Raw genomic sequence first — 57,671 nt, forward strand, 5'->3', positions numbered from 1 at the left:
CCTCGATTGTGGTAATTTCTTTACCAACAGTCTCAATAGCAAGCATCATGCACGATTTGATTGGTGTGCCGTTGACTAAGACAGTACAGGCACCGCAGTCGCCATTTAAACAGCCGGGTTTGGTCCCGGTCAGTCCGAGCTCGTCCCGCAAGACGAATAGTAGTGTTTCGGCTTGACGGGTGATGACCGTTCGTTGTTCTCCGTTAATGTGCAACACGAGCTCACATTTGGTCGTTTCTTCCATGTCCGTATGTTGACCTCCCGTCTAGATGGTTTCCCCTAACTCGCGAAGTGCGTCTTCAAGTAGCTGAGCGGCAACAAACAGTCGATAGTCTGCTGAGCCTTCAATATCATGCAAAATCGGGCGTGGGAAGGCGTTGACTGCCGCCTGAATCCGTTCTGTCGCGGGGCGTCTTCGGTCATTTAGATGAGCCTCAACTTTAGCCGAACGGAACGGGAACGGACAGACGCCGCTAAAGGCAGCGTGAATGGTTTCGTCTTTTTTTAGCGCCGCAATGGTGACAAGCGGATAGCCGATTTCACCTTGCTTGCGGCGCTTGTGGTGAAAGTGAGGAAGTTCCACAGCGAAGCGGCGCACTTTTATTTGAACGACAAATTCGCCGCGACTTAGCTGCAGATGTTGATGAAACAAGTCATTGATACGGGACTGACGGACGCCGTTTGGGCCAGCGATGACGATGTCTGCCTCAGCGACGAGCAGCGCGAGCGCTGTTTCGCGGTAAAAAATTTGCCCGCATAGGTTGCCGCCGAGCGTAATTTGGTTGCGCGCCGTCCGGTCAGCGACTTCTTTCGCTGCTTTGGTCAACAAAGGAAACGGGTTCGCTTCCACGAGTTCGGTGAGCGACAGCGCCGCCCCGAGCACGAGAGGATCGCTGTCGGCGTCAAGCACACGGCATTCAGGAATGGCTTTCATGTCAATGACGGCGGCGGTAGAAACGAGACCGAGGCGGGATAGGGTGATGATTTCCGTGCCCCCGCCATAATATAGTGGTCGTTTCCCTTTTTGTTCCAGTTCTATAAACATCGCCACCGCTTCAGCGATCGACTGTGGACGATAGTAGGCAAATTCAAAGGGAACCATAGCTGTCTCCTTTCTGTTTCCGCCAAATGAGTTCGGGAACAAGCGGCAGTTCGTTTAGCGGCACACCAGCAGCAAGCGATAAGGCGTTTGCCAAAGCAGCGGGCATGCCGAGCAAGCCATGTTCACCGATGCCGCGCGCACCGTACGGAGCGTCGATTTGTGGGGTCTCGATAAACTCCACGATGTATGTGGGATGTTCTCCGAAGTGGATCGGCCGGTACGTGCGCAGCTGCGGATTTAAGACACGCTGCGCTTCATCAAAAAGAAATCCTTCTCGGCTGGCAAAGCTCAGACCCATGCTCATCGCTCCCATCGCTTGACCGAGTGCCGCTTTCGGGTTGAGCACTTTGCCGGCATCGATGACCGCGTACGCTTTCACAATGCGGTACGTGTAGTCGCGACGGTTGAACTCCACTTCGACCCCTTCAGCGCATACGCCCCACTCCGGTCCCGGTTTTCCGGCGCCGGTTTCCGGGTCAAGCGGAGTCAAGCGGCGTAAAATATAATGGCCGCGCCCGATCACTTGTCCGCCGATGGCGTTGCCGTTCGGAAACTTGTAGCCGTAGGCAATGTCTTTCACTGGAATGAAAATGGCCGGATCATCGCGTAAAAAGACACGTCCGAAGCCAACTTCTAAATCGTCAGGAGTAACCCGCAGTACGCAGGCGGCGATCTCTTTCAGCTGGCGAATGGCATCATCGGCGGCGGCTAAGGCTGCACGCCCGGCCATAAATGTCCCACGGCTAGCGACCGTTTTCCAATGTTCTGGTGTCGTTTGTGTATCGATGTCCATTTTGACATGAACGTCGTCCACATTCATTTTTAGCCGCTCGGCCACGATTTGCGCGAGCACTGTTTTCGTGCCTGTGCCGATTTCGACGACGCCGGAGATGACGTTGACGCTGCCGTCGGAATTGAATGTTAAAATGACGCCGGAGCTTGAGTCCGTGTCGATCGTTGACGTTTTCCAACCACCGCTGATGCCTTTTGCTCGTACGGTATAGGCGTCAAGCTCGATGCGCTGCCATTCATCCCAGCGCATCAACTCCCGTAGTCGATCGAGGCAAGCGGGCATATCCCCTACATTGCTTTTTGTGAGCCGTACTTGTGTCGGGGTCGTATGCCCCGGGCGGATGGCGTTTTTGCGTCGCACGTCCCATGGGTCAAGCTGAAGAACTTTTGCCAATTCGTCGATGGCTCGTTCAACGGCAAACGACTGCTCACAATGGCCGAAACTGCGGAACGGTGTTGCATACGGCCGGTTCGTATAGACACAAAGTGAGTCGCACCAGACATGTTCGACGTGGTATGGGCCAGTACAATCGACAGCTGCGGCACGGCTGACGTCGATCGCTTTGTCGGAGTAAGCACCTCCGTCAAACAAAAAGACAATTTCCATCGCTTTGAAAACACCGTCTTTTGTCGCGCCGATTTTGACCGTTGCTTCTAAGCCGATATGGACAGGCGAGGTGACCATGTCACATTCGCGGTTGTTCCAGACGCTCACTTTCCGGCCGCCGACCGCTTTTGTGGCGAGGTAGGCGAGCAGTTCAAGCTGCACGGGCGCCTTGCCGCCGTAGGCACCGCCGACAAGCGGCGTATGAACGACGATTTTGCCGGCTTCTTCGCCAAAATACGTATGAATGAGCCTCTTGATCATAAATGGTGACTGCGAGGAGGCAGAGATATGGATCGAGCCGTCCGGCCAAATTTCTGCTGTGGCGCAACGCGTTTCCATTGCCACGTGGTCGGACGGGGCGAATGATACACTCGTTTCGATGATGACGTCGCTTTCGGCAAACCCTTGTTTAATGTCGCCTTTGCGGATTTTGGTCCGATGGGCGATGTTTGTCCCTGGCTCAGGGTAGGTCGTCTTATTTCTTTCATAACGGTCGAGCTCTTCGTGAAGCAAGGGAGCGCCTTCTTTCAGTGCTTCGCGCGGCGAGCCGACTGCTGGCAACGGCTCATAAACGACGCGGATGAGGCGGGCCGCCTGTTCGGCCTGCACGAGTGTATCGGCGACCACAACGGCGACAACTTCTCCGTAGTATCGCACTTTATCGGCAGCGATCGGCGGGCGGTCGCGCATGTCTTCGCCTGTGAGCGGCAATCCTTTGCCGGTCAGGACGGCGCGAACGCCGGGAGCGGCAAGCGCTTCGTGCGTTTCGATGGAGATGATGCGCGCATGAGCGTACGGACTGGTGACGAGCTTGGCATGAAGCATTCCTTGTTCTTTGAAATCGTTCGTATATTTCGCTCGGCCGGTCACCTTATCCCATGCTTCTTTGCGGATGATGCTTTTACCGACGGCCACGAGAATGTCCCTCCTTTACTTCTCGATAGATGACAGCACGCTCATAGTCCTCTTTTGTGTCGATGTCCATGCCGATTGACTCGTCGCCTTCGTATAAGAGACCGCGCCAATGGGGCTCACAAAACAGCCTGCGCCCGCCAGCATCTCCCCTAAGTGCCAATAAGGCAGGAAACATCTGTTTTCCCCAGATGACTGGAGGCATGGGGGTGCCGAAGCGGGAAAAGGCGGCGTAATCAGGATGGTGCTGGCGATAAAAACGGGCAAGAGCATCGATCGTTTCTGTCGTGACAAACGGCTGATCCGCCAATAATACTGCGGCAGCGTCCGCCCCTACAACAATCGTCTCTTGTAAGCCGCAGGCAAGCGAGTGTGCCTGCCCCCGGTGGCAGGCGGCGCAACGGACAAGACGGCATTTGTCGTGGTTTAGCAGCGCGTCAGGAAGCCAAACGAGCGCATCGGTTGGTGGAACGACAACGATGATAGGTGAGAGGCAGGAATGAAGCGCTGCCTTGAGACCGGCCGTCCCAAGCGTCCCATCCCCCCAAGGCAAGGCGCGTTTATCCGTTCCCATCCGCCGACTCTGCCCAGCGGCCAAGTAAATGCCTGCAATCGTGAGTTCACTCATCGTGCAGTCTCCATCGGCCCTCCGCGCAGCACGTTAATTAGTTCGGCGGTGATGCTTATAGCAATTTCATGCGGGCTGCGCGCTCCAATTGGCAGTCCAATTGGTGAACGGACAAACGGCGGGGCCGTTCCAGAAGGAAAGAGTCGGTCTGTGCGCCGCCGCGGTCCAAGCACGCCGAGGTAGGCGAGCGGTATGTCGGCTAACCATCTCATAAGTTCCCGGTCGCGCTCAAACTGGTGAGTCATAATAACGACAAAGTCGCGCTCGGTAAGGTGAAGTTTCGGAATGGTTTCATGCGGAAAGCCGACGACCCAAGCGTCCGCGTCCGGCACGTGCGACGGTTGACAAAACGCCGGGCGCCAGTCGCTGACCGTGACGGAAAACCCAGCGGCTTTAGCTGCCGAGACGAGTGGCGGAGCGTCGGGACCGGCGCCGAAAATCGTAAGACGCGGTTTTGGCCAAAAATGCTGAATGAAAAACGTGTCCTCTTCCGTTTCATACACACCGTTCCGGCCACGGAAAAACGGTGTGCCATGCAACTCTTTCAGCCATTCCGGCCTCGGCGGCGAAGAATAGCCGCCGAAGCGCTCCCCCGTTTCGCTTTGGAAAAACGGCTGCTCCCTCGGATCGGTAATGCTTCGAGCCATAAACACATGTTCACCGCGGTCAAGGCAGCGTTTCAATGCCAGCCAATCAGGTTTGGTGTTGCTTGTCACCGGTTCAAGCCAAATGCGGACAAGGCCGTTGCAACCAGCCCCTTGTCCCCAAGACCAATCATCTTCGGCGCGCAAGTCAAACGATATGGACGTCGCCTGACGGTTTGACAGCACGTCGAGGGCGTGCGCGGCCACCGCTTCCTCAAAGCAGCCTCCGCTTAATAAGCCAGTTGTCTTTCCATCCGCTTCGATCCACATCCATGTGCCTTCCTTTTGATAGGCTGAACCTTCGACGTCAATAATGATGGCGAATACACCATCGCCCGGCGCAGCGGCCATGGCATCGAGCACGGCATAGTAGCTTTCCATGCTTATCCTCCTTCCGCGTTGCACCAAAGGCGGCTAAGCTGATGAAAGTAAAGCGTGACGATCAATAAACGTTCGTAATGGTAGCTGTCTTTGGCACAAGCGTTTCACTCCGAGTGCGGATGAGCAGGCGCGTTAACTGTTCAAGGTTGTTGTTTGCCCACCATTGGTTTTCTCCTTTCGAGATGAGCCGGACTGCAGTTGGCGAGATTGGGGCCATTGCCCTTAATGACAACGATGTGATTGCTTTTTGCCGTGATGAAGCCGCAGCCGTTCGAGCAAATGTCGCAAAGTGGAATCCACCTATTTGTTGCTCTCGTCTTGCACATATCTGTTTATGTCTTTGTGTGGTATCTCCATATGAAGGAGAAATGATCGGCGGTGATGATCGTTTGTAACGGCTAGTGCGATGGATAGCTGGCGGAACAGTACGGCAAAAATGGGGAGGTGCGGCCGTAGTTGCGGCGTAGACGGGAAGATGTGACAGCAATACGTTTGTTTCAGCGCGAAATGGCGGCATCGGTTCGTCCCTCCCTTTCAAAAAAGGCTCTGCTATCATTATATTTATGTAAAAAATGACCATGACTGAAAAACAAAAGAAGCCAGCCGGCGTTGGCTAGCTTCTTTGTTGATCCGTTTTCTTTTTCCCGAGCCGTCCTGCTCGCTTTGCTGCTTCCCGCAGCAAAAACTCGATATGACTGTTGACACTACGAAACTCGTCTTGCGCCCATTGCTCCAACACAGCATATAAATCATGGTCAATGCGTAAAGGAAATTGTTTTTTCTTTGTCATCGCACTCCACAACCGTTAATATAGGCTGCCCGTGTTGATCACCGGCTGGGTGGCGCGTTCGGAGACGATCGCCACCATTAAGTTATTCACCATCGCTGCCTTTCGTTCATCATCTAACTCTAAAATGTTTTCTTTGTCAAGCTGTTCAATCGCCATTTGCGCCATGGAGACGGCTCCCTGGACGATTTTTTTCCTCGCTGCCAAAATGGCAGCTGCTTGCTGGCGTTGGAGCATAGCGCCCGCAATTTCTGGGGAGTAGGCTAAGTGGGTGAGGCGTGCTTCAACCACTTCGACCCCAGCAACGCGCAGACGTTCTTGCAGTTCCGCAGCAAGCACATCAGAAATGACATCCGCGTTGCCGCGCAACGTGACTTCGTTATCGTCCTCAAACGTATCGTACGGATATTTCGTGGCGACATGGCGGATGGCCGCTTCGCTTTGAATTTCGACGAACTGTTCATAATCGTCCACATCAAACACTGCTTTGGCTGAGTCAATGACGCGGAAGACAACGACGGCGGCGATTTCGATCGGATTGCCTTGGATGTCGTTGACTTTCAGTTTGCTGCTGGTGAAGTTGCGCACGCGCAGCGACACGTTTTTCCGGACTGTGAGCGGTACGGTGAGAAACAACCCGCTGTCGCGAATTGTGCCAAAATAGCGGCCGAAAAAGGTGAGCACTTTCGCTTGATTGGGATGGACGATTGTGATGCCGGTGGCGAGCAAAACAGCAATGATGAAAAACAAAATGGCGGGCAAAAACAGCTCTTGAACGAGGAAGAAAAACCCGACAATGAGAAGCAAAACGATGCCACCGATGCCGATAAAACCATTGATATACCATGATTTCTGTTCCCTCATGATTGTCCCCCTCAACTCATATTAATTTGATATTTTAATGATATCACATATTCAATAAAATGTAAATTATGTGTTGTTGTGGATTTTTACCAAAACGATGTTTGACTGTTTCAATTAAACGTTCTTCTTCATCTGTAAGGAAAAATCAATCGAGCGTTGGCATACTCCTAATCTCTAGAAAATAGTCTCACTTGTGACGCACATGTTATGTTGATGGACCTTTATTATGATAATAAGTTAATGTGTTAAAATTTGGAAAAAGCGTTGACTCGGTTTTCCTTGCCGTCATACAATAGAAAAAAAGAGGAAATTAGGGGCAGCAACCAAATGGGGAAAGAAAAATCGGTGCGCATTGGTCGTCAGGCGCTTTTGCTGGCGATGCTTGACGAAGGAGAGGAAGGAGCAATTCTCGACGAGCTTCGGGCGAGCAACTGGCGCTATTGCCAAGGACGCGTTGGGGCGATGGAGCCGCAAAAAATCGTCGCAGCGATCGAAACGGCGGCGAAACGTCATGAAGTGGTTGACGGCAGTTTATACCGCGACATGCATGCTTTGTATCATGCCATTTTAGAGGCGGTGCACGGCGTGACGAGGGGGCAGGTTGAGTTAGGAGATTTGTTGAGAACGGCTGGCCTTCGTTTCGCTGTTGTGCGAGGAACACCGTATGAACAGCCAAAAGAAGGGGAATGGATCGCCGTCGCATTGTACGGGACGATCGGCGCTCCGGTGCGCGGGCTTGAGCACGAAGCGGTCGGGCTCGGAATCAATCATATATAGGATTGCAGGAAAGGGAGACGTGCGGCGGCTCGGACAATGAGATAGAGTAGGATCAGCCTAGAGCGATGAGTCATGAGGAGGCGAATACTGCCTGAAACGGCGGGGCGCCTCCTTTTTGTTTTTTGATATGAACGAAGGGAGATGGGTTCATGATTGTGTTGACTGGGCATTCATTAACGATTGCCGAGGCAAGACGCGTCATTTATGATAGAGAACCGGTGGCAGCTGCTTTGGAGAGCATGGAAGCGGTTCGGAAAAGTCGAGCAGCTGTGGAACAGGCGATTGCGAGCGGCAGGACGATTTATGGCGTGAATACCGGCTTTGGCAAACTTGCCGATGTGCGCATTGATGGAAGTGATCTTGAGCAGTTGCAAATCAATCTTCTCCGATCGCACGCTTGCGCAGTTGGTGAGCCGTTTGCCGAGGAAGTGGTGCGGGCGATGCTTCTTTTACGGGCGAATGCTTTATTAAAGGGATATTCCGGCATAAGGCCGGTGGTGATTGAGCGGCTGCTCGCGTTTCTTAATTCCGGTATCCATCCGATTGTTCCGCAGCAAGGTTCCCTCGGCGCCAGCGGCGATTTAGCGCCGCTTGCCCATTTGGCGTTGGCGCTTGTCGGTGAAGGGGAGGTGATGTACCAAGGGCAGCGGATGCCTGCCATCCAAGCGCTTTCGCAAGCGGGAATTCCTCCGCTCTCTCTGAAAGAGAAGGAGGGGTTGGCGCTTATTAACGGTACGCAGGCGATGACAGCTATGGGGGTGATCGCTTATCTTGAGGCGGAACAGCTTGCTTACGACAGCGAGTGGATCGCCGCGTTAACAATCGAGGCGCTTTATGGCGTGATCGATGCGTTTGATGCCCGCATCCACGAAGCCCGTGGATTTTTAGAGCAGGCGGAGGTGGCCGAGCGGCTGCGTCGCTATCTAGATGGCAGTCAGCTTATCACAAGGCAAGGAGAGCGGCGCGTGCAAGATGCGTACTCGATCCGTTGCATTCCGCAAGTGCATGGAGCATCGCTCAGAGCGCTTCGCTATGTAAAGGAAACACTTGAAATCGAAATGAACGCTGCTACGGACAATCCGCTTATTTTTGCGGACGGAGCCGTGCTCTCGGGCGGCAATTTTCACGGCCAACCTGTTGCGATCGCCATGGATTTGTTAAAAATCGCGGTGGCGGAACTGGCCAATATGAGCGAGCGGCGTATTGAGCGGCTTGTCAATCCGCAGCTTAGCGAAGGCTTGCCGCCGTTTTTAAGCCCAGAGCCAGGCCTACAGTCGGGGGCGATGATCATGCAGTACGTTGCCGCTTCGCTCGTATCAGAAAACAAGACGCTGGCCCATCCAGCAAGCGTTGATTCCATCCCGTCATCGGCCAACCAAGAAGACCATGTCAGCATGGGAACGACTGCTGCCCGTCATGCGTATCTGATCGTGCAGAATGTGAGAAAAGTATTGGCCATCGAGCTCATTTGCGCTTTACAGGCGGTAGAGGAGCGCGGCATTGATCAGCTGGCACCGTCAACAAGTCAGCTTTACCATCAGGCGCGCCGCATTGTTCCTTCCATTGTGGCGGATCGCGTGTTTTCCCGTGATATTGAAGCGGTGGATGCTTGGTTGAAGCAGCAGGCGATAAGAGACCGTTTGGCCGGCGGAGCGAGCGTGTAAAACAAGTCATAGGACAACATACGTCCTCCGGTTTGGAGCATATAGTAATATCGTCAGCCATTTTTCGCATCTAGTCATAATGGAGGCGATACAAAATGTTTACTCATACAGTCCAGCCGGGGGATACGCTGTTTTCCATCGGCCGCCGGTACGGTTATTCATTGGAAGATCTTCGTCTTGTCAACGGGATGGTGGAACCGAACATCGTCCCTGGCCAGGCGTTGCTCATCCCACTTTACACCTATACGGTGCAACCAGGGGACACGCTGACAGCCATTGCCCGGCGGTCGTTTGTCACGCTTGAACAATTGCGTGCGGCCAATCCTAATGTCAATCCAAATGCCCTGCGCCCAGGAATGAAAATCGTCATTCCCGATATCTCATGGTATCAGGCGACGACGTTCGGCTACTACGTCGTTCGCGAACCGAGTGCCGACAGGGCGATTATTCGTGATTTTGCTCCGTATTCATCGTATATCACCCTTTTTGAATATCACTTTGCCCCAAGCGGCGATATAGTGAATGAATTGAATGATGCGGCTGCTGTTGAGGAAGCATGGCGAAACCGGGTGACGCCGCTTGTTGCCATCACGAATTTAACGCCGGAGGGGTTCAGCCCAACGCTTGTCAGCCAAGTGTTGAACAATCGAGAGGCTAGGGCGAACCTCGTTGAAAACATTTTTTATTTAGTGTCGCGAAAAGGATATGGTGGGGTCAATATTGATTTTGAGCAAATTCGTGGCGAAGACCGCGATTTGTTCACTGGTTTTCTGCGCCAGCTGCGCGATCGGCTCAAGCCGGCTGGATACGTCGTAACGATCGCTGTTCCAGCGAAAACAAGCGAAGACATTCCATGGCTAAAGGGGTACGATTATGGCGGCATTGGCACGGTTGTTGATTATATGTTTATTATGGCATACGATTGGCACCATTCGGCAAGCGAGCCTGGCCCGGTGGCACCGATTGGTGGGGTGAGGGCGACGTTGCAGTTTGCTGTTGAGCGTGTCCCCCGCCAAAAAATTTTGCTAGGGCTCCCGCTGTACGGATATGACTGGATCATCCCGTATCAGCCTGGAATGCTCGCTACAGCGCGTTCCAACCAGGAAGCACTGCTTACGGCCATGCGCTATCAATCCCCTATTCAGTATTCATTGGCGGATGAATCCCCATTTTTCCGGTATACCGATGCACTCGGAAACGTTCACGAAGTATGGTTTGAAGATGTTCGAAGCATGGGACAGAAAATGAAGTTGGCTCGGCAATTTCAACTTGCCGGCGTTGGAGCATGGCAGCTCACACTTGGATTTGCCCCAGGGCCGTGGCTGCTGCGTAAGTTTTTTACGGTTCGAAAAGTTTGATTTGATGGTCTAGCACCGCCAAGCCAGTGAAAATGATAGAAGGCTGGCAGTGCATATATCTTTGTCACTTTGAATCAACTTTTCTCGCTTTCTTGGCAAACAGCTACCCCTGGAGCTGTTGCCATTTTTTTGAGGATGTATCGGCCAAGCCATCCTATTCCTCGAAGTTGGTGAACCGAAAAAAGCTGCAATGTCTTGCCCCCGCTCGTAGCATGGCATATTGTACGGTTGTCCCTTTCACCGATTTGCGGTAAGATGAAAAAGAAAGAAAGGGGAAAGGGTGGACAGACCATTGACAATTTCTGCCGCGGCATTATTGGCGTTATGGAAGATTATTGCGATTGATATTATTTTGTCGGGGGATAATGCGGTCGTCATTGCAATGGCGACGCGCCGGCTGCCGAAAGACCAACGGAACAAGGCGATCATTTGGGGAACGGCAGGGGCGGTGTTGCTGCGCATTTTGTTTGCGGCCATCATTGTCTTTTTGCTCAACATCCCATTCGTTCACTTCATTGGCGGGGTGCTGCTCGTATGGATTGCCTATAAAGTGCTCGTGGAGCGGGAAGAGGAGGCGAATGTCCAAGCGTCAGATCGATTGTTGAAAGCAATCATGACCATTATTATCGCCGATGCGGTGATGAGCCTAGACAATGTTGTCGCTGTCGCTGGGGCGGCTGAAGGGCACATTGGCATGCTCGCGCTCGGGGTAGCTATCAGCATCCCCATTATGATTTTTGGTTCTAAAGCGATCGTCCGGGTGATGGAAAAACACCGGTGGATTGCTTACGTTGGGTCAGGCATTTTGGCATGGACGGCCGGAAAGATGATGGTGGAGGATGAAGGAGTGCTTCACCTTCTCCATCTTTCGCACGGTCCGTTCGTTTATGCTGTTGCGGCCGGCGTGACGATTTTTGTTTTGGCTGCCGGTTACATTGCGAATAAAAAGGCAGAGCGTGAAGAGGGGACGCTCATTTAAGCAAACATGTTTTCTTCGTAGCGCAAGAGGTGGTGGGAAGCGATGGACATCCGACGCATTCTCGTGACAGGACGGCTTTATGATGAACTCGCTGCCCTTCTTCCGGACAAGCGGCCGGATAAGGAGTATCGTTTTGTGGCCGAGGAGGAGCTGAAAGCAGATGATTTTGTCTGGGCGGATGCGTACATTGGCTTTCAGCCGGCCGGGCCGTTTTCGCTGGCCAATTTACGTTGGGTGCATTCACTCGGCGCCGGGGTCGATGCGTTTTTATGGGGGCGCGAGTGGAATCGAAACGTCCTGTTGACAAGGACAATCGGCACGTTTGGGGAGCAGATCGCGGAATATTGCCTCAGCTACTTGCTGCGTGATGCTCAATGCCATGACGTTTATGCGTGGTATCAAGAGCAGCGGCAATGGAAGCCGATCGCACCGAAGCGGCTCGGTGAACAGCGGATCGTCATTTACGGGACGGGAGAAATCGGCCGGCGCATTGCCGAAACGCTGCGGCTGTTTGGCGTTTCTCCCATTGGTATCTCGCAAAGCGGGAAAGCGTCAGCGCCGTTCTCTGCCGTTTATCGTCCTGAGGAGGCCGAGGAAGCGCTGGCGGTGGCGGATTGGGTGATCGCCGCGCTTCCGCTAACAGCGGAAACACATCACCTCTTTGACGAAACGTTTTTTTCCCGTCTCCACAATGCGGGCTTTATCAATGTCGGGCGTGGGGCGACGGTCGATGAAACGGCGCTTGTCGGCGCGTTGGAGAACCGAAATATCCGTCTCGCTGTGCTCGATGTGTTCGAAGAAGAGCCGCTGCCACCGCATTCGCCGCTATGGGAGCATCCGAACGTCCTCATCACGCCTCATATCGCGGCGCTTACATCGACCGAAGATGCTGTCCGCAGCATTTTAGACACGCTTCGTTGCATCGAAGCGGGTACACCGCTTAACAATGTGGTCGATGTCAGCCGACAATATTGAAGGAAAGAACGGTGCCCGATTCAAAAGGGGCACCGTTTCGTTTTGGTCAACGGTCGGTGACGACGATATACGCCGCTTTCATTGGCCCGTGGACGCCAACGACCAAGTTCATTTCAATGTCGGCTGAATTGCTCGGGCCGGTGATGAAGTTGATGCATGATGGAACGACGGCGCCTTTTTCGATTTGCTCGTGAATGTAGGCTGCAGCTTGCGTCATGCGCGGCACGACAGAGCTTTTTGGAACGATGGCGATATACGTCTTTGGCAAAAAGTGAATGGTCCGTCCTTGCTCATTACGGGAAAACAACACGACCGTCCCCGATTCGGCGAGGGTGATTTCGCTAAAAGCGATGCCGACGTTTGCCTGTTCAGCCGCATCAATATTTTGGCGCCCAAGCGACGAATTCCAAACGTGAACGGCGGTTTGTTCGGCTGGCCATTCGTCGTGAAGCAAGGCGGATAGCCCGTACTCGGCAAAGCGCGGGTCATCGGGAACGATGACTGGACCGCCACCATAGGCCGCCACTTGTTGTTTGAGTGCACCGGCCAGTTCGCTGCTTGTCGTCTCGATATAATCCGTATGAATCAGTTTGCACTGTTCACGGAGTGCTGACAATAAGTCGTCCTGGCTATAGCCGGCGAACACTGTCCATTGCGGCGCATAATCCCATTGTGGTTGGGAGACGCCGGACAGGCGCGGGCTTCTCCCAAGGCGTTTGGCGATATTTTGTAAAAACGCGTCACGGTTTTGAATCGTACCACGCGTCATGATGGATTTCCTCCTTTTTGACGATTGCGGAACCAGTCACGGAATCGTTCGTTGTTCGGTGCGGGAAACACGCGGCTTTCCGTCCATGCTTTCAGCGGGCCGGGGCCTTTCGTGATACGCCCGTCTTCAGCAAACGGGGCGAAGGCGCTTGGCGCCAATTTCGTGCCGAAACGGTACAATGACGGTGAAGCGGTTCCGAGGCGAAACGCCTTCATTGCCAATTTTTCTGCGACCGGCGCTTTTCCTTCCCTCTCGACGATGATTTGGCGATGTTTGATCAACAGTTCATGAAGTGGAATTTTCACCGGGCACACTTCCGTACAGGCGGCGCAAAGGGAGGACGCGTATGGAAGCTCTTTGTAGTCGTCATACCCCCCTAAAAGTGGTGACAAGACCGCGCCGATCGGGCCGGAGTAAATCGAGCCGTATGAATGGCCACCAATATGGCGGTATACTGGACAGACGTTGACACAGGCGGCGCAACGGATGCATTGCAGCACCGGCTGAAACTCCGTACCTAAGATCGATGAGCGTCCGTTGTCAACGATGACAAGATGGAACTCTTCAGGTCCGTCGGCGTCGCCTTGCTCGCGTGGACCGGTGAGGACAGTGATGTAGCTTGTCAATTTTTGCCCGACGGCGCTGCGCGTCAACATGCTGACGAGTACTTCCATTTCCTTGAATGTCGGAACGATCCGCTCCATTCCCATCACTGTGATTTGTGTTTTGGGCAAAGACGTCACCAAATCAGCGTTGCCTTCGTTTGTGACGAGCGTGATCGAGCCCGATTCGGCGATGGCGAAGTTGCAGCCGGTGATGCCGATGTCAGCGGTTAAATAGTCGCGCCGCAGCGTTTCACGAGCATGACGCGCAAGTTCAACTGGATCGGACGACTTATTGTAGCCGAGCTTGCGGTGGAAGACGTCACGAATTTGCTCTTTGTTTTTATGAAGCGCCGGGCCGACGATATGTGACGGTGGGTCATGGTCGTCAATTTGTAAAATGTACTCACCGAGATCTGTTTCGACGACGTCACAGCCGATGGCTTCAAGCACCGGGTTTAAGTTGATTTCTTCGGTCACCATCGATTTTGATTTGACAATTTTTTTCGCTTGTTTTTCCAAAGCGATGCGTCGGATGTAATCGTTCGCCTCTTCGGCTGTCTGGGCGAAAAAGACATGCCCGCCCCGTTTGGCAACGTTTTCACTGAGCTGCATTAAATAATAGTCCAAGTTTTCGAGAGTATGCTTTCGAATTTGTTCAGCGAGCGAGCGCCACTCCTCCCAATGGCCGAGTTCTTCGATGACGCCAAGCCGCCGCACATAGCCGCGGTCTTGCATGCCAGCGACTGCCCCGCGCATAAAGTCATTTTGTAAATTTTCTTCGACCCGTTTCCAAAACGGCCCGTTTTCGATTTTCATTGGCATCTTCGTTCCCCCCCTTTTTTAGTTGCGATGATTTAATACTTCGGCGATATGCATGACGCGAATCGGTTTGCCGACCCGTCCGATGCGTCCCCCGATGTTCATTAAACAGCCGCAGTCGGCGCCGATTAAGTAGTCGGCCTTCACTTCTTCGATATGCTCGATTTTTTCATCAACCATTTGTTCAGAAATCGGACCCATTTTAACGGAAAAGGTGCCGCCGAATCCACAGCATTGATGAGCGTTAGGCAGCGGAACAAGTTCAAGTCCTTTGACATGTTCTAACAGGCGGAGTGGGGCTTCTTTTTCGCCAAGGAGCCGCGTCATATGACAAGACGTATGGTATGTCGCCCGCCCAGGAAGTGAGGCACCGACATCTTCAACTCTCAACACGTTGACGAGAAATTGCGTCAGCTCGTATGTTTTCGCCGCTAGGCGCTTTGCTTCCTCTTCCCATTCCGGATCACCACGGAAGATGTGTGGATATTCTTTTAACATTGCTGCACACGAACCGGACGGGGTGACGACGTAGTCCGCATCGGCGAACGCACGCATCATTTGTTTCATCGCTTCTTTTGCATCTTTGATATAGCCGCTGTTATACGCCGGCTGCCCACAGCACGTTTGCGCCTCCGGAAAGTCAATCTCACAACCGAGCCGTTCAAGCAGTTCGACGGTCGCCTTGCCGACATTCGTATAAAAAAGATCAATGAGGCATGTGACGAATAACGATACTTTCACTTACTCTCCCTCCTATTTTATCTAGCAGAGTGAACAGGTCATCTGATGACTATATGTCTATTATAAATGATTTTTTCAGATTTGTAGTTCTTTTTTGTAAAAAATGCACTCAGTTTGACTGCTGAGTGCGAATGTAGCGATACAACACGTTTTCGACATTAGTCAAATGCTCAAGCATGCGCGTCCGAGCTTCGTCTGGATTTTGTTCGCGAATGGCTTCGAAAATGGCTTGGTGTTCAGCAAGTAGCTTTTCGGTCGTCGTTTGTTTCGAAAACAGCCAAATGCGGCGCGTTTCTCGCATCGTTTCGACGATCATGCCCGATACGCTGTTCATGATGCTTGTGAGCATCGGATTTTGTGACGCGGCCGCAATGGCCATATGGAATGCGAAATCTGCTTTCTCGCCAAGCTCATCGCTGCCAATCCCTTCTTTCATTTGCCGAAGGGCTTCCATCATCGCTTTAAGATCACGGTCTGTCCGCTTCGTAGCAGCGAGCGAGGCGGCGCCTGCCTCAAGAAGCTTGCGTACTTCAAGCAAATGCCAAATATCTTCCTTGTTCATTAAGACGGCAATCGATAACGGAAACGTCATCATTGTCGGATCGAACTCACGTACGTACGTTCCTTCTCCTTGTTTGAGTTCGATTAGCCCCATCGCTTTCAAAGCAGTGAGTGCCTCGCGAATGGCGGCCCGTCCGACTTGAAACTGTTCGGCCAGCTGTTGGACGGAATCGAGTTTATCGCCAGGCTTTAGCACGCCGTTTTTAATCATGTCGAAAATAGCTTCGGCCACTTCTTCATAAATTTTTTTTGTTTTAATCTGCTTAAACATCAATGGATCCACCTCAATACGATAAAGTAGATTCCCGATTGTAGGGAAGACATATTCTGCACTGTCTATTATGATATAGCATCATGGTAAGAGACAAGCGCTATTTGTTGCTAGCAGAAGAGCACAACGAATAGAAAGTTCAAAAAATTTAAAAACAACTATTGTCTTTTAAAGAAAACGCTTTTATAATTTGAGACAGACGACGTTTCTTATCTGGTCATCTGATGACTGGAAGAGTGAAATAAAAAGATGAGAGGCCGATCATTGATAAACGTCGTTAAGCCAGTCGCAAAGGGGAGGGGAAAACCGCATGCAGTGGAAGCAAGATTTTACACCGATTGCTGACCAGTTATGGTTGTCGGCCATTGTCGCACTCATTCCGATTTTGTATTTCTTTTGGGCGTTGGCTGTCAAACGGATGAAAGGGCATGTTGCAGGGCTGACGACGTTGCTGCTTGCAGTTGTTCTGGCTGTAATCGCTTACAGAATGCCGGCTGGAAAGGCAGTCATGTCGGTGACGCAAGGCGCGGTGTACGGATTGTTGCCGATCGGTTGGATCATCATTACGTCTGTCTTTTTATATAAGCTGACAGTGAAAACCGGCCATTTTGACATTATTCGTAACTCCGTCGTTTCGCTTACCGAAGACCGACGACTGCAGGCGTTGCTCATCGCTTTTTCGTTTGGAGCATTTTTGGAAGGGGCAGCCGGGTTTGGTGCACCGGTAGCGATTTCGGCAGCACTTCTTGCCGGGTTAGGGTTTAATCCGCTTTACGCTGCGGGCATCTGTTTGATTGCCAATACGGCACCGGTCGCGTTCGGGGCGGTCGGGATTCCGATCATCTCGATGGAAGGGCCGACCGGCGTGCCGGCGATGGAAATTTCGAAAATGGTTGGGCGACAGCTCCCGTTTTTATCGGTGTTCATTCCGTTCTACCTTGTACTGATTATGGCGGGATGGAAAAGAACCATTGAGGTGTTGCCAGCGATTATCGTTTCTGGTGTTTCGTTTGCGTTGACGCAATACTTATCGTCAAACTTTTTAGGGCCGGAGCTGCCGGACATTTTGTCTTCGCTCGTTTCGATCGTCGCGTTGGCTGTTTTTTTGAAATATTGGAAGCCGCGAAGCACATTCCGCTTTGCGACGGAATCGGAGGTAGCGGTCGCCGGCCAAGTGGCTCGTGCGACGCACAGCAGCGGAGAGGTGTTCCGGGCGTGGTCGCCGTTTCTCGTGCTGACGGCGTTGATCTCGCTTTGGGGCATTCCGCAAGTGAAGGCGGCTCTTACCGGTCATTATGAAGGGACAAACAGCTTGCTGAAGTTTGTCAACATCATCGGCTCGCATTTGACATTTGCGCCGCCGGTACCGGGCTTGAACAACCAAATTTTAGATGCGAATGGCCAACCAATTGCCGCTGTGTATAAGCTGGAGTTGCTCGGTGCAGCGGGAACGGCTATTTTGCTGGCGGCGGTTGTGACGAAGTTTATTGTTAACATTTCGTGGAAAGACTGGGCGCAAACGTTTGTGGAAACGCTGAGTGAGCTGAAATATCCGATTGTCACCATCGCTTCGGTCGTTGGCTTTGCCTATATTGCCAACTCATCGGGCATGAGTACGACACTTGGGATGGCGCTGGCGAAAACAGGTCCGCTCTTTCCTTTCTTCTCACCATTTTTAGGTTGGCTAGGCGTGTTTATTACCGGTTCCGATACGTCGTCGAACTTATTGTTCGGCAACTTGCAAAAAGTGACGGCGACATCGATTGGCATGGAACCCGTACTGGCGTTGGCAGCCAACTCGTCCGGCGGGGTCGTCGGGAAAATGATTTCGCCGCAGTCGATCGCTGTTGCCTGTGCAGCCGTTGGCTTGACTGGCAAAGAATCCGACTTATTCCGCTTCACAGTCAAACATAGCTTATTCTTAATCATCTTGATTGGCATTATTGTTTACTTGCAATCGACGGTATTGTCATGGATGATTCCATAACGGTAACGGAGGGGGACGAGGCTTGGCGAAGGTGGGCAAGAGGCGCCAAGCCCGGCCCCTTTTCCGCTGTCCATGAGCATCAACCACTTTGGAAGAGGTGAGACAGTTGATTCCAAACGAAGCGAAAAAACGGTTGATTCAAATTGTCGGAGCGGAAAATTACGATGATACGAAGGCTGGGCGGCTCGTTTATTCCTACGATGCGACGCCACAGTTCCAATCGCTTCCCGATGCAGTTGTTGCACCCCGAAATACACAAGAGGTGGCGGAAATTGCGAAAATTTGCAATGAATATCGAATTCCGATCGTACCGCGTGGATCGGGAACGAACCTTTGTGCGGGTACATGTCCAGTTGAAGGCGGTATCGTCCTGCTGTTTAAACATATGAACCGCATTTTAGAAATTGATGAAGAAAACTTGACGGCGACTGTTCAACCAGGGGTGATCACGCTCGACCTCATGAGAGCCGTTGAGGAAAAAGGGTTGTTTTATCCACCAGATCCCGGGTCGATGAAAATCTCGACGATCGGCGGCAACATTAGTGAAAATTCCGGCGGCTTGCGAGGTCTCAAATATGGAGTGACACGCGATTATGTACTCGGATTAGAAGTCGTCTTGGCAAATGGCGATGTCATCCGCACGGGCGGCAAGCTGGCAAAAGATGTGGCTGGCTATGACTTAACTCGTCTGCTTGTCGGAGCGGAAGGGACGCTTGGCATTGTTACCGAAGCAACGTTGAAACTGATCCCCATGCCAGAGACGAAACAGACGATGCTTGCTCTTTACCAAGATTTAGAGGCAGCTGCCCGTTCTGTATCGAAAATCATTGCCAATCAAATCATCCCCGCAACGCTTGAGTTTTTAGACCAACCGACGTTGGAAGTTGTTGAGGACTACGCTCGCATCGGTTTGCCGACCGATGTGAAAGCCGTTTTGCTCATTGAACAGGATGGGCCAAAAGAAGTCGTGGAACGCGATATGAAAAAGATGGCTGATATTTGCCGCTCAGAGCAAGCTGTGTCTGTTGAACTTGCCCGCTCAGAGGAAGAGGCTGAGGCGCTGCGGACAGCGAGACGAGCGGCGTTATCGGCACTGGCTCGCTTGAAACCGACGACGATTTTAGAAGATGCGACCGTGCCACGTTCGGAAATTGCAAAAATGGTGAAAGCCATCAATGAGATCGCAGCGAAATATCAACTCAAAATTTGTACGTTCGGACATGCTGGCGATGGCAACTTGCATCCAACCTGTCCGACCGATGCCCGCAACCGCGAGGAAATGGAGCGGGTAGAAAAAGCGTTTGAAGAAATTTTCGCCAAAGCGATTGAATTAGGAGGAACGATCACTGGTGAACACGGTGTCGGAGCGATGAAAGCACCGTATCTGGAATGGAAGCTTGGACCGGCTGGCATTGCTGCCATGAAAGCGATCAAACAGGCGCTCGACCCGAACAACATTATGAATCCAGGCAAAGTGTTCGCTAAAAGCACGAGAAAACGGGTGGTGGTGACACGATGACAACGAAGACAGAACAAGCGCACATTCAAAAAGCGTTTCAAGAACGGATGGATGAGGATGAATTAATGAACTGCATGCGCTGTGGTTTTTGTTTGCCGTCGTGTCCAACATACATTGAATCCGGACAGCAAGAAACCCAGTCGCCGCGCGGCCGGATCGCCTTAATGAAAGCAGTTGTGGATGGGCTGATCGAGCCGGATGAGGAAGTCGAGCGGTCGCTTAGCTTATGTTTAGGCTGCCGGGCATGTGAACAAGTTTGTCCGTCTGGCGTCCGCTATGGCCATTTGCTTGAAGAGGCGCGCAATATTATCGCGCAGCACAAGCGAATGCCGCTTCACGTCCGTCTTGTGCGCAAGCTTGTATTTGCCGGGCTGTTTCCATATCAAGAGCGAATGCGAAAGGCGACCGCATTTCTCGGTTGGTATCAGCGTTCCGGCTTGCGGGCAATTGTCCGCAAAACTGGTCTGCTTCGCCTGTTGCCGGCATCGTTCCGGCAAATGGAGCGCGTGCTGCCGGACGTGCCGACGGCAAAAGAGATGAAAAATCGGCCACATCGCCTGAATCCGGATGAGCCAGCAAAAAAACGAGTCGCTTTTTTCACCGGCTGTTTGATGGATACGATGTTTATGACAACAAACGATGCGACGATGCGTCTATTGCAGCTCGCCGGCTGTGAAGTCATCATTCCGCCATCTCAAGGTTGCTGTGGAGCGTTGCACGGTCATGGGGGGGAAAAAGAGATGGCGAAAGAGTTAGCGAAACGAAATATTGCTGCTTTTGAACAGTTGGACGTCGACTATATTGTGACGAACGCAGGCGGTTGTGGTGCGTTTTTGCTTGAATACGATCACTTGCTGAAGGACGATCCAGAATGGTGCGATCGGGCGGCGGCGTTTGCCGCGAAGATCAAAGATGTCTCTGAAGTGCTTGTCGAACTCGAGTTTCATCAACTGCCGCTTCGCGTTGCGCCGCAAACGATCACCTACCAAGATTCGTGCCATTTGCGAAACGTGATGAAAACAGCATCAGCTCCGCGCCGCCTGCTGCGAGCGATTGAAGGGGCTGAGTTTCGTGAAATGAAAGATGCCGATCGCTGCTGTGGTTCGGCCGGCATTTACAATCTCGTTGAGCCAGAAATGTCGATGCAAATTTTAGATTATAAAATGGAAATGGCGAAACAAACGAAAGCCACGACGATCGTCACCGCGAATCCAGGGTGTTTGCTGCAAATGAAGCTTGGCATCGAGCGAGCCGGGTTGACAGAAAGCGTCCGTGCGGTCCATATTGTGGATTTGTTGCTTGAGGCGGCTGAAGGAGCACAAGCAGTAAGAGAGGAAGAACGCATCCGGCAAACGTCGTAATGCGAGGTCGGTGTAAACCTTTCCGTGTGGATCGGCGGCTCCAACGCGACGAAAGCACGAAGGCAACTGTTCATTCATATGAAAATGAAAACCCCCGCGTCCATGGCGGGGGTTTTCATGATGAATGGTAAAGTATCCATCCGTACAAGTGGTCGACCATTTGTTTTTTGTCGATGGCTAGAGGGAGCCTAGCTCGTTACAGCGCTGTGCTGAGCCGTTTCGGTATCGCCTGCAACGCTTTTCCGGTGCCGATGGCGACCGCCTCAGCTGGGTTTGGCGCCACATGCACCGGCACGTGCAGTGTAGCACTTAGCCATTGCTCAATGCCGTGAAGCAAGGCTCCTCCTCCAGTGAGAACAATGCCGCGGTCGATAATATCGCCGCTTAGTTCGGCCGGGCACTCTTCAAGGACAGAACGAATGGCTTCGGCAATTTGCAGAAGCGATTCTTTGATGGCCTGTTGTACTTCAGCCGGATCAAGGGAAACGGCTTTAAGAAATCCAGTAACAAAATCACGGCCGTGAATGGTCATCGGTTGCGTCAAGCTAGTTCCCGGAGCACTGCCAATTTCGATTTTCACTTGTTCAGCTGTTTGTTCGCCAATTAACAAATTGTAGCGTTGGCGAACATATTGCATAATGTCTTCGTCAAGCTGGTTGCCGCCGATACGAAGCGACTGACAAGCAACAACGCCGCCAAACGAGATAATCGCAGCTTCCGTTTTGCCGGCTCCTAAATGTACGATGACGTTGGCGACAGGTTCGCCCACCGGCAAATCAGCTCCAATAGCCGCTGCGACTGGCTCTTCGATGAAATGAATATGCTTCGCTCCACAATGTTTGGCGATTTCATAAAAAGAGCGGCGTTCGACGGAGGTGGCGTGAAACGGAACGCTCATAACGATGCTCGGTTTTTTGAAGGAGAGGCCGAGCTGTCTGCTGGATTGTTTGAAGACTTGTTGCAACAACGCTTTTGCTTGGTCAAAATCAGCGATAACGCCATTTCGCAGTGGATAGGTGACCTCGACATGAGCCGGAGCTTTGCCGATCATTTGCTTTGCTTTTTGGCCGATCGCCATCAGCTTGTCCGCTTGACGGTTATAGGCGATCGCTGCCGGTTCGTCAAAAAGAAGCCCCTTCGTTTGACTAAACAGCCGGACATTCATTGTCCCTAAATCGATGCCCAGCTCTGAGGAAGCGAACAATGAAAACACCTGCCTTTATCAAAAATCGATGAACGGACAACAAATCATCATCTATAAACATTCGACATATGTCGTTGATTTATGACGGTTATGTTAGATGCATACAAGAGAATTGCTTATGTGGCATATTTATGATTCTTCGAAAAGCATCGTTGCGGGCACATGCAAGGTTCGTGAATTAGCCGGTCTCTGTTTTTGGATGAATTCACTTCACTTATCAGACGATAGGGAAAGGAATGCAAAAAAATTTTTATTTTCATGTATAAAAAACGAAAAGGGAGGAAATGAATAATAGCGTAACGTTTTCCAAGTATTCCCCCGATCCCCTATGAATATATATTGGGCTCTCCGATTGTGGAGAGCCGCTTTTTTTGGCCATAATAAAACTCCCTGCCTATTAGGCGAGCCTAATAGGACAGAGAGCTCTTCGTTCACTGAAACCATTACAACCGTTTAGCTCCGACATATTTCGTTTTCCAGTAGGAGCTGTTTAAATTATCAATTTTAACACCGCGCGAAACGGCATGGATGACTCGGTTGTTTCCAATGTAAATCGCAACATGGGAAACGCCTTTTGTTCGTTTCGAAGTGTTAAAGAACACTAAATCTCCCGGTTTTAAATTCGACTTATGTACATACTTACCTTTTTTATACATTTCTTTGGAAGAACGGGGCAAAGTAACGCCCACTTTTTTATGTGTGTAATAAACAAACCCGGAGCAATCGAATCCTTTTGGTGTTGTGCCGCCATACCGATAAGGAGTGCCGATGAGCTTTTTGGCTTCAGCGATCAGGCGTGTTTTATTAGCTGCTGCACTGGTGTCAGAAACGTTTACAAACAAGGAGGAAAATAGGACAATCATAGACAGAGACAAAAGAGTAAGCCATTTTTTCATTTTCCCTAAACCCCCGACAAGATCTCTTTCGATTCGACATCATTTGACTATAGTATAACAGAGGAAAACAGTCTTGTTTTTTACAGTTGAATTAAATAATGTTACAATGAGATTACAAACATAAGACCTAGTAATAATGGTTTATGTTAATCTTTTTTCTGTGTTCTTTTCGAGATATGGTGCTTATATATCCATATTTTTTTGGTTCTATAGTCCTATGGTAAGCTTGAGTGTATGTCGGAAGTTGTCGAACGAATAGGAACGGCGGAGGGAAGCGAGTTGGGAGAACTAACTTTATAATGAAAGAAGCGCGTCGAAAAATCTATGACGGTGATGATTGATGTCGAATAAATTCGAATATCTTGTATACATATTAGGAGTTCTCTTGACAGCTAGTGCTGTTTATATGTATGCCCATCGGATGGCAAAGCAGCACGGGGCATTGTCACCATGGAGCGCAGCACCGAAGCTGACTGCCGCCTTCTTTATATGTTCACTCTTTCTTTTAGGCGGCGGAATAGCCTGGATTGATGAAGCGGAGAACCGCGAATATGGTGAATACAAGGAAAGCGCGAAGCAAATCGCCGGCATGATTGCCAGTGATTTGGCCGCCAGGGGACATGAGCAGCTTGATGAAAACGCGGATCGTCTGCCTGTGTATCATTCGATCCTAGCTGCACTTGGACGATGGCAGCAACACGGCCTCGTGCGTAGTGTATATACGTTAAAAAAGAACGAGCACGGCGAGTTGTATGTTGTTGTGGCTCCAGCGGTCGATGGCAGCCGGAGCGGCCGCATCGACGGAAAACATGAGCAGGCTGTTCCGCCCGGGACGATTTACCGTCATGCTTTTGCAGAAATAGAGGAAGCGTTTCGCGGCCGATTTGCAATGGAAAAGCATCCGAGGGCGGACGGATCCGGGAAAAGCATCAGCACATTTATGCCGATTCATGGGCTTGACGGGACAGTAAACGCAGTCGTCGGCATCGATTATGATGCGAAGGTATATGAGCGGCGCTTGAAAAAAGAGCGGCAAAAGGCAGCAGCAATCATGATGATGATTTATTTCATTGCCGTCTCCATTTATTTGTTGGTGCTGCATCGACAAATAGGACGGAAGGTGTTGGCCGCCCATAAAAAAACGCTAGCGGCGAACGAGCAGCGATTGCGGCAGTTGGCAGAAATGACGATGGAAGGAGTCATCGTGTGTGCCTCCGGGAAAATTGTCGAGGTCAACGAAGCGGCATGCCGTCTGCTTGGTTATAGGGAAAGCGAACTCGTTCACTTGCCAATCAATGATGTAGTTGTCGACGGATCAATGAGGCCGAGTTGTTCGAACAACGGGGTGGAGCGATTTGAAATCGAGCTGCGCCGAAAAGATGGAGCGGTGTTTCCGGCGGAAATCGTTCAGCATTGCTACGATGATGAAGGGCAAAAAGTAACGGTCGTCGCCGTCCGCGATTTAACGGCGCAAAAACAAAACGAAGAGCCTATGCACGATATCGTCAGCCATGACGAATTGACCGGGCTGGCGAACAAAGAGGCGATGTATAAGGTAGTGGAGCGCCGTCTTGCTGATGCAAAAAGATTTCATCGAGAAGCAGCAGTTATGCTTTTAGAGGTGACTAGCATTAAGACGATTAACGATTTTTACGGCTATGCCGTTGGAGATGAAGTGTTGCTCCATTTGGCACGTCGTTGGAGTGAGCAAGAAGGAATAACGGTCGGACGTTGGAGCGGGAATGAATTTATCGCTGTGCTGCCAGATAGCTCAAATGAAAAAGCAGAGGAAGCTGCAAAACGGTTGATTGAAGTTGCAGACGAACCGATTGCTGTTAACGGCCTTGAATTATATGTGACTGTAAACGTTGGCATCAGCGTCTATCCAAAGGATGGAGAGGAGACAAAAACGTTAATCCGCAAGGCAGATATTGCTCGCTATGAGGCGAGGGAAAAAGTGGTGAGTGATTTTCTCTTTTTCAACGAACCGATGGCTGACCGGCTGCATGAAAAGATGGCCATGGAACGTGATTTACGGCGTGCGCTTGAAAGGGAAGAGTTCGAGCTGTACTACCAGCCGCAGATTCGGCTTTATGATCGACAAGTCATTGGTATGGAAGCGCTTATTCGTTGGCGCCACCCGGAAAAAGGATTCATTCCGCCATCCCTATTTATTCCAATCGCTGAACAAACAGGAATGATTATTCGAATCAACGAATGGGTGATTCGCACCGCCTGCCAGCAAACGAAACAGCTGATCGATCAGTTTCCCCATTTGTCTGTCTCTGTCAATTTGTCGCCGTACGAATTTGAAAGCCGACGGTTTGTCGATAAGCTCGCCCGCCTGCTCGCTGACACCGGGCTGCCGCCGCACCATTTAGATCTTGAAATTACAGAGCGAATGACGATGGATACAGAGCATGCATTCGATATTTTGTCGAAACTGAAGTCGCTCGGCGTGACGATCAGCATGGACGATTTCGGCACCGGTTACAGCTCGCTCAGCTACTTGACTGATTTGCCGATCGATCGGCTGAAAATTGACCGTTCATTTGTCCAGCATATTCAAGGAAAAAAAGATGTCATCTTGCCGTCCATTATCCGCCTCGGGCATAATATAGGTGTAAAAGTATTAGCCGAAGGAGTAGAAACAGAGACCGAAGCGGCCTATTTACAAGGAAAACGGTGTGATGAAGCGCAAGGATATTACTTTTCCCCGCCGCTTCCGTATGGCGAATTTGTTCGTTTTTTAACTGAACAGCATGCGAGGCGGCAGGCACAGGAGCTGACGTAAAATGGATGGGTTTTGGCGCATTGCCGAAGAGAAAATTCGTGAAGCGATGAAAAACGGAGAGTTTGACGAGTTGCCTGGTTTTGGGAAGCCGCTTGAGCTCGAGGATGTTTCCCACATTCCGGAAGAGTTACGGATCGGGTATTTATTGCTGAAAAACGCTGGGTATGTGACGGAAGAGACGGAATTGCGAAAAGAACTGATGACGCTTGAAGATTTGCTTCGCTGTTGCGAGGATGACGAGAAAAAGAAAGAACTGATGAAAAAATGGACAGAAAAACAGCTCCGCTTTGCTGAATTAATGAAAAAACGGCAACAAACAAACTCAAAGGCACTGCGCGATTACGGGCGGCGCATTGAGGAAAAATTTCGCTAAACGTTTTCGCTCAATAAACATAGGGAGGTTCGATTTTTTGCGAGCCTCCTTATTTTTTATGCAATGATGACCAAAAAACGGGGAAAAATAGGAAGGAACGATCGTGGGAAAGGAGAGGTAGCAGCATACGCGAGGAAACTGTTAACTAAGCGAGTCTAAGTTGCCGTGAAGAAAAAACGAAAAAGAAAAGGAGTGAAAAAACGTGAAAAGCGTATGGATGGCATTTTTTGCTTCTCTTGTGCTGGCGATGCCGTCATGGGTAACTGCCGGTCATCATGAAGCCGTCAACGTTCATTTGCCGGTCGGGCATATGTGGAAGCACGGAGCGCTTGATGAACAAAAGTGGATGGAAATGGTTCAAACATATACGCCGGAGCAAGCTGGCGAGTGGAAAAAAGTACTCGACGAACGGAAAGCGCTGCGCCAACAGTTCGAGGATGAAAAAGTAAAGAAGGCAATGAAAGAAAAGTACAAGCAAATGAAAAAAGAGCGTGAAGCGGCGCTTGATCGGCTCATCGATCAGCTCGCGAACAAAAAAATAACGAAAGAACAGTTTAAGCAAGAACTGAAACAGTTACATAAAAAGAAACATTGGATGACAAAAGAAGAGAAACAGCGACTCCATATGCTTCACGAGCAAACAAGACAGGCCATGGAGAACAATGACCAAGAGGCAATGAAAAAACTGCTTCCACAATGGCTCGAGCATATGAAAAAGGAAAACGAGCGGTTGGCGAAATGTCTTCAAGAAGTCAAAGAAGGGTGATATAATGAAAGAAAAGCCGTGTTCCATGCACGGCTTCTTTTTTTATCATTGAATTGGCTGATGGAAGGGAACGAGGCTCATCGCGAGGGGAGGGGTATGTCATGGGATACCCGGTCATTCTCCATTTACGCGGCCGACGGGCGGTCGTTGTCGGCGGGGGGAAGGTGGCGGCGCGGAAAATCCGAGGACTGCTAGAGGCAGGAGCAGATGTTGTGATGGTCGCCCCTGAAGCGGAACCGGAGCTTCAAGCGTTAGCAGCAGCGGGAACGATTGTCTGGCGTATCAAGACATTTGCCCCTAGTGATTTGGAAGGGGCGTTTCTCGTCATCGCTGCGACGAACGATGACAAGGTGAACGAGGCAGTGGCACAGGCGGCAGCGCCGGGGCAACTGCTCAATGTCGTTGATGCCCCACAACGGTGTGATTTTCATGTTCCGGCGGTCATCCGCCGCGGCCCATTAACGATCGCGGTTTCGACCGAAGGAGCAAGCCCAGCGGTCGCCCGCCGCATCCGCCGCGAACTTGAAGATCAATACGGAGAAGAGTACGGGCCGTATCTCGAGTTTTTGCAGCAAGCCCGCGATATCGTGTTGCGCGAAGTCGCGGACCCCGAGGGACGAAAGCGGCTGTTTCAGGCGCTCGCTGCTGATTCGTTCCGGCAAAGCGGTCGTTGGGGCGAGGAATTTTCTCACTTATTGGCAAAGGAAAAAGAACGAAGCAGCAAGAAGGGGAGAGAACGCTGAACCTCTCGATATACACATTGTGGATGGCTTCGGTTTGCTTGCTTCCTAGCAGTCGTGAAACAAACGAGAAGAGGGTGTCCTAAAAGCAGCGGAGCACCCTTTTCAGCACTGTATAAAGCGTTGAACATCTCCGTAAGAGAATGTCTATCTCTCTTGAAAAAAGGCGACCTTTTCAACGGCTCCTTTCTGTTAATCGTCCCACCGGTACGTCCAAAACCGCTCTGTTTTCAGCCAGGCGAGCGCGTCGCCGCGCTTAGAGGCTGCCTGCATCAGCCCTTCCGTTTGGGAGCGGTGAGCGCGAATGGCGGCGAGTTTCGTATCAATCACTGAGCTAACATCGCGGACAATATCCGGCTGACCGAGGTCTTGTTCGCAGTTTTTGGAAAAGGCGACACAATAAACGGTCGGCCGTTGCTCTTTTGGCCACCGCTTCAAAGCGCGGATGACAGCAGCCCCGCATGCATCATGATCGGGGTGGACACTGTAGCCAGGATAAAATGTAATGACAAGCGACGGGTTTGTTTCTGCGACGATGGCTGCAATCCGGTCGGCAAGTTCTTCTTCATCTTCGAATTCGACGGTTTTGTCGCGATAGCCGAGCAAGCGCAAATCGTGAATACCGAGAACGCGGCATGCTTCCTCTAATTCTTGTCTGCGAATCAATGGCAATGTTTCACGATTGGCGAACGGGGGCACGCCCATATTTCTTCCCATTTCGCCAAGCGTCAAGCAAGCGTATGTCACCGGTGTGCCGCTTTGCACATACTGGGCGATTGTTCCCGAGACGCCGAACGCTTCATCGTCCGGGTGGGGAAAGACAACGAGTACATGTTGTTCGTTCATCGGACTCCCCTCCTTAGGCAAATGGCTTGTCACTCAGCTCAAGAGCGACCGCCAGTTTCCCTTCATAATCATGTCCTGCTAACAGCAATTGTCCTTCTTTCGTCCATTCCCAATGGGTTAACCCTTCAGCATACACCCAGCCGATGTCCAGCTTCAGCCCGACGCGATATGGACCTGGACCGGTGATTTTGCCGCGGGTGAAGCGGATGAGGGCGTTGCGGATGTAAGCGCCAGCGGAAAAAAAACCTTCGTTATGATGAGAAGCGTATGCTCCGTTCGTTGTTTCTAAATGAATATATATGTCGCGGTTAGCCAAGCGGTTCAGTGCCTCTTGTACAGCGGTGGTGTCGATCGGCTGCATGCAGGTCCCTCCTTTAGTTGCTTTCTATATATTGTACATGACGAGAGCATAAGAACGGAAATATTTCGTCTCTCATTGTATAATAGAAAAGGCTACATCTTGGACTCATCCACACCTTAGAGGCGTTGAATAATGATTCAGCGGAAGGAAAGGGTGAGGAGAAATGGGGTTTCAAGGTAACGGTGTCACTGTGCTCAATTTTGACGGTACGTACCGGCCACAAAAGCGGCTGTTTTGTTTTCCACACGAGTGGATTGATCTCGCTGACGTACCGGAGACAAATTTGTATTGCAGCGAAGCGGCGCTTGCCGAGATTGAAAGACGGTTACGCCGGCGGCGAACCCGTGGGGCGGTGCTGATCGGGAGCGGCAACTACCATTATGTCACGTATTTGTTGTTAAGGGAAATAAGCGAACCGTTTACGCTTGTGCTGTTTGACCACCATACGGACGCTGAACAGGACGAAAGCAGCCTCATTTCATGCGGATCGTGGGTGGCTCATGCGCTTCAGTACGCGCAGCTGCGAAAAGTTGTGATTGTTGGCCCATCATTTTCTCCGCGTAATCTCCGTTTATCTCCAAACATCACTGTTTTTCCATTTGCTGATCATGATGAATGGCCGAATGAGCTTCTGAAGGCCATCCCGACCGGAAGCGTGTATATAAGCATCGATAAAGACGTGCTTCGTCGCGAAGACGCAGTTACGAACTGGGATCAAGGAATGATGACGCTTTCTCGATTGCTCGCTTGCTTGCGTCTGCTACTATTCTATAAAAAAGTGTTGGGTGTAGACATATGCGGTGAATACCCGAAAGCCGTCATCGATGTGTTTCATCCGCTTTGCCTTGAGGCACAGTGGAAAAATGAACAGGCGAATAGTGCCATTTTAGAGACGTGTTTTCGTTACGCTACTTCCCATTTGCGTCCGGCTTAACAGGGGAATGCCTAAAAGGCCGATGAAAATCGCGGGTTCCAATCATCGATGATGGTTAAGTGTTCCAAAAATCAAAACCGCTATAGTAAGCTTTTGATAACATCATCCATCTTCTAAAGTTGCTTTCATCTTAAGTTAAAGGGAGCAAGTGGACATGCAGCCATCAGGGCTGCCTTTTGTCTGCAGGGAAAGGTGGCTTCTTTGGGCGGTCAGTGACCAATCGTACAAACTGTACTGAACATGGCGCTGGTGTTAAAGCCCGCCGCCGTACATAATGCGAAATTGTTTTTCATCCGGTCGGACGTCGCGCTGCTCAATGTGCATACGAGAGACTTTAGCAAACATCGTTCCGGCTTCAATCGTATCCAAAAAGAGCTGGACGGCACTTTCATGGCCTTGGGCTTCCATTTCCACCGTCCCATCGTCATTGTTTTTTACCCAGCCGGTCAGCTGTCGCTTCAGTGCCTCGTGCTGGACGAAATAGCGAAAGCCAACACCTTGTACACGTCCTTCGACAATGACATGAACCCGTTTCATATGGTAAAGCCTCCTTCATTGGGACCGTTCTGCTTCCATCATATAATAGATACGGCCTAATGTACATGAAAAAAGGAGCTTGTCTTTTCAAGCTCCTTTTTTCGCCAACGATAGCGACAATACTTGCTCTTGAATAAGTGTTACGAGACGCGGATGATAGCCTAAGTAAGAGCATAAATGCCACTGTTGGTGTGAAACAGGCAGCGCCTCTAGTTTCCGTTCGATCGTTTTCATTAAGACGCCGGTAAATAATAAATACGGAACGACAAACACATGCCGATATATGGATGCGTTCGCCTGCTCAAGCCCTTCGTCAAGCGTCGGATGGATAGCAGCGAGAAAGCAAATGTCAACGTGCGGCACGTTCGTTTTTTCTTTCAGGAGCCGAGCGATAGCGGTGATGTCGCGCTTTGTATCCGGGTCGCTGCTGCCGCGGCCGATGAGAAGAATCATCGATTCGTTATCAAGTGGCGTCGGATGTTCACCGATGCGGTCGATGATGATATCGATCATCGATTCATGGACGCCAAACGGGGTGCCGCAGACGATTTCAAGAGATGGATGACGCTGTTTCGCGAGCTCGAGCGCCGCTGGAATGTCGTGCTTCGCGTGTCCCGCGGATAGAAGCAGCAGTGGAACGACGATGATGCGCGTTGCTCCTTGGGCGACGCAACGGTCAACGCCAGTCACAATGTCCGGTTCTGCCAGTTCAACGAAGCAAAGTTCCTGAATCGGGATGTCGATGGCTGCTTTGCATTGTTCGACGAAACGAGCCGCCTCATAGCAGGCTGCAGCGAAGCGGCTGCCGTGACTGACATATAGAATGGCTTCCATCACGACCGCCTCACGATGTTGCACCAGCAGCTGCAGATGACGCCAACAGCCGTTCGAACCATTGAATGTTGGCGCGTAGCCGGACGACATCCCCGATGATGATCATGCTTGGATTTTCAATGTTTTCTTTAGCAACGATCCCGGCGATCGTCGTCAGCGTGCCGGTGACTGTTCGTTGAGCCGCTGTTGTTCCCCATTGGATAACCGCTACCGGCGTCTCTGGCATTTTGCCATATTTGATTAGCTGTTCGCAAATATATGGCAAATTGTGGACACCCATGTAAATGGCGATCGTATCAATGCCCTTGGCAAGGCTCTCCCATTTGATATCTTCACGGATTCCGTCGCGCCGATGTCCGGTGACAAAGGCAACGCTTGAGCTGAACTCGCGATGGGTGACGGGGATGCCGGCATAAGCCGTCGCAGCGATAGCAGCGGTGACACCAGGAACGATCTCAAACTCAATCCCATGTTTGACGAGCGCCTCAGCCTCTTCGCCGCCGCGCCCGAATACGAACGGGTCGCCGCCTTTTAGACGGACGACGTTTTTTCCTTTTTTGGCGTGCAGGACGAGCGAATGGTTGATCGTTTCTTGTTGCATGACGTGGTAGCCGGGCAGCTTGCCGCAAAAGATGAGCTCAGCGCCCGGTTTGGCATACGACAACAGCTCTTCGTTAATGAGGCGGTCATATAAAATGACATCCGCCTGCTGAATGCATTTTAATCCTTTGACAGTGATGAGTTCCGGATCGCCGGGACCGGCGCCGACAAGATACACTTTGCCCATCGTTGTTTCAGCCCTTTCTTGTATGATCCCAGCTGGCCATCTAAAGGCGGTGCTTTTATTGTGAACGGCTTAATTTGGCATGAAAACGACTTTGTTCAATGGTCTCCCACTCTTTTTTAGTGGGAGACAAGAAATGGCGGTCAGTTTGTTTCGGCGGCCGGAATGAACCCGCGCTCGCGCAGATAGGCGAGCACTTGCTCGACGCACTCGTCGACAGAGTAGCGGTGTGTTTCAACCGTCAACTCAGGCGCTTCCGGCGCTTCATACGGTGAATCAATGCCAGTAAATTCGCGGATTTCGCCGCGGCGCGCTTTTTTGTACAGTCCTTTTGGATCGCGTTTTTCACATTCTTCAAGCGGGCAATTAACATAAATTTCGATAAACTCGTCTTCTTCGACGAGACGGCGGACAAGTGCCCGGTCTTCGGCAAACGGAGAGATAAATGCGGTGAGAACAAACTGTCCGCTGTCGACAAACAGCTTTGCCACTTCGCCAATGCGGCGAATGTTTTCCGTCCGGTCGGCCGCAGAGAAGCCGAGGTCTTTATTGAGCCCATGGCGGATGTTGTCCCCGTCTAATACGTAGTTTTGAATGCCGAGCTCAAACAGCCGTCTTGAGACGGCATTTGCTACGGTTGATTTGCCGGAGCCGGACAACCCGGTGAACCAAAGGATGGCGCTATGATGACCGTTACGCTCGCGCCGATCTGTTTTTGTGACCGATGTATGATGCCAAACAATGTTCGTGCTCATGATGCTCCCCCTTTAGCGAGCTGATGGAGTGACCGCTTCACGTTTTTGTAGTCCTTTGATCAAGACGGCAGCCACTTCCGGACGGCTGAACGTGCTTGGCGGTACTTGCCCGTTGCGCAGCATTTCACGGACTTTCGTGCCAGAAAGGACGACGTGATGTTCAGCGTCATGCGGGCACGTTTTCGTCGACGCCATGCCTTCGCATTTGGTGCAATAAAAGCTATGTTCGAAAAAGAGCGGCGTAATCCCGAGTTCTTCAGCCGTAAAGTTCGAGAAGATTTTTTGTGCGTCATAGGTGCCATAATAATTGCCGACACCGGCATGGTCACGGCCGACAATGAAGTGTGTACAGCCGAAGTTTTTGCGCACCATGGCATGGAAAATGGCCTCACGCGGTCCGGCATAGCGCATAGCCGCTTGGAAGACACCCAAGAAGACACGATCTTTCGGGTAATAGTTTTCAAGCAGTACTTGGTAGCTTTCCATCCGGATGTCAGCCGGAATGTCATCTGCTTTCGTTTCGCCAACGAGCGGATTTAAAAACAAACCATCGACAATCTCAAGCGCACATTTTTGAATGTATTCATGGGCGCGATGAACCGGATTACGTGTTTGGAAGCCGACAACGGTGTTCCATCCAAGTTCGGCAAACCGTTTCCGCGTTTCTGTCGGATCGAAATAAAACGCGGCGAACTGTCCTTTATCAGTTCGTTTGACAAGCGTGATCTCTCCACCGACGTACACATCCGGTTTTTCAAACAGTTTGCGCACGCCAGGGTGGGCGAGTTCGTCTGTTTTGTAAACGAGCGTTGCTTCCTTCGTTTTGTCCGGACGGTAAATATCGGCAATTTCGATGACACCGTAGACGTCGCCGCCATAAACGAGTTTGGCTTTATCGCCGATGGCGAGCTCTTTTGCCTTTTCTTCCGTCACTGCGAGTGTGATCGGAATGCTCCAGACGGTGCCGTCAGCGAGGCGCATCGTTTCCACGACCGCATCGTAGTCTGCTTTCGTTAAAAAGCCAGTAAGAGGGCTGTACGCTCCCGTGCCGATCAACTCCAAATCGCTTAATTCTGCATTCGACAGTTCGATCGTTTTAGTTACTTCATTGAGCGGATAGTCCGGATTCCAACGGTTAATTAATGTACCGCCATGCGGGATGCTTAAACTCATGTTTGTAACCTCCTAGGATGATAGATTTTAAGATTTAATATTTAAGATTAAATGCCACCGCCATGTTCATGAAGCGAGCGTTCTTCTTCGACAGCCGTTTTTTTCAAGCTGATAACGCCGAGCGTCGCTAAACAAACGCTGAAAATGGCGATGACAGTATAAACATCGCTGTCGAGCAATAGTTTAATAAGGCTGTATGAAATGACAAGAGAAAAAATCGGCGAAACAAGCCATACTTTTAAGAGCTGCACAACAATTCGCTTCTGCCAGATGGATAAACCGCTCTTTGCCGTGCCAATGCCGATAATGGCCGATGTCGTAATTTGGGTGAGCGGTACGGGCAAGCCAAACAGTGATGAGATGATGACAAGCAACGCCCCAGTACCCGATATGGCGCTCCCTTCAAATGGAGAAAAATTTGTAATTTTCTTTCCGTTCGTTTCCAACACACGGCGTCCAAGCAGGAGCGCTCCAGCAGCGACGGACAAACCGCCGAGAATCGTTGCTGGCCCAACCGAGATCAATCCGGCACCGACAAGCGGCCCGACGGCATTGGCGACATTGTTCATGCCGGCGGAGAACGCCTCGAAGCAGCCAGTGACAATCAGCAAGGTCATAAACGTTTTTTGCCAACGGCCTTGCTCAAGCTGTGGATATTTCCGCTTGAGCGCTAAAAACCACTTGCCGACGGCGAGTGTAAACGCAAAGGCAATGATCGGAATGACGATCCACACCGAGACAATGAATAGCAATTTATTGAAGTATACCGCTTGGTAGGCAATACCGACACCGACGACCGCTCCCACGGTGATCTCGCTCGTCGATAACGGGATGCCCATGATGTTGGCAGCAAACAGCGAAATGGTTGCCGCTGTTAAAATAATGACAACGATTTTGACGGTAAGGATCGAAGAAGGAATAATTCCCGAGCCGATCGTTTTCACCACTTCTCCGCCACCAAGGCTGCCAAGAAAAACGCTGATGCCACAAAGAAGGAGGGCGACCGATTTTCGGGGAATGGCACCCGATCCGTAAGCGACGCCCATCGAGGCGGCCGCACCGCTCGCCCCAATGTTCATGGCGAAGAAAAAGGAGACAATAAAGGCAATCGCAAGGAGCATATGTGTTCCCCCTATGTGAGATGGAGCCCGCACTCTGTCTTCCCTTGGCCGGCCCAGCGTCCGGAACGCAAATCGTTCGGATCTAATGCCGGCGCTGTACACGGGGCACAGCCAATGCTCGGGTAGCCGCGGTCATGGAGTACATTGTACGGAAGACTATGTTTATACACATAGTTCCATACGTCTTTCCATGTCCAATGGATGAGCGGACAGACTTTAATGGAGCGGAACTTATCATCTTTATTGACATATTCGACATGGCGCCGTGTCGGCGATTGTTCGCGGCGCAAGCCGGAAATCCAAGCGGTTACTCCAGTCAACACTTCGCGCAGTGGAATGACTTTGCGCAGCTCGCAACATTTGTTTGGATCACGTTTCCATAACTCGTCGCCAAACTGCGCGGCTTGTTCTTCCAGCGTCAGGTGCGGCTGTTTCATGATGATGCGGAGGGAAGGATATGTTTCTTTCACCTTCGCGATTGTATCGTACGTCTCTTGAAAGTGCAGCCCGGTATCTAAAAAGACGATTTCCGCATCCGGCTTTACTTGGGAGATCAAATCGATCAGCACAATCCCTTCGATGCCAAAGCTGCATGCGTACACGATTTCGTCACCATATTCGCGGTACGCCCAAGCGAGGACGTCAAGCGCCCCTTTTGTTTCATTGTCAGACGGAAAAGACGGTTTTTCTACCGTTTCCCACCGATCATACGTGAGCATCGTTTCCCCTCCTTATAAATCAAAGAAAATCCACGCAATTAGTCGGATATTTACTTAGTAAACGGCAGCCCGGTGACAAAAATGCCCTTTCCATTTTGGAAAGGGCAAGAAGAACGAGTGACGTCTTATCTTCCAAAATGGAATCCATTTTGCTGGAATTGGCACCTTGCTAAATGAAGCAGGTTGCCGGAGTTCATCGGGCCAGTCCCTCCCTCGCTCTTGATAAGCGTTTGTAATGGATGTAATTGATTAAAATTTTAGCACAATTCTCGCTGGTGTCAATCTCAGTTTTTCGATGGGAATTATTTTTTTATCATTCTAAAGCGAGAAACCCCAGTTGAATGTAGGTGGGAGAACGTTCAAATATGGATGGTGGTCTAAGCATATCATTTTAGAGAAAGGCGCGAAACTATTTTTTACGTAAGTTCCCAAGCTCTTCAACAATCGCCTGCATTTCGCTTGGACTAAACGTCTCGCGCTTCATGACCATCTCATAAATGTCTTTCAATTCATCATACCATTCTTCGGAAAAATGGGACGGTTTAAGGGCGTCAAAGTTCATCACTTTCAATTTTTGCTTCAGCTGCTCGATCATATATTCGACGTTTTCCGCCGACCGTTTCGATAAATCCATTGTTTGGCCCCTTTCATGGCAAGATATCATGTATTGTACCATACAGGCGGGGGAAATAGGGAGGGGTTATATGGCTGGTTTACCTGCTGAAAAACGGACAATGTAGTAAAATATAGATGAATGTGCACCATATGCCGGAAAGCAGCATAAAAAGTCTAGACGAAAGGAAAAGAAGAAAAACTAATGATCGGAGACGTGCCGTAGAAATAGCGAAAGGGGTTGTTGTTCGGATGGTCAAAGTGTTGTTTGTTTGCCTTGGAAACATTTGCCGTTCACCGATGGCCGAAGCGATATTCCGCCATTTAGTGAAAGAGCGGGGGCTCGATAGGGTTATTGCCGTTGATTCGGCGGGGACGGGCAGTTGGCATGTCGGCGAACCGCCACATGAAGGGACAAGACGCATCTTAAACGAAAACGACATTGATTATTCCGGCATCCGTGCCCGGCAAGTCGAACGCCGCGATTTGGAGGAATTTGATTATATTATCGCCATGGATGCCGCCAACTTGAACGATTTACGCCGACTAGCTGGATCCAATTCATCGGCCGTAATCGCCCGCTTGCTCGATTTTGTGCCGGATCGGGAAAAAGACGATGTGCCGGATCCATATTATACTGGGAATTTCGTGGAAGTATATCACCTTGTCCGTTCTGGATGCGAGCATTTGCTTGAGGCGATTATCCGTGATCATCGGCTTGTTGCGGGCGAATAAAGAGGAGCAAAAAGGGATGCACTCGCTTTGAAAAAACGGGAAAGGAGGGCAGCCCGTGTTAGTGAATATGATGTTCGTCCGCGAGTTGGCGCGGCGCTTTACAGAGGACGAAATTCCACGGTTGTCAGCGGAACTGGCTTATTACTTTCTTCTATCGCTGTTTCCGTTTTTGCTGTTTTTAATGACCCTGTTGGCGTATTTGCCTATTCCGCATGAAGATGTGCTCGCTCTTGTGCGGCAATACGCGCCAAAAGAGGCACTTCATCTCATCGAAACAAATGTGCATCACTTGATGGACGTGCAAAATGGGAAACTATTGTCATTAAGCATCATTGGTGCTGTTTGGTCCGCCTCAAACGGGATGCGCGCTATCATGCGGGCGTTCAACCGCGCTTATGATGTGGAGGAAAATCGTCCATTTTGGGTGGCGCGCGGATTGTCGGTCGCGCTGACGCTCGGGATGATCGCCGTGATTATCGTCGCGCTCGTGCTGCCGGTATTCGGACGAACGATCGGGCTGTTTTTGTTTTCTGCTTTAGGGTTATCGGAACAGTTTTTAACCGTATGGAATGCATTCCGCTGGACGACAAGCTCGCTGTTATTGTTTGCTGTCTTCACCGCCCTTTATTATTTCGCCCCGAACAAACAGTTGCGCTGCGTCAATGTCGTGCGCGGCGCCTTATTCGCCACCGCCGGCTGGATTGCGACGTCGCTGGCGTTTGCCTATTATGTCAACCATTTTGCCAACTACACAGCCATGTACGGAAGTCTCGGCGGGTTGATCGTCTTGATGATTTGGCTTTATTTATCCGGCATGATCCTCGTTTTAGGTGGAGAAATGAACGCAATTTTCGATTGTGAACGTGAAGGGAGAAAGCGGATGCGTTAACGTGTATAAATGGCTCGAAAACCGGATAACGTAACGGTGTGGGGGATTTTCATACAGGGGGGATAACGATGGCTAAGCATACGAAAAAAGACGGGGGAACGAAACAAAAAGGAAAAAACAGGCCAAAACATAAAACGAGCAGCAGTGCCAACGGTCAAAACGGTTATCATTGAAAAAGGGTGATCTCTTGAGATCACCCTTTTTCACGCGGGTACAGGCGATTCAGCAACAATCTCTTTACTCGACACTTTCTTCGTGATAGTGGTAGTAACGCTCGTAAATATACTCGATTTCTGCATCCGTCATATAGGCAAGTTGTTCTCGCGATAACCCCCGTACTTTTTCGATAAACTCGATCATATTTTTCCGTTCCGCTCTGCTCATTATCGCCACTCCTTTACTCTGTTTTAAAACAGAAACTAAATATCTTGGTTTTATTATATAACAGAGGAAACAGAGTGGTCAATGAATTTTTTAAAAAAATAGAAAAATAAAAAATGCGGTCAAGCCGCTTTTTCTCGTTCCCGTCGTCTGGCAAGGCAAACGGCTGGAATGAGGAGAACAGCGCTGACCGCAAGGAAAAAAGCGTCCGCTGTCACATCAACAGCGCTGCCGGCAAGTGGCGGACCGATGATGCTGCCGAGGCTGTATAGCATGCCGGACAACAAATTGCCGGCTGGAAGGAGCGTTTTCGGCAACAGGTCGGTCATATAGGCAATGCCAAGCGAGAAGAGTGACCCCGTAAACATTCCCGCCGCAAACAAGCAGGTAGCAAGCCCAACTGTCGATGTGTCAACAACGAGCGCGGTCAAAAAACAGCTGATGCCGGCCAGCAGCGCGCCCGTGATGGCAACACGACGCCCGAACCGGTCGCTAAGAGCTCCGAGCGGAAGCTGAAAGATGATGCCACCGAATGAGAAAAACGGCAAAATCAACGTAATCTGTTCGGCGCTCATCCGTTTATGCAAGGCGTACAGTGGGAAAACGGAATGAATGGCCGCTTCCAAAAAGCCATAAGCAAGCGGCAGCAAGAGCGCCGGCCACGCATATTTCCATGCACCGATCCATCGCCCGGCAGCGGAGGAAGAGCGTTCAAATGCTTTTGGTTTTTCATTTGGCAGACAAAAGACGGCAATCCACCCGATGAAGCTGAGGAGAGCGGCCAAATAAAACGGCAGCGCCTCGTTAATCGAGGCGAGTGAAGCGAGAAGCGGGCCAGCCGTAAAACCAAGGCCAAACGCTAGGCCGTACAGCGACAGCCGCCGCCCGCGCTCAGCCGGCGGTGAAAAGTCGGTAATCCATGTTTGGGTCGCAAAATGAAGCATATGATCGCCCATTCCGATGAAAAAACGAATAACCAACCAAAGGAAAAATGAAGAAAAAAGTGGAAAAAGGATGAGCGAACATATTACAATAAAACCACCCATGATAATCATGGGCTTGTATCCATATTTGCCTAGTGGATGCTCCAAAAACGGTGAAATGGCAAGCACTCCTATATAAAGTGCGGCAGCGTGCGCTCCGTTAACGGTTGAAGAGACACCGCTTTCGTCAAGCAACATGGCTAACAACGGAAGCAGCATCCCCTGAGATAAGCCGGAGATGGCGACAATTCCGGTTAAAATGGCAAAACGCATCGTTGCACCCTCATTTCTGTAAAATGGCGGACAATGAAACGAACAGGGCCGCGCTTTTTTACGGACCAATGTATCGTTCGTATTCATCGTACATATGAATGATGGCCAATGCAACGAAAAACGTTTCGAAGAAAGGTGGAATGAAAACGAATGAACAAGTTGTTTGCGTGGATGACATGGATCGGCGTGCCAGTATCCGTCATCGGTGGCTTTCTCCACTGGCCGACCGTTTTGATGTTTGTGTTGTACTGTTTAACGATTGTCGCTCTGGCCAGCTATATGGGGAGAGCGACAGAGAGTTTAGCGATCGTCTCTGGACCGCGCATCGGCGGACTTTTGAACGCTACGTTTGGCAACGCAGTGGAGCTTATTATCTCCATTTTTGCCTTGCGGGCCGGGCTCGTTGATGTGGTGCTTGCTTCCTTGACTGGTTCAGTGCTCGGGAACTTGCTTTTAGTGGCGGGGTTATCGTTTTTTGTCGGCGGCCTGAAATACAAACGGCAAGAGTTCAATATCTATGATGCTCGTCATAACGCGGGCCTGCTCACCTTTGCCATTTTTGTTGCGTTCGTTATCCCCGAAGTGTTCACGGCGGAGATGGCACCTGACGAACGGCTTGTATTAAGCGTCGGCATTTCAATCATTATGATTTTGCTTTATCTAGCCGCCCTTTACTTCCGGCTCGTCACTCACCGCGGTGTTTATCAGCATAAATCGGATGAAGTGGAAGAACATGAGGAACCGGAATGGGGAAGAGGAAAAGCGACTATTATTTTAGCGCTGGCGACGGCGGCAGTTGCTTACTTATCGGAGCGGCTTGTCCATACATTTGAAACAGTTGCTGAATCGTTCGGCTGGAGCGAGTTGTTTATTGGGGTGATTATCGTCGCGATCGTCGGTAATGCGGCTGAGCACGCTTCCGCCATTATTATGGCGTATAAAAACAAAATGAATGTCGCTGTGGAAATCGCGGTCGGATCGACATTGCAAATCGCCATGTTCGTCGCTCCTGTGCTTGTGCTTGTCTCACTTTTGTTTCCGGAAAAAATGCCGCTTGTCTTTTCGCTTCCTGAGCTTATCGCGATGGGGGCTGCAGTCCTTTTGACGATCGTGATCTCTAATGATGGGGATACGAACTGGTTTGAGGGAGCAACACTGTTAGCGGCATATACGATTATGGGAATCGGCTTTTACTTGCTGTAGTCATTGCACCCGGGCATTCGCTGCCCGGGTGTTTTTTTGGCGGATGCGGGGAAATAAGGTGCCAAAGTAGGATGAAATTTTCACCGCGACGGATAAAGGACGTATTTTGAAAGAAAATAACAGTGAATACGGAAAAGAAAGGAGCGAATGTAATGAAAAAATGGGCCGTTTCCTTATTGACGGGCGTGCTTCTTCTCTATGCGGCGACGGTTCCGACAATGGCAGCTTCCGGCAAACCGGCGCCTGGCACGGTGATCGATATATCAAAAGAAAATACGTATCCGAACCCGACGCAAGATTTGCCGCATTTAGAGCCAAGTTCGTTTACGAAACAGCTGTTGAAATCAGCGAACGTAAAAATTGAGAATCCGGAATTGATCCATCTCTTTAACGAATCCTCAGCGGCGAATACCCCTTGGGCTGTCGGCTACCGGGCGACGATTTATTTAGGCCAATGGCCACTCAATTACCAGTCGCTTGAGACATCCACGAATTGGGAATATCAAAAGGTCAACACGAATTTTCTCGATAACCGCAGCGGTGAGGCTGCGCAAAAGTTATATTATAGACAAGAAATGCAAAAGCACATCCGCGGCGGATTGACGGCAAAAGTGCCGAACGAAGAGGCGGTGAAGCGGATGATGTTAAATAAGGCGATGGAAAAAACGAAGCTGCCGCTATCATTCAGCACGGTTGTTGGAATTGGTACGAAAAAAGACCAGTCATACAATGTGCCGGCCAAAAAAATGGGCTATTTGTATGCATATGCTCCGGCCGTGAATGAAAAAGGAAAAGTGACGTATGGCGAAGTGTACATCGTTTTGAAAGGGAACAAAAAGAAAATCGTTGTCAAAAACGTGACGACAAGAGGGGTCGGGGCATGGATTCCGGTGCAAGACCGTCTATACATGTCTTATGTTATCAGCGACCAACCAAGATAACGAAGGTGTCCCAGAGGTAATGGGACACCTTCTCTTATGCCGCTATATGCACGTGAATGACACCTATCGGCCGCACTTTGTTTGTTCGAAGTTTCTTTTACCGTGCAACGCGTGCCGAACGTTTTGTAAAATCGACATTGCGGTAATAGGTTTGTTTGACAAGCACGTTTGGTCCGAGGCAACGCGCGGCCGGACAATGGCAAAGAAGTTCGTTAGCGAGTTTCGAACGGCGCCATTGGCGATACACGTCCGGCAACGAATCATGAATGATGTTGCCAAGTGGCGGTTCATCACCGAAATCGGTAACGATGACATCACCGGTAAAAATGTTGATGTTAAGCCGCGAGCGGCCGTCCGGGTCGTTGCGCACGGTGACGTTTTTGCTTTCATACAGCCGCTTTAATAGGCGAAGATCGTCTTCATTATCACTGCATGGATAAAACGGCAACGTGCCAAACAACATCCACACATTTTCATCACGAATATCGAGTAAATGATGGATCGCTTGGCGCAACTCCTCTAAGCTTAACGTCTCAAGCGCACCCGCAAAATCGCTCGGGTACATCGGATGAATTTCATGCCGCCGGCAGCCCATTTCCTCGACGACTTGGCGGTGGATCGTTTCCAAATGACGAACCGTCCGCTTGTTGATCATTGTTTCTGCGGACACCATTACCCCTGATTTCGCCAGCGCTTTCGCGTTATCGAGCATACGCTGGAAATATTTTTCACGCTGGGCACGCGTCGGTTTCCGTTCCATCATGGCAAAGCCGCCGTCGACAAAATCGTCGATCGTCCCCCAGTTGTGGGAGATGTGGAGCACATCCAAATACGGAATGATTCGTTCATAGCGAGCTAAATCAAGCGTTAAATTCGAATTGAGCTGCGTCCGCACCCCGCGTTCGTGTGCATAGCGAAGCAGAGGAACGACGTATCGTTCCACCGATGTTAACGACAGCATCGGTTCGCCGCCGGTGATGCTTAAGGAACGCAAATGCGGAATTTCTTCGAGACGACGGATCAATAAATCAAGCGGCAACGCATCCGGATCTTTCGTTGCCAATGTATAGCCTACGGCGCAATGTTCACAGCGCATATTGCAAAGTGTCGTTGTGGTCAACTCAATATTGGTCAACTCAAGTTTCCCGTATTCTTCAATATCGACATATGCCTCCCACGGGTCATATGCCGGTGTAATCGCCGGCATTGTCGATGAACGCATGGCCTTCTTCTCCTTTTTCCATTTAAAATCCCACCGTCCATTATCAGCCTCCGTCTTCACGCTTGTCAATCGTTTTGGCTCGTTTCTTATACATTCCATTTGTATGACGATGGTGCGGCCATCATGTTGTGGAAAATAAAGATTTTTTACACAACAAGGAAAAAGGGAGTATAATAAAGGAAGATTGGACAATTGGATGAACAGGGGAAGGGGCGTTGAACGGAAATGGACAAATTCCAGCAAAGCATGTATGACTTAATCGTCGAGACGTCGACGAAGTTGCCTAAAGACGTTCGTCGAGCAATCGCTCAGGCAAAAGTGCGTGAAAATCTGGGGACACGTGCAGCTATGGCGCTCGATACAATCGTTGAGAACATTCAAATGGCTGATGAAAACGTTTCACCGATCTGTCAAGACACCGGTTTGCCCACATTTAAAATCAAAGTTCCAGTCGGCGTGAATCAAATTGAAATGAAAAAAGCGATCCGTGCCGCCGTTGTCGAAGCGACGAAAAACGGCAAGCTGCGTCCGAACTCGGTCGATTCGCTCACTGGCAAAAACAGCGGCGACAACTTAGGAGAAGGCGTACCAGTCATTAAATTTGAACAATGGGAAAACGATTACATTGACGTCCGCTTAATTTTGAAAGGCGGCGGCTGTGAAAACAAAAACATTCAATACAGCCTTCCGTGTGAACTCGAAGGCCTCGGCCGCGCCGGACGCGACCTTGACGGCATTCGCAAATGCATTTTGCATGCGGTGTACCAAGCACAAGGGCAAGGATGCAGCGCTGGTTTTATCGGTGTCGGCATTGGCGGCGACCGCTCATCCGGCTATGAGCTTGCCAAAGAGCAGCTGTTCCGTCCGGTCGATGATGTCAACCCGATTGAAGAGCTGCGCCAACTTGAAGAATACATTATGGAAAACGCCAATAAGCTCGGCATCGGTACGATGGGATTTGGCGGTGAATCGACATTGCTTGGCTGTAAAATCGGCGTTATGCACCGCATCCCGGCGAGCTTCTTCGTGTCCGTTGCCTACAACTGTTGGGCGTTCCGCCGTATGGGCGTGAAAATCGACCCGCAAACCGGCGAAATCATGGAATGGCTATACCAAGATGGCGAGGATATTGATTTGACCAAAGAACTTGAAAAAGCAGAAGCCGCTGCGGCGCTTGAACAAGGGGAGACGCGCGTCATCGATCTTGTTCCGCCGCTATCTGAAGAACAAGTGCGCCAGCTTCGTGTCGGCGATGTTGTCCGCATCAGCGGCATGATTTATACGGGACGCGACGCCATTCATAAATATTTAATGGACCATGATGCTCCGGTCGATTTGAATGGGCAAATCATTTACCATTGCGGTCCGGTCATGTTAAAAGATGAAGAAGGCCGTTGGCATGTCAAAGCGGCAGGTCCAACGACAAGCATCCGTGAGGAGCCGTACCAAGGTGACATTATGAAAAAATTCGGCGTTCGCGCTGTCATTGGCAAAGGCGGCATGGGTGCGAAAACATTGCAGGCCTTAAAAGAGCATGGCGGTGTCTACTTAAATGCCATCGGCGGTGCAGCTCAATATTACGCTGACTGTATCCAATCGGTAGAAGGCGTCGATTTGATGGAATTCGGCATTCCAGAAGCCATGTGGCATTTGCGCGTTGAAAATTTCACTGCTGTCGTCACGATGGACTCGCACGGCAACAGCTTGCACGAGGATGTTGAAAAATCATCGTTGGAAAAGCTGGCCCAATTCAAAGAGCCGGTGTTCAAATAAACGTGAAGAAGCAACTGCAACCGAATGGCTAGTGAAAAGATGGCTTGGCCCCAAAAGCGTGTTTTGTATGCGCTTTTGGGGCTTTTTTGTAAAAAATGGCGCGCGTAAAGCGTTGGCGAGGGAAAACAATAAGAAAAAGGAAAAAGACGGTGGCTAAGGAGGAACTCTGCGCATGAAATGGCTTCTTTCCCTCGTGTTCATAATCGCACTCGTTCCCACCCCCGCTTTAGCGGCAAGCAATGCGCCGATCCATTGGGGATTCAAGCGGAGTGAAAACCATGAACCCCCGTCAGCGGGGAAAGAGCTTGATGAACTGTTGGCGAAGTACGATGCTTTTTATTTAGGCGATACGAGTGAAAAAACAGTGTATTTAACGTTTGATAACGGCTATGAAAACGGCTATACGGCAAAAATTTTAGATGTGTTAAAAGAAAAACAAGTGCCGGCTACTTTTTTTGTCACGGGCCATTACTTGCAAACCGCACCTGATTTGGTGAAACGAATGGCTGCGGAAGGGCACATCATCGGCAACCATTCGTGGCATCACCCTGATTTGACGACAGTAAGTGATGAGCGGCTGCGTGAGGAGCTGGAAAAAGTCAAAGAAAAGACAGAGGAATTGACCGGGCAAAAAGGGATGGTGTACCTTCGTCCGCCGCGCGGCATTTTTAGTGAACGGACGTTGTCCCTCGCCCGCGACCTAGGCTATTATCATGTTTTTTGGTCGCTTGCCTTCGTCGATTGGCAAACCGATCGCCAGCGAGGGTGGCGATATGCGTACGACCAAATGATGAAACAAATCCATCCAGGTGCGATTGTGCTTTTGCACTCTGTCTCGAAAGATAACGCCGACGCGCTGCCCAAAGTGATCGATGACTTGCGCAAACAAGGGTATACGTTTGCCAGCTTAGATGAGCTGATGGGGAAAAAGATGGGACTCCATCCGTGGCTGTTTCGCCCATAAGGCGCTTTATAATCACATATGGAGCGAAGTGTTTGGAGATGAGGCGTTTGTCCCTGCCTTTCCAACTGAATCGTATGCGGCTGCTTTGTCCGATTCGTTGGTTTGGCGGGGCGTTTTTCGTTATAATAAGGGCACGGACCAACGAAAAAGGTGAGGACAATGTGGAAACGAACGATCACCGTGCCTGCGCCGTATGATTTTGCCCATGTGCTCGACCGGCTTTCGTTAGATCCGCTGATGGCGGTTGACGTAGAGCGACAGCGCATCACCGTGCCGCTTCATCTTGACGGCTTAAAGATACCGGTCGTAATTGAAAGCATCGGCACAAAAGAAGCCCCCCGTTTTGTTGTTTTGGCACCGCATTCCAATCGGCAAGAAGACATTCTTGAGCGCGTCTCCCATTTATTCCAATGGCAGACGCCGCTTGCCCCGGTGTACGATCATTTCCGCACGACCGAGCTGGCGCCGCTGTTTGCCCGTTATGAGGGGCTGCCATTAGTGCTTGATTTCGATTTGTATTTTTGCCTGATGAAATGTTTCATCCATCAGCAACTTCATCTCAAAGTGGGCTATCGACTTACAGAACGGTTTGTCAAAACGTTCGGTGAGGAACGGGACGGCGTTTGGTTTTACCCGCGCCCAGAAGATATCGCCGCCCGCTCGTATGATGACTTGCGCGCCTTACAGCTGAGCAGGCGGAAGGCGGAGTATATCGTTGATGTGTCGCGTCTGATTGCCGACGGAACGCTGCGACTTGATGACCTCGAGCAAATGGAAGACGGTGAAGTGATGGAGCGGTTGACCGCCATACGAGGCATCGGGCCATGGACCGTGCAAAATTTTCTCCTGTTTGGGCTTGGCCGTCCGAACGTCTTTCCGCCGGCTGATATTGGCTTGCAGCGGGCGGTTGAACGACTTTTTCAGCTTCCGAAGCGGCCGACTGCTAGCGAGCTGGCATTGCTCGGCGAACGATGGAAGCCGTACACGAGTTATGCGGCTCTTTATTTGTGGAGAAGTATTGAATGAGAGGGACTGATATGACAAAGCAACAAACGAAGGTAAAGATTCAAAAAGGCGATCAATTTCCGCTGACGATTCAGCGCATCGGCATTAACGGTGAAGGGGTCGGTTATTTTCAAAAACAAGTTGTCTTTGTCCCCGGCGCCTTGCCAGGTGAGGAAGTGATCGTTGAGGCGACAGACATTCACCCTACCTATGCTGAGGCGAAAATCAAACGCATCCGAAAGCGCTCGTCTCACCGCGTCACGCCGTCATGCCCGCTCTATAACCAGTGCGGCGGCTGCCAGCTGCAGCACTTGTCGTACGAGGCGCAGCTTGAAGCGAAGCGTGACATTGTCATCCAAGCGTTGCGTCGTCACGTCCGTCGTCTCGATGTCGACAAAATTGACATCCGCCCGACGATCGGGATGAACGATCCGTGGCATTACCGAAACAAAAGCCAGTTTCAAGTCGGAGTGAAAAAAGGAAAGGTGCTCGCCGGGCTGTACGGCCTGAACTCACACCGGCTCATCGACTTGTCGGAATGTCGCGTCCAACACCCACAAACGACGCGCGTGACCAACATTGTCAAAACGATTTTGCAAGATTTGCGCATCCCCATTTACAATGAGCGGACAAGAACAGGCGTCGTACGGACGATCGTCGCCCGCGTTGGCTTTCATACGGGGGACATCCAGATCGTTCTTGTCACGGCGACGAAAGATATTCCGCGCAAAGAGCTGCTCATTGACGAAATTCGTCGCCGTCTTCCAGAAGTGAAATCGATCGTGCAAAACATAAACGGCGAAAAAACCTCGCTCATTTTCGGCGACGAGACAGAAGTGCTAGCAGGAGATGAATACATTCAAGAAACGCTCGGCGATTTGTCATTTGAGCTCTCCGCGCGCGCCTTTTTCCAGCTTAATCCCATCCAAACGGTGAAATTGTACGATGAAGTGAAAAAGGCATCCGCTCTCACCGGAACAGAGAGGATCGTTGATGCCTATTGCGGCGTCGGCACGATCGGTCTTTGGCTCGCTCGCGACGCCAAAGAAGTGCGCGGCATGGATACGATTCCGGAAGCAATCGAAGATGCAAAGAAAAACGCCAAAAAACACGGCTTTGAGAACACGCATTATGTGGTCGGAAAAGCGGAATATTGGCTGCCAAAATGGGTGAAACAAGGATGGAAGCCGGACGTCGTCATCGTCGACCCGCCCCGCGTCGGCTGCGACCGAGCGCTGCTTGAGACGATCCTTCGCGTCCGCCCGCAAACGGTCGTCTACGTCTCATGCAACCCATCCAGCCTTGCCCGTGATCTTGATACCTTGGCTAGGGCGTATCGCGTCGACTACATTCAACCGGTCGACATGTTCCCGCATACGGCGCATGTGGAGACGGTTGCGAAGTTGATTTTAACAAGATATTCATAAATGGAAACAAGGATAATGGTTGTTCATCAAAATCTGTATGAAAAAGGTCCCTTTTATGGTACCTGTGTCACTGCTTGATCTTCCTTATTTAGGGATTTTTATTAAAGTAAAAAGTGCCTGATCAGACGAAAAATTAGATTCCTTCGTTTCAGGCACTTTGATATTTGTTTAGCTCTGCCGGTCTTTCTGGATAGAGATATCAAGTGGGCCATCGTCAGTGCACTTTGGTTCTTGAGGTAACCTGTAATGACATAACGGTTTGTTTCATTAGGCAAGAGGTAGACATTCGACCCATACATGGTCACGGATCAAAAAACTTTTACTAAAGGCAACTGATTTTTATTATAATTCACTGACTCCCTTGATTTCATAAAACAGCAATCATATTTTCGTTAAGCAAGAAAAACCGGAAGCAATATTTCATCAACCAATAACTCAAGACGTTTTGCATCCATAGTCTCTCTGCGCAGGAGATTTTCTACTCGGATGAGGTCAAAAGGCAAGGTCAGTGTCGCGTCGCTGACCTCTTTTATTTTTTCTCCCCGGTTTTTTGCGAACCCAAGCAGTTTACGCATGACCAAGATATTTTTATTTCTAGCGTTAGTTTCAATCTTCGACAATTTTTCGCTGTCTTGTCCTATCTCAAATAAAATCGCATTCATTATTTCAAGCCCACCCTCTGTATAAATGCTTTGATAGAGGGTAAGCAACTGCAACAAGTCACCACGCAGGCTTCCTGTGTCCTCGATCTTATCAATCAATTCCCCGCCGAGCGCGTTCTTCGTTTTATATTCCATGATTTCATGGATTAGGTCAAATTTTGTATTCCATCGCCGGTATAAGACAGTACGGCTGGTTTTCGCAGCATGTGCGATTTGCTGAAAAGTAAGATTGGTATAACCGACTTTTTTGATCAACTCTATCGTGGCGTTATAAATGCTTTCGATCAGTGCGTCTCCTCGTCTACGCACATTCTTGCTCGCATCGTTCATTTCATTCACCATCTCTCCGCAAAGTGTTTGCCAACACGAGTTTTTCAAGCTTATATTTCAGCAAAAATCGGAAAACATTATATCATAATTTAAAAAAAATTTTAAGGTACATATTGAACCTTATTTTTAAATCATTTATACTAATTAAGGTACAATATGTACCTTAATTAAAAATAGGAGATGGAAATATGGGAAAAGAAAAATTACCAAAAGGAATGATTAGCATCGCGTGGATTTTGGTGCTTGGTGCAATTCTGCCTATGTTGGACTCCACGATCATCAATATTGCGGTGAACGATTTAGCCAAAGCGTTCTCAACCACCTTTGCGGTTACGCAATGGGTGGTGACTGGATATGTTCTCGCTTTGGGGATGGCAGTCCCGCTTTCCGGTTGGCTGATGCAAAAATATGATGGCAAGAAAGTATACATGGTTGCATTGGGACTGTTCTTAATCAGCTCGCTTCTTTGCGGTCTTGCATGGGATATGCAGAGCTTAATCGCATTTCGTATGCTGCAGGGGCTCGCTTCCGGCATCATAATCCCAGCGCTGACGACTTTGGTTGTACAAGCTGCTGGCAGTGAAAACCTGGGCCGTGTCATGTCCGTTGTCGGTATTCCGGTGGTTTTTGGCCCTATTGCCGGACCGGTTATCGGAGGATTCATTTTACAGCACTTATCGTGGCATTGGTTGTTTTTTGTAAACCTTCCTATAGGGGGCATAGCATTACTCATCGCACAATGGAAATTGCCGAAGTTCGAGGCAATGAATAAATCTGCAAAACTGGACTGGATAGGGATTCTGTTGCTGGCCATGTTATCTGGAATGGTTGTCTTTGGCGTGACGGAGATTAGGGCACAGAACACGCGAGCAACTGGCATCCTGGCATTCGGCATTGGCGCTATCTCGTTGGTGGCATACTTGCTTTATGCGTCGAAGAGAAAGGATCAAGCATTGATACCACTGGATCTGTTCAAATCAAAAAATTTCAGTGCTGCGTTTCTTTCACTGTTTTTAGCCGGATTTGCCACCAATGGGCCTATGCTTCTCTTCCCGATGTTTTTTCAAAATGTACTTGAGCTCAACGTCATTACAGCGGCACTTTGGCTGATTCCCCAAGGTGTGGGAATGCTGGTCACACGGCCTTTGATCGGTAAAATGACGGATAAGCTCGGGGCACGGTATGTAGTACTGCCTTCCATTGCCATAACCATCATCGGGACACTTCCATTTGTATTCTTTGATGCCGACACGTCGCAATGGCTCATATGGTTGGTACTGTTTGTACGAGGAATAGGCGTCGGAGGGATCACGGTCCCTGTGATGAGTGATTCTTACGTAGGGCTCCAAAAGCTGCAAGTCCCAGCAGCCAGCGTTGCCACCCGCATCATCCAAAACGTTGGAGCCGCCTTTGGTTCCGCCATTTTGGCAACGGTGGTCAGCAACGCTCTAAATGTGAAGGAGGCTACAGCAGCCAACTTTGCCGGCGCTTATCACGCAGGTTTTATCACAAGCTTAATCTTCATGGTAATTAGCATTCTGCCTGCACTGTTTTTGACAAACAAGATGAGCATAGCGAGGGTCGAAGGACAGTAATCTGCATCTAAGGCTTTGATTGTGAAATATATGAGTTGCTACTCTCATTAGAAATCAGAATGGCCTCTTGTCGGTGATCATTGACAAGAGGCAATCAGACTGTTGAAAAACGATTTTGTCAAGGGACAAAACCGTTTTTTTTATGATATATGTTGAGAAAACAACTGATGAGGAGAAACCACTTATGTACTACTACCAATCGAACGTAGAGATTCAACAAAATCGTCAAACTTATGAATCCATGTATGATCCGAGGTACCGTCAAGAATTTTGTGTAATGTAATGGGGTAGGGTTTCTCTGAAATGGATTTGAATTGATAGGGGACTGATTTTCTCCACACAGGAGACTGAATATTCAGTCTCTTGTGCGGAAAGGGAAAATCCCCTTATTTTGTTTATTTACAATATTTGGTTAACAATAACGTTCTTCAAACATTCGTTGAAGGGCTTCTTGCGCTTCGGCAAATCCTCGCAACTTTCGCCCTGCCCATTTCTCGTTAAAGTCCTGTATCGTCAAATATACGACTTTTTCAGCGGCTTCTAAACTGCTCAAACTGTTCATCGGTTTTAGGCGTTTCCGAATCTCCTTGATCGTTCGTTCGATGGCATTGGTCGTATAAATCACACTTCGAATACTGCTTGGATAGTCCATAAAGGTGAGAAGGACATCCAACTCATTTGCCCACGATTGGACTTCCCTTGGGTATTTGTGAGACCATTTGGATTGAAACTGTTGAAACATCTCCAATGCGATTTCTTTATTCGGAGAACGATAAATGAGTTTCAGGTCCTCCGCCATTTCGAATTGATCTTTTTTCCGAACACGGCTGAGGGTGTTGCGGACTTTGTGCACGACACAGCGCTGCACATCGGCTTTCGGATACACCGCCTTAAAGGCTTCCTCCAACCCCGGAAGGCCATCGAAGACGCCAAGAAGCACTTCCTTGACGCCTCTTTTGTAGAGCTGTTGGAGAATCTCCTGCCATACATAGGCGCTTTCTTGTCCTCCTACGAAGAAATCAAGAATTTCACGATACCCTTCTTCGTTCACCCCCAATACCACATAAATAACTTCTTTCTCTACCGTATCCCGGCGAAGTTTCACGCACAAGCCGTCCAAATATAAGACCGAATAACGCTGGTGTAGTGGACGAGCGTGCCATTTCTCGATGTCTTCCTTCACGACATCGGTAATCCGGCTGATCGTCGCAGGAGAATAGGTGCTTCCTAGAATTCGTTCGATAAACTTGCCAATTTCACGCGTGCTCATGCCACTTTGGTACATCCTGATGATGGCTTCCTCCAGCCAGCCCGTGTGGCGTTGGTAAGGGGCAAACAGCTGCGTTTGAAATTCTCCGTTTCGGTCTCTAGGGACCAAAAGACCTTCAATCCGACCGTATTGCGTATCTAGATTTCTCTGATAGTAGCCGTTTCTCATATTCGACGTTCCAGCCTGTTCAATTTCGAGGAAATTTTTAATTTCTTCCCGCATGATCAGTTCTAATTTTTCCTTTACAAACTGACGAATAACACTTTCCAGTTGATTTGCCCAGTCTACATTCGGTATACTTCTTTTAGACATAGGTAGGGTTCTCCTTTCTCTGGAATGTTTTGGTCCAAATCAGAGAATACCCTACCTTTTTTCTTTTGGTCTAGCAAAATGCTTTACACAAAATTTTATACATCATCTGATCCGAACCATATCTTGGTTCCCATCGATAAATGGATGGATTGAAACAGTGTATATCAGTTACTTGAACCGTTTTATCCAAGTACCATTGGTCGCTCCACGATGGATCCGTTGATTTTTGTAAAAATCCTCATGATTCAATATCTAGAAGGGTTTCGATCCGTTCGGTTTACCTGTAAACAAATCCAGCAACACGCCACGTATCGCTGGTTTTTAAGCATTTCCGCCACCGAGAAAGTCTCTTGCCACTCCAGCGTTTCCAAGTTTCTTCGCCATCGGGTCGATCCTGGTGTATGGGAAGCGTTATTTGGTCATGTCCTTCAATGGATTCAAGAAGATGGTTTCTTGTCTCCGGATACGTGGGCAGCGGATGAAACAGAGTGAAAAAGCGAATACCAATAAACAAAAACGCATCCAAGTGATTCAGACGATGGTGGTGAAAGAAGATGAGGGCGTGTTACAACTGGTCAATGAAAAACGACAACATCATGGAAAAAAACCGTTCGCTCCCAAAGCAGAGAAGCTGGCAACCAAAAGGATGATCTGTAGCACCACAGATCCAGATGCTGAGTTATCGGTTAAACACGATCCGCGCGGTCTCTTTGCGTTCCACGATCATCGAATCGTTGACACCTTGCATCATTTTATTTTGGACGCTTACGTAACGGCCGCCACCGTGCCTGGCCATCGGATTTTGATGGGGCGAATCGAGCGGGTTGAACATCAAGTAGGATATTCTCTCAAGGAAATCGTGTTAGACGCTGGCTATGATAACGCCCGACTAGCAAGAGAATGAGAGAAAAAAGGGATTTTGGCGTATATATCGTATCGACGTTTTCACCGAAAGGAACATCCCGATTGTCGTTCCGCAAAGTTCCAACAAGTCACAGACAGACGATGTGGATGCGTGTCCCTTTGGCGTAAAGTTCACCTATTCGACGTCCACCCGTTCTGGATATCATGAGTACAAACCAGCCGTAAAAGGAAGTTGTGTGGGATGTCCTGACGCAACAGGCGCAAAGGATCGTGTATTTCGAGTTTCCGTTCATCAAGATATCTACGAACAGATGCGGAAACAACGATGATCGATGAGAGGAAAAGTGTTGCGATCGGTACGTCCATCGACCATTGAGCGAAGTTTCGCCGAAAGCAAAGAACTCCACGGTCTTCGTTTCACACGATACCGTGGAGTCCAGCAAGTACAAATTCAGGTTTGGATCACCGCCATGATCCAAAACCTCAAAAAGTGGACCAAATTGCGATCAATCCAACAATATGGTCACCTACCAAATGGAAGAGAAAAAGAAAAGAAAAAGTTCACCCTCCTCATGAGCTTTTTCTTGACGTCTGACTTTTTCAACACCTTGAAAAGCTAAGCAACACGTTGCTTAGCTTCAGCTTGTCGACAAAGTCGACAAGCTGTTTTATTATGAAGGTAAGACGAGGGAGAAATGGAGGAAAGGAACGATGCTTCGGCCACACCAAGAAGATGGGCGCTATACCGAAACCACGGTGAAACTGGATGATCTGGTTCCAGAGGATCACTTGGTAAGAAAGCTGGATGCGGCCATTGATTTTTCTTTTATCTATGATGTGGTGAAAGATCTCTACTCTCCTGATCATGGACGTCCGAGCATTGATCCAGTGATGTTGTTTAAAATGTATTTGATTCAGTATGTATTTGGGATTCGCTCCATGCGTGAAACCGTCGAACAAATCCGAACCAACGTCGCCTACCGTTGGTTTTTAGGACTTAGTCTTCATGATCCCGTTCCTCATCACTCGACGCCAAGTAAAAACTATGCGCGTCGTTTCGCTGGAACGGATGTATTCCATCAAATTTTTTCACGGATTTTAAAAGAAGCCTTTGAACACGGATTGGTAGATTCGAGTGTCTTGTACGTAGACTCCACTCATGTCAAAGCAAGCGCCAATAAAAAGAAGTTTACAACGGAAATGGCAGAAGTCGAAGCCAAAGCCTACCAACAGGAACTCGAAAAAGAAATCGAACGGGATCGGATCGCTCATGGAAAATCGCCGTTGCCATCTGAGAAAAAAAAAAACGGGAAGTAAAAGTAAGCAAAACGGATCCGGAGAGCGGACTGTTGGTGAAAAATGAACGGGAGCGAGTGTTTGCCTATTCGTATCATACAGCTTGTGATCGCAACGGATGGATTCTACAGACCTACGTGACGGCAGCCAACGTCCATGACAGTCAAGCGTTTTTTGTGCTGTTCGAACGAGTGAAACGGGAAATCCAATCATGTCCGGAAGCCGTGTGTGTAGACGCAGGATATAAAACTCCTGCCATTGCCAAGTATTTACTCGAACAAGGGGTAAAGCCGATTTGGCCGTACACTCGCCCGAAAACAAAAGATGGATTCTTTCGGAAATCAGATTTTGTGTATGACGAATATTTTGATTGTTATCTATGCCCCAATGATCAAGTTCTATCTTACTCTACTACGAATCGGGAAGGGTACCGGGAATACAAATCGGACCCGGCGGTGTGCCGAAGCTGTCCGTATCTTCATCAGTGCACGCAAAGCAAGAGCTACACCAAAGTAGTCACTCGCCACGTATGGCAGGACTACTATGAAGAAGCAGAGCATTTGCGGTATGTTCCGGAATACCGGGAACTCTATGCCCTCCGAAAAGAGACGATTGAACGGGATTTCGCCGATATGAAAGAGAAGCATGGTCTGCGCTGGACGCATTACCGGGGATTGGAAAAAAATGAGGCGCAGGCGATGCTTGTTTGTGCTGCCATGAATTTAAAAAAACTGGCGAATTACCTATGGAAGGCGAAGCACCGCCCTTTCTTTTCCTTTGCATGGCTTCCCATCCTACCCACTTTTTTTGAAAACATAGTCTATTTATGGAACAAAATGGGTTTCAGACATTCGTCTGAAACCCATTTTGTCAACAGTCTGAAAGCACCAAAGGTGCTTAAAAAATATATTTCGAAAGATGCTCCTTATCGGAAGCATTGGTCTATTTTAGATAATGAATGGAGGGGGATTCTTGAGATCTTTGAGTAACACCCGAGTTCGACAGTGACTAGGCAAACAAATCGCCTCCCAGCCCTTGATACAGAAGGGCTGAGAGGCAATTGGGCATACTTCTAGCGTGTATCTAGGAGCGAGGATGAATGTCTAGGATCTTCAGAGGAGGCTCCAGCCCTAGAGCCACAGAGGTTTTCCTTTGTTTGGTCGTGATCTTTGTACACTGATAGAGGTCACGATATTTTGAAGAAAAATGTCCTAACGTGGAGCGCTGACATTTGTCTCTTACTTTCGGCCACGATTTTACTCTCGATTCGGATCAAGAGGAGGATTAGACCGTGGAGAAGCACGTGAGCATAGATGCAATCCTCCAATTGATGGTACATTGACAGTAACCACGGTTACCCATCGAATGTACATGTCTATATTATAAACAAAAAAACTTTATATTAAAAGGATTAAATTATAAAGCGTGTGCCTATGAAATTCGGCGTTTTTTCCTAGGTTAACCACCGCTAAACCCTTGATATAACGGCATTTCTGGCATTTTCATTTGCCTAAAATGGGCCTCAAACTGTCGAACTCGGGTAACAATGACCAAAGGAAACAAGAATCCCCACTTCCACCGGCATTAGCCGGTAAGTGGGGGTAGTTCAATCTTTTTGTATAGGCGGATGATTGAATATTAATGTGTTCCTAAAAATCCGTACATAAATAGAAAAATAAAGATAAAGGTTAATACGGCACCTAGTATTGTTTGATTAAGTGTGTTTCCATTACTGTTTAAATTTTTTAAAAAGCTTGCTAAATTTAAAAACCACAAAACACCTATTATTGGTAAAACAAGTAAGTATATATATTCCATTTAAAAAACTCCTTTTACTTGTAAAGTTTGAACTCCCCCGGATTGACCCCCCTAAATTTGGACACATCCTATCTTAATTTTAGGTTATTCTCAAAATTTCTCGTTTTTTCTTGGCAAGAAGACAAAATCCTCTTGCCTTATACGCGAACTTCTTTGATGATTAACGATTCCGTTTGCGCTTTTTTGTAAAATTCATGCGGTGGAAGATCGAGAATACTCGAATGAATCCTTCGCTCGTTATAAAATTTCATGTACTCCATCACGGCTTGATAAGCTTCTTCATAGCTGTCAAACGCCATTCTTCCTAGACATTCCTCCTCCAGTAAACGATGAAACGCTTCCATATGCGCATTCATATTCGGCGTCCGTGGTGGAATCCGTTCATGTTCGATTCCAAATCGCTCACAGGCAGCTTCAAAGGCATGAGAAATAAATTGCGGGCCGTTGTCTGTCCGAATCACAGGTTTATTTGCCTGTTCAAATTGCTGACGCTTGAATAACGCTCTTTGAAGCGTCTTTACGGCATCGCTTCCTGAACAACTCAACCCAATATGGTAATCAATTACCGAACGGTCATACACATCGATGAGCGACAAAACAAAGAAAAAGCGTTCTTCTCCTTCGATATATCCATATTTCACATCCATTTCCCATAACTGATTCGAGCCTGTAATAATGCGATTTCGAGCGAGTTTCTTCGGATATGGAATCCGTTTCTCTCGCTGCGGACGTAGTAAGTCCATCGCTTTACACAATCGATATACTTTTTTCTTACTGATCACAAGCTGATGGTCTCTTCTTAACTGAATGGTCAGCTTTCGATATCCGTAGGCAAATCCTTCTCCCATCACAAGCTCAGAGAGCCATTCTTGGATTTGTTCGTCTGACACTTTTTCGCCAGTTGCCGTTAGAGAGTAGCCGGGTGTTGGACGTCCCCCACCTACTGTTTTCTTCTCGACTTTTCCGTTCTGCTGATAATAGTAGGTTGAGCGATTGATTTCTAGAATCTCCAATACTTTTGTAATCGGATATCTTTTCTTGATCCACTGCTCGGCTACTTCCAATTTTTCAGTAAGTGAAGGTTCTTCTTTTTTATCAAATCACGCAAAATCGCGATTTCTAAATCTTTTTCCCCTAATAGCTTCTTGAGCTGCTCGTTTTCTTCCTCCAGCCGTT

Annotated in this window: 55 protein-coding genes, 1 pseudogene and 1 riboswitch (2 of these 57 cut by a window edge); of the genes and pseudogenes, 27 read left to right on the forward strand and 29 right to left on the reverse strand. The window is 49.5% G+C overall.

Annotated features, from left to right (window positions below):
- The 5 genes in view from IC804_RS11930 to IC804_RS11950 are tightly spaced (at most 21 nt apart) and all read right to left on the reverse strand, a layout consistent with a single transcriptional unit that may run on beyond the window.
- On the reverse strand, positions 1-244 hold the 5' portion of the coding sequence (locus tag IC804_RS11930) for a (2Fe-2S)-binding protein (protein ID WP_008881238.1). Its footprint begins 263 nt before the window's first position; 244 of the gene's 507 nt are visible here — the first part of the coding sequence; its start codon is at positions 242-244; the stop codon falls past the left edge of the window.
- A 21-nt stretch (positions 245-265) separates the two neighbouring features.
- On the reverse strand, positions 266-1,102 hold the full coding sequence (locus tag IC804_RS11935; RefSeq protein WP_008881237.1) for an FAD binding domain-containing protein: 837 nt from the start codon (positions 1,100-1,102) through the stop codon (positions 266-268).
- Positions 1,089-3,416 (reverse strand): xanthine dehydrogenase family protein molybdopterin-binding subunit, encoded by a 2,328-nt coding sequence (locus tag IC804_RS11940; protein ID WP_008881236.1) that lies wholly within the window; start codon positions 3,414-3,416, stop codon positions 1,089-1,091. The genes IC804_RS11935 and IC804_RS11940 overlap by 14 nt, the downstream gene beginning before the upstream one ends.
- Complete coding sequence (gene pucB, locus IC804_RS11945; protein WP_011886741.1) at positions 3,403-4,041, reverse strand: xanthine dehydrogenase accessory protein PucB; 639 nt, start codon at positions 4,039-4,041, stop codon at positions 3,403-3,405. Before pucB ends, IC804_RS11940 begins: the two co-directional genes overlap by 14 nt.
- Positions 4,038-5,066, reverse strand: a complete 1,029-nt coding sequence (locus IC804_RS11950) for an XdhC family protein (RefSeq protein WP_008881234.1) — start codon at positions 5,064-5,066, stop codon at positions 4,038-4,040. The genes pucB and IC804_RS11950 overlap by 4 nt, the downstream gene beginning before the upstream one ends.
- Positions 5,067-5,248: 182 nt before the next feature.
- Here IC804_RS11950 and IC804_RS11955 point away from each other — a divergent pair, with 182 nt between their 5' ends.
- Positions 5,249-5,461: a hypothetical protein gene (locus tag IC804_RS11955; protein WP_190300606.1), complete on the forward strand. Its 213-nt coding sequence runs from the start codon at positions 5,249-5,251 to the stop codon at positions 5,459-5,461.
- A gap of 218 nt (positions 5,462-5,679) precedes the next feature.
- Here the strand turns inward: IC804_RS11955 and IC804_RS11960 are convergent, their stop codons facing one another.
- Entirely contained in the window at positions 5,680-5,856 is a 177-nt protein-coding gene (locus IC804_RS11960; RefSeq protein ID WP_008881233.1) for a type II toxin-antitoxin system antitoxin, read from the reverse strand.
- Positions 5,857-5,871: 15 nt separating this feature from the next.
- Positions 5,872-6,717, reverse strand: coding sequence for an SPFH domain-containing protein (locus tag IC804_RS11965; protein ID WP_081157241.1), 846 nt, complete (start codon positions 6,715-6,717; stop codon positions 5,872-5,874).
- Positions 6,718-7,044: 327 nt separating this feature from the next.
- Here IC804_RS11965 and hutP point away from each other — a divergent pair, with 327 nt between their 5' ends.
- The 5 genes from hutP to IC804_RS11990 all read left to right on the forward strand — a co-directional run bounded on the left by hutP (position 7,045) and on the right by IC804_RS11990 (position 12,470).
- Positions 7,045-7,494, forward strand: coding sequence for a histidine utilization transcription antiterminator HutP (hutP, locus tag IC804_RS11970; RefSeq protein WP_008881231.1), 450 nt, complete (start codon positions 7,045-7,047; stop codon positions 7,492-7,494).
- Between the two features lie 149 nt (positions 7,495-7,643).
- Positions 7,644-9,158, forward strand: coding sequence for a histidine ammonia-lyase (hutH, locus tag IC804_RS11975; protein ID WP_008881230.1), 1,515 nt, complete (start codon positions 7,644-7,646; stop codon positions 9,156-9,158).
- A gap of 95 nt (positions 9,159-9,253) precedes the next feature.
- Positions 9,254-10,516 carry a glycoside hydrolase family 18 protein gene (locus tag IC804_RS11980; protein WP_008881229.1) on the forward strand — a complete coding sequence of 421 codons (1,263 nt, stop codon included), beginning with the start codon at positions 9,254-9,256 and terminating at the stop codon, positions 10,514-10,516.
- A 292-nt stretch (positions 10,517-10,808) separates the two neighbouring features.
- Positions 10,809-11,495 (forward strand): TerC family protein, encoded by a 687-nt coding sequence (locus tag IC804_RS11985; RefSeq protein WP_008881228.1) that lies wholly within the window; start codon positions 10,809-10,811, stop codon positions 11,493-11,495.
- A 42-nt stretch (positions 11,496-11,537) separates the two neighbouring features.
- Positions 11,538-12,470 (forward strand): D-2-hydroxyacid dehydrogenase, encoded by a 933-nt coding sequence (locus tag IC804_RS11990; RefSeq protein ID WP_008881227.1) that lies wholly within the window; start codon positions 11,538-11,540, stop codon positions 12,468-12,470.
- A 46-nt stretch (positions 12,471-12,516) separates the two neighbouring features.
- Here the strand turns inward: IC804_RS11990 and IC804_RS11995 are convergent, their stop codons facing one another.
- The 4 genes from IC804_RS11995 to IC804_RS12010 form a co-directional block, all read right to left on the reverse strand.
- Entirely contained in the window at positions 12,517-13,239 is a 723-nt protein-coding gene (locus IC804_RS11995; protein ID WP_008881226.1) for a LutC/YkgG family protein, read from the reverse strand.
- Entirely contained in the window at positions 13,236-14,666 is a 1,431-nt protein-coding gene (locus IC804_RS12000) for a LutB/LldF family L-lactate oxidation iron-sulfur protein (protein ID WP_008881225.1), read from the reverse strand. Before IC804_RS12000 ends, IC804_RS11995 begins: the two co-directional genes overlap by 4 nt.
- Before the next feature lie 18 nt (positions 14,667-14,684).
- Entirely contained in the window at positions 14,685-15,404 is a 720-nt protein-coding gene (locus IC804_RS12005; RefSeq protein WP_008881224.1) for a (Fe-S)-binding protein, read from the reverse strand.
- Between the two features lie 109 nt (positions 15,405-15,513).
- Complete coding sequence (locus tag IC804_RS12010; protein ID WP_029761484.1) at positions 15,514-16,239, reverse strand: FadR/GntR family transcriptional regulator; 726 nt, start codon at positions 16,237-16,239, stop codon at positions 15,514-15,516.
- A 307-nt stretch (positions 16,240-16,546) separates the two neighbouring features.
- On the opposite strand from IC804_RS12010, the gene IC804_RS12015 reads away from it, so the two are divergent.
- The 3 genes from IC804_RS12015 (at position 16,547) to IC804_RS12025 (ending at position 21,103) form a co-directional block, all read left to right on the forward strand.
- Positions 16,547-18,223 carry an L-lactate permease gene (locus tag IC804_RS12015; RefSeq protein WP_008881222.1) on the forward strand — a complete coding sequence of 559 codons (1,677 nt, stop codon included), beginning with the start codon at positions 16,547-16,549 and terminating at the stop codon, positions 18,221-18,223.
- Positions 18,224-18,329: 106 nt separating this feature from the next.
- Positions 18,330-19,742: a glycolate oxidase subunit GlcD gene (gene glcD / locus IC804_RS12020; RefSeq protein WP_008881221.1), complete on the forward strand. Its 1,413-nt coding sequence runs from the start codon at positions 18,330-18,332 to the stop codon at positions 19,740-19,742.
- Complete coding sequence (locus IC804_RS12025; protein WP_008881220.1) at positions 19,739-21,103, forward strand: (Fe-S)-binding protein; 1,365 nt, start codon at positions 19,739-19,741, stop codon at positions 21,101-21,103. Before glcD ends, IC804_RS12025 begins: the two co-directional genes overlap by 4 nt.
- Before the next feature lie 196 nt (positions 21,104-21,299).
- Here the strand turns inward: IC804_RS12025 and mreBH are convergent, their stop codons facing one another.
- A complete protein-coding gene (gene mreBH, locus IC804_RS12030; RefSeq protein ID WP_008881219.1) occupies positions 21,300-22,307 on the reverse strand; it encodes a rod-share determining protein MreBH in 1,008 nt (335 codons plus the stop codon).
- A 443-nt stretch (positions 22,308-22,750) separates the two neighbouring features.
- Positions 22,751-23,203 (reverse strand): C40 family peptidase, encoded by a 453-nt coding sequence (locus IC804_RS12035; RefSeq protein ID WP_008881218.1) that lies wholly within the window; start codon positions 23,201-23,203, stop codon positions 22,751-22,753.
- Positions 23,204-23,543: 340 nt separating this feature from the next.
- Between IC804_RS12035 and IC804_RS12040 the strand changes: the two genes are divergently transcribed.
- From IC804_RS12040 to IC804_RS12055, 4 genes are all read left to right on the forward strand, one after another.
- Positions 23,544-25,997 carry a putative bifunctional diguanylate cyclase/phosphodiesterase gene (locus tag IC804_RS12040; RefSeq protein WP_029761483.1) on the forward strand — a complete coding sequence of 818 codons (2,454 nt, stop codon included), beginning with the start codon at positions 23,544-23,546 and terminating at the stop codon, positions 25,995-25,997.
- A gap of 1 nt (position 25,998) precedes the next feature.
- The gene (locus IC804_RS12045) at positions 25,999-26,370 is read left to right on the forward strand and encodes a DnaJ family domain-containing protein (RefSeq protein ID WP_008881216.1); all 372 of its coding nucleotides are present in this window, start codon (positions 25,999-26,001) and stop codon (positions 26,368-26,370) included.
- A gap of 202 nt (positions 26,371-26,572) precedes the next feature.
- The gene (locus IC804_RS12050; RefSeq protein ID WP_008881215.1) at positions 26,573-27,136 is read left to right on the forward strand and encodes a hypothetical protein; all 564 of its coding nucleotides are present in this window, start codon (positions 26,573-26,575) and stop codon (positions 27,134-27,136) included.
- A 101-nt stretch (positions 27,137-27,237) separates the two neighbouring features.
- Positions 27,238-27,879 (forward strand): precorrin-2 dehydrogenase/sirohydrochlorin ferrochelatase family protein, encoded by a 642-nt coding sequence (locus IC804_RS12055; protein ID WP_008881214.1) that lies wholly within the window; start codon positions 27,238-27,240, stop codon positions 27,877-27,879.
- A 189-nt stretch (positions 27,880-28,068) separates the two neighbouring features.
- Here IC804_RS12055 and bshB2 read toward each other — a convergent pair whose 3' ends face one another.
- Entirely contained in the window at positions 28,069-28,722 is a 654-nt protein-coding gene (bshB2, locus tag IC804_RS12060) for a bacillithiol biosynthesis deacetylase BshB2 (RefSeq protein ID WP_029761481.1), read from the reverse strand.
- 13 nt (positions 28,723-28,735) lie between these two features.
- Positions 28,736-29,083, reverse strand: a complete 348-nt coding sequence (locus IC804_RS12065; RefSeq protein ID WP_008881212.1) for a YojF family protein — start codon at positions 29,081-29,083, stop codon at positions 28,736-28,738.
- A gap of 163 nt (positions 29,084-29,246) precedes the next feature.
- Here IC804_RS12065 and IC804_RS12070 point away from each other — a divergent pair, with 163 nt between their 5' ends.
- Positions 29,247-30,017, forward strand: a complete 771-nt coding sequence (locus IC804_RS12070; protein ID WP_008881211.1) for an arginase family protein — start codon at positions 29,247-29,249, stop codon at positions 30,015-30,017.
- A gap of 252 nt (positions 30,018-30,269) precedes the next feature.
- On the opposite strand, the gene IC804_RS12075 is transcribed toward IC804_RS12070, so the two are convergent.
- The 8 genes from IC804_RS12075 to IC804_RS12110 all read right to left on the reverse strand — a co-directional run bounded on the left by IC804_RS12075 (position 30,270) and on the right by IC804_RS12110 (position 36,574).
- Positions 30,270-30,554: an acylphosphatase gene (locus IC804_RS12075; RefSeq protein ID WP_008881210.1), complete on the reverse strand. Its 285-nt coding sequence runs from the start codon at positions 30,552-30,554 to the stop codon at positions 30,270-30,272.
- An 87-nt stretch (positions 30,555-30,641) separates the two neighbouring features.
- A complete protein-coding gene (locus IC804_RS12080) occupies positions 30,642-31,388 on the reverse strand; it encodes a sirohydrochlorin chelatase (protein WP_008881209.1) in 747 nt (248 codons plus the stop codon).
- Positions 31,389-31,398: 10 nt separating this feature from the next.
- Positions 31,399-32,175, reverse strand: a complete 777-nt coding sequence (gene cobA, locus IC804_RS12085; protein ID WP_008881208.1) for a uroporphyrinogen-III C-methyltransferase — start codon at positions 32,173-32,175, stop codon at positions 31,399-31,401.
- Positions 32,176-32,315: 140 nt separating this feature from the next.
- On the reverse strand, positions 32,316-32,927 hold the full coding sequence (gene cysC, locus IC804_RS12090) for an adenylyl-sulfate kinase (protein WP_008881207.1): 612 nt from the start codon (positions 32,925-32,927) through the stop codon (positions 32,316-32,318).
- 12 nt (positions 32,928-32,939) lie between these two features.
- Positions 32,940-34,100, reverse strand: coding sequence for a sulfate adenylyltransferase (sat, locus tag IC804_RS12095; RefSeq protein ID WP_008881206.1), 1,161 nt, complete (start codon positions 34,098-34,100; stop codon positions 32,940-32,942).
- A 47-nt stretch (positions 34,101-34,147) separates the two neighbouring features.
- Positions 34,148-35,221 (reverse strand): sulfate permease, encoded by a 1,074-nt coding sequence (locus IC804_RS12100; protein WP_008881205.1) that lies wholly within the window; start codon positions 35,219-35,221, stop codon positions 34,148-34,150.
- A gap of 11 nt (positions 35,222-35,232) precedes the next feature.
- Entirely contained in the window at positions 35,233-35,940 is a 708-nt protein-coding gene (locus tag IC804_RS12105) for a phosphoadenylyl-sulfate reductase (RefSeq protein ID WP_008881204.1), read from the reverse strand.
- Positions 35,941-36,062: 122 nt separating this feature from the next.
- Positions 36,063-36,169, reverse strand: a riboswitch (SAM riboswitch).
- Positions 36,170-36,349: 180 nt separating this feature from the next.
- On the reverse strand, positions 36,350-36,574 hold the full coding sequence (locus IC804_RS12110; RefSeq protein ID WP_008881203.1) for a DUF1128 domain-containing protein: 225 nt from the start codon (positions 36,572-36,574) through the stop codon (positions 36,350-36,352).
- Positions 36,575-36,804: 230 nt separating this feature from the next.
- On the opposite strand from IC804_RS12110, the gene IC804_RS12115 reads away from it, so the two are divergent.
- Positions 36,805-37,287 (forward strand): low molecular weight protein-tyrosine-phosphatase, encoded by a 483-nt coding sequence (locus tag IC804_RS12115; protein WP_011886755.1) that lies wholly within the window; start codon positions 36,805-36,807, stop codon positions 37,285-37,287.
- 55 nt (positions 37,288-37,342) lie between these two features.
- Positions 37,343-38,176, forward strand: a complete 834-nt coding sequence (locus tag IC804_RS12120; RefSeq protein ID WP_008881201.1) for a YihY/virulence factor BrkB family protein — start codon at positions 37,343-37,345, stop codon at positions 38,174-38,176.
- Between the two features lie 237 nt (positions 38,177-38,413).
- On the opposite strand, the gene IC804_RS12125 is transcribed toward IC804_RS12120, so the two are convergent.
- Both IC804_RS12125 and IC804_RS12130 read right to left on the reverse strand, forming a co-directional pair.
- Positions 38,414-38,560 (reverse strand): BH0509 family protein, encoded by a 147-nt coding sequence (locus tag IC804_RS12125; protein WP_008881199.1) that lies wholly within the window; start codon positions 38,558-38,560, stop codon positions 38,414-38,416.
- Positions 38,561-38,679: 119 nt separating this feature from the next.
- Complete coding sequence (locus IC804_RS12130; RefSeq protein WP_008881198.1) at positions 38,680-39,813, reverse strand: MFS transporter; 1,134 nt, start codon at positions 39,811-39,813, stop codon at positions 38,680-38,682.
- 150 nt (positions 39,814-39,963) lie between these two features.
- Here IC804_RS12130 and cax point away from each other — a divergent pair, with 150 nt between their 5' ends.
- On the forward strand, positions 39,964-41,016 hold the full coding sequence (gene cax, locus IC804_RS12135; protein ID WP_008881197.1) for a calcium/proton exchanger: 1,053 nt from the start codon (positions 39,964-39,966) through the stop codon (positions 41,014-41,016).
- Positions 41,017-41,168: 152 nt separating this feature from the next.
- Positions 41,169-41,957, forward strand: a complete 789-nt coding sequence (locus IC804_RS12140; protein WP_008881196.1) for a YfkD famly protein — start codon at positions 41,169-41,171, stop codon at positions 41,955-41,957.
- A gap of 97 nt (positions 41,958-42,054) precedes the next feature.
- Here the strand turns inward: IC804_RS12140 and yfkAB are convergent, their stop codons facing one another.
- Positions 42,055-43,179, reverse strand: a complete 1,125-nt coding sequence (gene yfkAB / locus IC804_RS12145) for a radical SAM/CxCxxxxC motif protein YfkAB (protein WP_008881195.1) — start codon at positions 43,177-43,179, stop codon at positions 42,055-42,057.
- Between the two features lie 225 nt (positions 43,180-43,404).
- On the opposite strand from yfkAB, the gene IC804_RS12150 reads away from it, so the two are divergent.
- The 4 genes from IC804_RS12150 to rlmD all read left to right on the forward strand — a co-directional run bounded on the left by IC804_RS12150 (position 43,405) and on the right by rlmD (position 48,348).
- Complete coding sequence (locus tag IC804_RS12150) at positions 43,405-44,952, forward strand: fumarate hydratase (RefSeq protein ID WP_008881194.1); 1,548 nt, start codon at positions 43,405-43,407, stop codon at positions 44,950-44,952.
- Between the two features lie 172 nt (positions 44,953-45,124).
- Positions 45,125-45,916, forward strand: a complete 792-nt coding sequence (gene pdaA, locus IC804_RS12155) for a delta-lactam-biosynthetic de-N-acetylase (RefSeq protein WP_008881193.1) — start codon at positions 45,125-45,127, stop codon at positions 45,914-45,916.
- Positions 45,917-46,075: 159 nt separating this feature from the next.
- Positions 46,076-46,942, forward strand: a complete 867-nt coding sequence (locus IC804_RS12160; protein WP_008881192.1) for a DNA-3-methyladenine glycosylase family protein — start codon at positions 46,076-46,078, stop codon at positions 46,940-46,942.
- Positions 46,939-48,348, forward strand: coding sequence for a 23S rRNA (uracil(1939)-C(5))-methyltransferase RlmD (gene rlmD / locus IC804_RS12165; protein ID WP_008881191.1), 1,410 nt, complete (start codon positions 46,939-46,941; stop codon positions 48,346-48,348). The genes IC804_RS12160 and rlmD overlap by 4 nt, the downstream gene beginning before the upstream one ends.
- A gap of 392 nt (positions 48,349-48,740) precedes the next feature.
- On the opposite strand, the gene IC804_RS12170 is transcribed toward rlmD, so the two are convergent.
- The gene (locus tag IC804_RS12170; protein ID WP_011886759.1) at positions 48,741-49,340 is read right to left on the reverse strand and encodes a TetR/AcrR family transcriptional regulator; all 600 of its coding nucleotides are present in this window, start codon (positions 49,338-49,340) and stop codon (positions 48,741-48,743) included.
- Between the two features lie 188 nt (positions 49,341-49,528).
- Here IC804_RS12170 and IC804_RS12175 point away from each other — a divergent pair, with 188 nt between their 5' ends.
- Entirely contained in the window at positions 49,529-50,935 is a 1,407-nt protein-coding gene (locus tag IC804_RS12175; RefSeq protein WP_081157242.1) for an MDR family MFS transporter, read from the forward strand.
- Between the two features lie 412 nt (positions 50,936-51,347).
- On the opposite strand, the gene IC804_RS12180 is transcribed toward IC804_RS12175, so the two are convergent.
- Complete coding sequence (locus tag IC804_RS12180; RefSeq protein WP_190300607.1) at positions 51,348-52,517, reverse strand: IS256 family transposase; 1,170 nt, start codon at positions 52,515-52,517, stop codon at positions 51,348-51,350.
- A gap of 210 nt (positions 52,518-52,727) precedes the next feature.
- Here IC804_RS12180 and IC804_RS18625 point away from each other — a divergent pair, with 210 nt between their 5' ends.
- The 4 genes and pseudogenes from IC804_RS18625 to IC804_RS12190 all read left to right on the forward strand — a co-directional run bounded on the left by IC804_RS18625 (position 52,728) and on the right by IC804_RS12190 (position 55,666).
- Positions 52,728-53,009 carry a transposase gene (locus IC804_RS18625; protein ID WP_008881186.1) on the forward strand — a complete coding sequence of 94 codons (282 nt, stop codon included), beginning with the start codon at positions 52,728-52,730 and terminating at the stop codon, positions 53,007-53,009.
- A complete protein-coding gene (locus IC804_RS18630; protein ID WP_223812809.1) occupies positions 52,996-53,421 on the forward strand; it encodes a hypothetical protein in 426 nt (141 codons plus the stop codon). Before IC804_RS18625 ends, IC804_RS18630 begins: the two co-directional genes overlap by 14 nt.
- A gap of 292 nt (positions 53,422-53,713) precedes the next feature.
- Positions 53,714-54,001 (forward strand): transposase, encoded by a 288-nt coding sequence (locus tag IC804_RS18635; protein WP_223812810.1) that lies wholly within the window; start codon positions 53,714-53,716, stop codon positions 53,999-54,001.
- 91 nt (positions 54,002-54,092) lie between these two features.
- Positions 54,093-55,666 (forward strand): annotated as a pseudogene (locus tag IC804_RS12190) (IS1182 family transposase).
- Positions 55,667-56,632: 966 nt separating this feature from the next.
- On the opposite strand, the gene IC804_RS12195 reads toward IC804_RS12190, so the two are convergent.
- Positions 56,633-57,671, reverse strand: a protein-coding gene (locus tag IC804_RS12195) for an IS3 family transposase (RefSeq protein WP_099233002.1) whose coding sequence is annotated in 2 segments (ribosomal slippage) — positions 56,633-57,591 and positions 57,591-57,671 — 1,230 coding nt in all (it continues 190 nt past the right edge of the window). Because the reading frame shifts where the segments join, the coding sequence is not laid out codon by codon here.

The organism is Geobacillus sp. 47C-IIb, assembly GCF_014679705.1.
Taxonomy (GTDB): domain Bacteria; phylum Bacillota; class Bacilli; order Bacillales; family Anoxybacillaceae; genus Geobacillus; species Geobacillus thermodenitrificans.

Coding starts and splice junctions, on each gene's coding strand:
- IC804_RS11935 (WP_008881237.1), bottom strand. CDS start 1,102: ATGGTTCCCTTTGAATTTGCCTACTATCGTCCACAGTCGATCGCTGAA.
- pucB (WP_011886741.1), bottom strand. CDS start 4,041: ATGAGTGAACTCACGATTGCAGGCATTTACTTGGCCGCTGGGCAGAGT.
- IC804_RS11950 (WP_008881234.1), bottom strand. CDS start 5,066: ATGGAAAGCTACTATGCCGTGCTCGATGCCATGGCCGCTGCGCCGGGC.
- IC804_RS11955 (WP_190300606.1), top strand. CDS start 5,249: ATGAGCCGGACTGCAGTTGGCGAGATTGGGGCCATTGCCCTTAATGAC.
- IC804_RS11960 (WP_008881233.1), bottom strand. CDS start 5,856: ATGACAAAGAAAAAACAATTTCCTTTACGCATTGACCATGATTTATAT.
- IC804_RS11965 (WP_081157241.1), bottom strand. CDS start 6,717: ATGAGGGAACAGAAATCATGGTATATCAATGGTTTTATCGGCATCGGT.
- hutP (WP_008881231.1), top strand. CDS start 7,045: ATGGGGAAAGAAAAATCGGTGCGCATTGGTCGTCAGGCGCTTTTGCTG.
- hutH (WP_008881230.1), top strand. CDS start 7,644: ATGATTGTGTTGACTGGGCATTCATTAACGATTGCCGAGGCAAGACGC.
- IC804_RS11980 (WP_008881229.1), top strand. CDS start 9,254: ATGTTTACTCATACAGTCCAGCCGGGGGATACGCTGTTTTCCATCGGC.
- IC804_RS11990 (WP_008881227.1), top strand. CDS start 11,538: ATGGACATCCGACGCATTCTCGTGACAGGACGGCTTTATGATGAACTC.
- IC804_RS11995 (WP_008881226.1), bottom strand. CDS start 13,239: ATGACGCGTGGTACGATTCAAAACCGTGACGCGTTTTTACAAAATATC.
- IC804_RS12000 (WP_008881225.1), bottom strand. CDS start 14,666: ATGCCAATGAAAATCGAAAACGGGCCGTTTTGGAAACGGGTCGAAGAA.
- IC804_RS12015 (WP_008881222.1), top strand. CDS start 16,547: ATGCAGTGGAAGCAAGATTTTACACCGATTGCTGACCAGTTATGGTTG.
- IC804_RS12025 (WP_008881220.1), top strand. CDS start 19,739: ATGACAACGAAGACAGAACAAGCGCACATTCAAAAAGCGTTTCAAGAA.
- IC804_RS12035 (WP_008881218.1), bottom strand. CDS start 23,203: ATGAAAAAATGGCTTACTCTTTTGTCTCTGTCTATGATTGTCCTATTT.
- IC804_RS12040 (WP_029761483.1), top strand. CDS start 23,544: ATGTCGAATAAATTCGAATATCTTGTATACATATTAGGAGTTCTCTTG.
- IC804_RS12045 (WP_008881216.1), top strand. CDS start 25,999: ATGGATGGGTTTTGGCGCATTGCCGAAGAGAAAATTCGTGAAGCGATG.
- IC804_RS12055 (WP_008881214.1), top strand. CDS start 27,238: ATGGGATACCCGGTCATTCTCCATTTACGCGGCCGACGGGCGGTCGTT.
- bshB2 (WP_029761481.1), bottom strand. CDS start 28,722: ATGAACGAACAACATGTACTCGTTGTCTTTCCCCACCCGGACGATGAA.
- IC804_RS12065 (WP_008881212.1), bottom strand. CDS start 29,083: ATGCAGCCGATCGACACCACCGCTGTACAAGAGGCACTGAACCGCTTG.
- IC804_RS12070 (WP_008881211.1), top strand. CDS start 29,247: ATGGGGTTTCAAGGTAACGGTGTCACTGTGCTCAATTTTGACGGTACG.
- IC804_RS12075 (WP_008881210.1), bottom strand. CDS start 30,554: ATGAAACGGGTTCATGTCATTGTCGAAGGACGTGTACAAGGTGTTGGC.
- IC804_RS12080 (WP_008881209.1), bottom strand. CDS start 31,388: ATGGAAGCCATTCTATATGTCAGTCACGGCAGCCGCTTCGCTGCAGCC.
- cobA (WP_008881208.1), bottom strand. CDS start 32,175: ATGGGCAAAGTGTATCTTGTCGGCGCCGGTCCCGGCGATCCGGAACTC.
- cysC (WP_008881207.1), bottom strand. CDS start 32,927: ATGAGCACGAACATTGTTTGGCATCATACATCGGTCACAAAAACAGAT.
- sat (WP_008881206.1), bottom strand. CDS start 34,100: ATGAGTTTAAGCATCCCGCATGGCGGTACATTAATTAACCGTTGGAAT.
- IC804_RS12100 (WP_008881205.1), bottom strand. CDS start 35,221: ATGCTCCTTGCGATTGCCTTTATTGTCTCCTTTTTCTTCGCCATGAAC.
- IC804_RS12105 (WP_008881204.1), bottom strand. CDS start 35,940: ATGCTCACGTATGATCGGTGGGAAACGGTAGAAAAACCGTCTTTTCCG.
- IC804_RS12110 (WP_008881203.1), bottom strand. CDS start 36,574: ATGGATTTATCGAAACGGTCGGCGGAAAACGTCGAATATATGATCGAG.
- IC804_RS12115 (WP_011886755.1), top strand. CDS start 36,805: ATGGTCAAAGTGTTGTTTGTTTGCCTTGGAAACATTTGCCGTTCACCG.
- IC804_RS12125 (WP_008881199.1), bottom strand. CDS start 38,560: ATGAGCAGAGCGGAACGGAAAAATATGATCGAGTTTATCGAAAAAGTA.
- IC804_RS12130 (WP_008881198.1), bottom strand. CDS start 39,813: ATGCGTTTTGCCATTTTAACCGGAATTGTCGCCATCTCCGGCTTATCT.
- cax (WP_008881197.1), top strand. CDS start 39,964: ATGAACAAGTTGTTTGCGTGGATGACATGGATCGGCGTGCCAGTATCC.
- IC804_RS12140 (WP_008881196.1), top strand. CDS start 41,169: ATGAAAAAATGGGCCGTTTCCTTATTGACGGGCGTGCTTCTTCTCTAT.
- yfkAB (WP_008881195.1), bottom strand. CDS start 43,179: ATGCGTTCATCGACAATGCCGGCGATTACACCGGCATATGACCCGTGG.
- IC804_RS12150 (WP_008881194.1), top strand. CDS start 43,405: ATGGACAAATTCCAGCAAAGCATGTATGACTTAATCGTCGAGACGTCG.
- pdaA (WP_008881193.1), top strand. CDS start 45,125: ATGAAATGGCTTCTTTCCCTCGTGTTCATAATCGCACTCGTTCCCACC.
- IC804_RS12160 (WP_008881192.1), top strand. CDS start 46,076: ATGTGGAAACGAACGATCACCGTGCCTGCGCCGTATGATTTTGCCCAT.
- rlmD (WP_008881191.1), top strand. CDS start 46,939: ATGAGAGGGACTGATATGACAAAGCAACAAACGAAGGTAAAGATTCAA.
- IC804_RS12170 (WP_011886759.1), bottom strand. CDS start 49,340: ATGAACGATGCGAGCAAGAATGTGCGTAGACGAGGAGACGCACTGATC.
- IC804_RS12175 (WP_081157242.1), top strand. CDS start 49,529: ATGGGAAAAGAAAAATTACCAAAAGGAATGATTAGCATCGCGTGGATT.
- IC804_RS12180 (WP_190300607.1), bottom strand. CDS start 52,517: ATGTCTAAAAGAAGTATACCGAATGTAGACTGGGCAAATCAACTGGAA.
- IC804_RS18625 (WP_008881186.1), top strand. CDS start 52,728: ATGGATCCGTTGATTTTTGTAAAAATCCTCATGATTCAATATCTAGAA.
- IC804_RS18630 (WP_223812809.1), top strand. CDS start 52,996: ATGAAACAGAGTGAAAAAGCGAATACCAATAAACAAAAACGCATCCAA.
- IC804_RS18635 (WP_223812810.1), top strand. CDS start 53,714: ATGAGAGGAAAAGTGTTGCGATCGGTACGTCCATCGACCATTGAGCGA.